55 protein-coding genes, 1 tRNA gene, 2 pseudogenes and 1 riboswitch (1 of these 59 only partly in view) are annotated in these 55,341 nt (G+C 74.4%); of the genes and pseudogenes, 29 read left to right on the top strand and 29 right to left on the bottom strand.

Annotation, left to right across the window (positions count from 1 at the left end; all coding sequences use genetic code 11):
- The first annotated feature begins 210 nt into the window (after positions 1 to 210).
- Complete coding sequence (locus tag ABZ573_RS06905) at positions 211 to 468, top strand: DUF3040 domain-containing protein (protein ID WP_121400370.1); 258 nt, start codon at positions 211 to 213, stop codon at positions 466 to 468.
- 31 nt (positions 469 to 499) lie between these two features.
- Here the strand turns inward: ABZ573_RS06905 and ABZ573_RS06900 are convergent, their stop codons facing one another.
- A complete protein-coding gene (locus ABZ573_RS06900; RefSeq protein WP_358116380.1) occupies positions 500 to 1,612 on the bottom strand; it encodes an SWIM zinc finger family protein in 1,113 nt (370 codons plus the stop codon).
- Positions 1,609 to 4,836: an SNF2-related protein gene (locus tag ABZ573_RS06895; RefSeq protein WP_358116378.1), complete on the bottom strand. Its 3,228-nt coding sequence runs from the start codon at positions 4,834 to 4,836 to the stop codon at positions 1,609 to 1,611. The genes ABZ573_RS06900 and ABZ573_RS06895 overlap by 4 nt, the downstream gene beginning before the upstream one ends.
- Positions 4,837 to 4,988: 152 nt before the next feature.
- On the opposite strand from ABZ573_RS06895, the gene ABZ573_RS06890 reads away from it, so the two are divergent.
- Positions 4,989 to 5,861, top strand: coding sequence for a carbohydrate kinase family protein (locus tag ABZ573_RS06890; RefSeq protein ID WP_358116374.1), 873 nt, complete (start codon positions 4,989 to 4,991; stop codon positions 5,859 to 5,861).
- 63 nt (positions 5,862 to 5,924) lie between these two features.
- Here the strand turns inward: ABZ573_RS06890 and ABZ573_RS06885 are convergent, their stop codons facing one another.
- Positions 5,925 to 6,446: a DinB family protein gene (locus ABZ573_RS06885; RefSeq protein WP_151455182.1), complete on the bottom strand. Its 522-nt coding sequence runs from the start codon at positions 6,444 to 6,446 to the stop codon at positions 5,925 to 5,927.
- 84 nt (positions 6,447 to 6,530) lie between these two features.
- On the opposite strand from ABZ573_RS06885, the gene ABZ573_RS06880 reads away from it, so the two are divergent.
- Positions 6,531 to 6,737, top strand: a complete 207-nt coding sequence (locus tag ABZ573_RS06880) for a hypothetical protein (RefSeq protein ID WP_151455183.1) — start codon at positions 6,531 to 6,533, stop codon at positions 6,735 to 6,737.
- A gap of 9 nt (positions 6,738 to 6,746) precedes the next feature.
- Here ABZ573_RS06880 and ABZ573_RS06875 read toward each other — a convergent pair whose 3' ends face one another.
- From ABZ573_RS06875 to ABZ573_RS06850, 6 genes are all read right to left on the bottom strand, one after another.
- On the bottom strand, positions 6,747 to 7,892 hold the full coding sequence (locus tag ABZ573_RS06875) for a polysaccharide pyruvyl transferase family protein (RefSeq protein ID WP_151455184.1): 1,146 nt from the start codon (positions 7,890 to 7,892) through the stop codon (positions 6,747 to 6,749).
- Between the two features lie 67 nt (positions 7,893 to 7,959).
- The gene (locus ABZ573_RS06870; protein ID WP_151455185.1) at positions 7,960 to 8,439 is read right to left on the bottom strand and encodes a GNAT family N-acetyltransferase; all 480 of its coding nucleotides are present in this window, start codon (positions 8,437 to 8,439) and stop codon (positions 7,960 to 7,962) included.
- Positions 8,440 to 8,459: 20 nt separating this feature from the next.
- A complete protein-coding gene (locus ABZ573_RS06865; RefSeq protein ID WP_358116749.1) occupies positions 8,460 to 8,789 on the bottom strand; it encodes a hypothetical protein in 330 nt (109 codons plus the stop codon).
- 29 nt (positions 8,790 to 8,818) lie between these two features.
- On the bottom strand, positions 8,819 to 9,616 hold the full coding sequence (locus ABZ573_RS06860; RefSeq protein ID WP_358116369.1) for an alpha/beta fold hydrolase: 798 nt from the start codon (positions 9,614 to 9,616) through the stop codon (positions 8,819 to 8,821).
- 85 nt (positions 9,617 to 9,701) lie between these two features.
- The gene (locus tag ABZ573_RS06855) at positions 9,702 to 10,166 is read right to left on the bottom strand and encodes a GNAT family N-acetyltransferase (RefSeq protein ID WP_327031273.1); all 465 of its coding nucleotides are present in this window, start codon (positions 10,164 to 10,166) and stop codon (positions 9,702 to 9,704) included.
- A 166-nt stretch (positions 10,167 to 10,332) separates the two neighbouring features.
- A complete protein-coding gene (locus ABZ573_RS06850) occupies positions 10,333 to 12,198 on the bottom strand; it encodes a sigma-70 family RNA polymerase sigma factor (RefSeq protein WP_358116366.1) in 1,866 nt (621 codons plus the stop codon).
- Between the two features lie 132 nt (positions 12,199 to 12,330).
- On the opposite strand from ABZ573_RS06850, the gene ABZ573_RS06845 reads away from it, so the two are divergent.
- Positions 12,331 to 13,203: a hypothetical protein gene (locus ABZ573_RS06845; protein ID WP_327029229.1), complete on the top strand. Its 873-nt coding sequence runs from the start codon at positions 12,331 to 12,333 to the stop codon at positions 13,201 to 13,203.
- A gap of 173 nt (positions 13,204 to 13,376) precedes the next feature.
- On the top strand, positions 13,377 to 13,688 hold the full coding sequence (locus ABZ573_RS06840) for a hypothetical protein (RefSeq protein ID WP_151455190.1): 312 nt from the start codon (positions 13,377 to 13,379) through the stop codon (positions 13,686 to 13,688).
- A 21-nt stretch (positions 13,689 to 13,709) separates the two neighbouring features.
- Here ABZ573_RS06840 and ABZ573_RS06835 read toward each other — a convergent pair whose 3' ends face one another.
- From ABZ573_RS06835 to ABZ573_RS06795, 9 genes and pseudogenes are all read right to left on the bottom strand, one after another.
- Entirely contained in the window at positions 13,710 to 14,267 is a 558-nt protein-coding gene (locus ABZ573_RS06835; RefSeq protein WP_327029230.1) for a hypothetical protein, read from the bottom strand.
- A gap of 204 nt (positions 14,268 to 14,471) precedes the next feature.
- A tRNA-Val gene (locus ABZ573_RS06830) sits at positions 14,472 to 14,543 on the bottom strand.
- Between the two features lie 79 nt (positions 14,544 to 14,622).
- On the bottom strand, positions 14,623 to 15,090 hold the full coding sequence (locus ABZ573_RS06825) for a peroxiredoxin (RefSeq protein ID WP_121400357.1): 468 nt from the start codon (positions 15,088 to 15,090) through the stop codon (positions 14,623 to 14,625).
- 83 nt (positions 15,091 to 15,173) lie between these two features.
- Entirely contained in the window at positions 15,174 to 15,611 is a 438-nt protein-coding gene (locus ABZ573_RS06820; RefSeq protein WP_151457486.1) for a DUF3052 domain-containing protein, read from the bottom strand.
- A gap of 112 nt (positions 15,612 to 15,723) precedes the next feature.
- A pseudogene (locus tag ABZ573_RS06815) lies at positions 15,724 to 17,691 on the bottom strand (transketolase C-terminal domain-containing protein); the annotation flags it as partial.
- Positions 17,692 to 17,985: 294 nt separating this feature from the next.
- Positions 17,986 to 18,330 (bottom strand): annotated as a pseudogene (locus ABZ573_RS06810) (transketolase); the annotation flags it as partial.
- Between the two features lie 51 nt (positions 18,331 to 18,381).
- On the bottom strand, positions 18,382 to 18,864 hold the full coding sequence (locus ABZ573_RS06805; RefSeq protein ID WP_327029231.1) for a MarR family winged helix-turn-helix transcriptional regulator: 483 nt from the start codon (positions 18,862 to 18,864) through the stop codon (positions 18,382 to 18,384).
- A 68-nt stretch (positions 18,865 to 18,932) separates the two neighbouring features.
- Complete coding sequence (locus ABZ573_RS06800; RefSeq protein ID WP_132237228.1) at positions 18,933 to 19,337, bottom strand: YjbQ family protein; 405 nt, start codon at positions 19,335 to 19,337, stop codon at positions 18,933 to 18,935.
- Positions 19,338 to 19,360: 23 nt separating this feature from the next.
- Positions 19,361 to 19,744: a hypothetical protein gene (locus ABZ573_RS06795; protein WP_327029233.1), complete on the bottom strand. Its 384-nt coding sequence runs from the start codon at positions 19,742 to 19,744 to the stop codon at positions 19,361 to 19,363.
- A 196-nt stretch (positions 19,745 to 19,940) separates the two neighbouring features.
- On the opposite strand from ABZ573_RS06795, the gene aceE reads away from it, so the two are divergent.
- The gene (gene aceE, locus ABZ573_RS06790) at positions 19,941 to 22,685 is read left to right on the top strand and encodes a pyruvate dehydrogenase (acetyl-transferring), homodimeric type (protein ID WP_151456530.1); all 2,745 of its coding nucleotides are present in this window, start codon (positions 19,941 to 19,943) and stop codon (positions 22,683 to 22,685) included.
- A gap of 138 nt (positions 22,686 to 22,823) precedes the next feature.
- On the opposite strand, the gene ABZ573_RS06785 is transcribed toward aceE, so the two are convergent.
- Positions 22,824 to 23,270, bottom strand: coding sequence for an SRPBCC family protein (locus tag ABZ573_RS06785; RefSeq protein WP_151456531.1), 447 nt, complete (start codon positions 23,268 to 23,270; stop codon positions 22,824 to 22,826).
- Positions 23,271 to 23,456: 186 nt separating this feature from the next.
- Here ABZ573_RS06785 and ABZ573_RS06780 point away from each other — a divergent pair, with 186 nt between their 5' ends.
- Genes ABZ573_RS06780 through gltX form a run of 3 tightly spaced genes read left to right on the top strand, consistent with a single transcriptional unit; the run spans position 23,457 to position 27,520 of the window.
- Positions 23,457 to 24,788 (top strand): GH1 family beta-glucosidase, encoded by a 1,332-nt coding sequence (locus ABZ573_RS06780; protein ID WP_358116358.1) that lies wholly within the window; start codon positions 23,457 to 23,459, stop codon positions 24,786 to 24,788.
- Complete coding sequence (locus tag ABZ573_RS06775; RefSeq protein WP_327029235.1) at positions 24,785 to 26,062, top strand: MFS transporter; 1,278 nt, start codon at positions 24,785 to 24,787, stop codon at positions 26,060 to 26,062. Before ABZ573_RS06780 ends, ABZ573_RS06775 begins: the two co-directional genes overlap by 4 nt.
- A gap of 48 nt (positions 26,063 to 26,110) precedes the next feature.
- Complete coding sequence (gene gltX / locus ABZ573_RS06770; RefSeq protein ID WP_151456533.1) at positions 26,111 to 27,520, top strand: glutamate--tRNA ligase; 1,410 nt, start codon at positions 26,111 to 26,113, stop codon at positions 27,518 to 27,520.
- A gap of 208 nt (positions 27,521 to 27,728) precedes the next feature.
- On the opposite strand, the gene ABZ573_RS06765 is transcribed toward gltX, so the two are convergent.
- On the bottom strand, positions 27,729 to 28,376 hold the full coding sequence (locus ABZ573_RS06765; RefSeq protein WP_358116354.1) for a copper resistance protein CopC: 648 nt from the start codon (positions 28,374 to 28,376) through the stop codon (positions 27,729 to 27,731).
- A 222-nt stretch (positions 28,377 to 28,598) separates the two neighbouring features.
- Between ABZ573_RS06765 and ABZ573_RS06760 the strand changes: the two genes are divergently transcribed.
- The gene (locus tag ABZ573_RS06760) at positions 28,599 to 29,249 is read left to right on the top strand and encodes a hypothetical protein (protein ID WP_151456535.1); all 651 of its coding nucleotides are present in this window, start codon (positions 28,599 to 28,601) and stop codon (positions 29,247 to 29,249) included.
- A 79-nt stretch (positions 29,250 to 29,328) separates the two neighbouring features.
- On the opposite strand, the gene ABZ573_RS06755 is transcribed toward ABZ573_RS06760, so the two are convergent.
- Together ABZ573_RS06755 and ABZ573_RS06750 are read right to left on the bottom strand one after the other, a co-directional pair.
- Positions 29,329 to 30,255, bottom strand: coding sequence for an NADP-dependent oxidoreductase (locus ABZ573_RS06755; RefSeq protein WP_327029236.1), 927 nt, complete (start codon positions 30,253 to 30,255; stop codon positions 29,329 to 29,331).
- Between the two features lie 36 nt (positions 30,256 to 30,291).
- Positions 30,292 to 30,630 (bottom strand): hypothetical protein, encoded by a 339-nt coding sequence (locus tag ABZ573_RS06750; protein ID WP_151456536.1) that lies wholly within the window; start codon positions 30,628 to 30,630, stop codon positions 30,292 to 30,294.
- Positions 30,631 to 30,879: 249 nt separating this feature from the next.
- On the opposite strand from ABZ573_RS06750, the gene ABZ573_RS06745 reads away from it, so the two are divergent.
- From ABZ573_RS06745 to ABZ573_RS06710, 8 genes are all read left to right on the top strand, one after another.
- Complete coding sequence (locus tag ABZ573_RS06745; RefSeq protein ID WP_358116349.1) at positions 30,880 to 32,064, top strand: histidine kinase; 1,185 nt, start codon at positions 30,880 to 30,882, stop codon at positions 32,062 to 32,064.
- A 16-nt stretch (positions 32,065 to 32,080) separates the two neighbouring features.
- A complete protein-coding gene (locus ABZ573_RS06740) occupies positions 32,081 to 32,749 on the top strand; it encodes a response regulator transcription factor (RefSeq protein WP_327029238.1) in 669 nt (222 codons plus the stop codon).
- A 37-nt stretch (positions 32,750 to 32,786) separates the two neighbouring features.
- A complete protein-coding gene (locus ABZ573_RS06735) occupies positions 32,787 to 34,043 on the top strand; it encodes a helix-turn-helix domain-containing protein (RefSeq protein ID WP_151456433.1) in 1,257 nt (418 codons plus the stop codon).
- A 78-nt stretch (positions 34,044 to 34,121) separates the two neighbouring features.
- The gene (locus ABZ573_RS06730) at positions 34,122 to 35,291 is read left to right on the top strand and encodes an acyltransferase domain-containing protein (RefSeq protein ID WP_151456434.1); all 1,170 of its coding nucleotides are present in this window, start codon (positions 34,122 to 34,124) and stop codon (positions 35,289 to 35,291) included.
- Between the two features lie 58 nt (positions 35,292 to 35,349).
- On the top strand, positions 35,350 to 36,294 hold the full coding sequence (locus tag ABZ573_RS06725; protein WP_151456435.1) for a beta-ketoacyl-ACP synthase III: 945 nt from the start codon (positions 35,350 to 35,352) through the stop codon (positions 36,292 to 36,294).
- A gap of 83 nt (positions 36,295 to 36,377) precedes the next feature.
- The gene (locus ABZ573_RS06720) at positions 36,378 to 36,617 is read left to right on the top strand and encodes an acyl carrier protein (protein ID WP_007072348.1); all 240 of its coding nucleotides are present in this window, start codon (positions 36,378 to 36,380) and stop codon (positions 36,615 to 36,617) included.
- A 2-nt stretch (positions 36,618 to 36,619) separates the two neighbouring features.
- Complete coding sequence (fabF, locus tag ABZ573_RS06715) at positions 36,620 to 37,846, top strand: beta-ketoacyl-ACP synthase II (RefSeq protein ID WP_327029240.1); 1,227 nt, start codon at positions 36,620 to 36,622, stop codon at positions 37,844 to 37,846.
- 10 nt (positions 37,847 to 37,856) lie between these two features.
- Positions 37,857 to 39,296, top strand: coding sequence for a carboxyl transferase domain-containing protein (locus ABZ573_RS06710; RefSeq protein ID WP_327029241.1), 1,440 nt, complete (start codon positions 37,857 to 37,859; stop codon positions 39,294 to 39,296).
- A 57-nt stretch (positions 39,297 to 39,353) separates the two neighbouring features.
- On the opposite strand, the gene ABZ573_RS06705 is transcribed toward ABZ573_RS06710, so the two are convergent.
- Positions 39,354 to 39,572, bottom strand: coding sequence for a hypothetical protein (locus tag ABZ573_RS06705; RefSeq protein WP_151456438.1), 219 nt, complete (start codon positions 39,570 to 39,572; stop codon positions 39,354 to 39,356).
- 89 nt (positions 39,573 to 39,661) lie between these two features.
- On the opposite strand from ABZ573_RS06705, the gene ABZ573_RS06700 reads away from it, so the two are divergent.
- Positions 39,662 to 40,561, top strand: coding sequence for a MerR family transcriptional regulator (locus ABZ573_RS06700; RefSeq protein WP_151456439.1), 900 nt, complete (start codon positions 39,662 to 39,664; stop codon positions 40,559 to 40,561).
- 74 nt (positions 40,562 to 40,635) lie between these two features.
- Complete coding sequence (locus tag ABZ573_RS06695; protein WP_358116342.1) at positions 40,636 to 41,286, top strand: lipoprotein; 651 nt, start codon at positions 40,636 to 40,638, stop codon at positions 41,284 to 41,286.
- A 6-nt stretch (positions 41,287 to 41,292) separates the two neighbouring features.
- Here ABZ573_RS06695 and ABZ573_RS06690 read toward each other — a convergent pair whose 3' ends face one another.
- On the bottom strand, positions 41,293 to 43,032 hold the full coding sequence (locus ABZ573_RS06690) for a glycoside hydrolase family 3 protein (RefSeq protein ID WP_327029243.1): 1,740 nt from the start codon (positions 43,030 to 43,032) through the stop codon (positions 41,293 to 41,295).
- A gap of 77 nt (positions 43,033 to 43,109) precedes the next feature.
- A complete protein-coding gene (locus ABZ573_RS06685) occupies positions 43,110 to 43,601 on the bottom strand; it encodes a DUF3145 domain-containing protein (protein WP_121400330.1) in 492 nt (163 codons plus the stop codon).
- Positions 43,602 to 43,908: 307 nt separating this feature from the next.
- Between ABZ573_RS06685 and ABZ573_RS06680 the strand changes: the two genes are divergently transcribed.
- On the top strand, positions 43,909 to 44,238 hold the full coding sequence (locus ABZ573_RS06680) for a hypothetical protein (protein ID WP_358116338.1): 330 nt from the start codon (positions 43,909 to 43,911) through the stop codon (positions 44,236 to 44,238).
- Between the two features lie 154 nt (positions 44,239 to 44,392).
- On the opposite strand, the gene ABZ573_RS06675 is transcribed toward ABZ573_RS06680, so the two are convergent.
- Positions 44,393 to 44,980, bottom strand: a complete 588-nt coding sequence (locus ABZ573_RS06675) for a carbonic anhydrase (RefSeq protein WP_151456404.1) — start codon at positions 44,978 to 44,980, stop codon at positions 44,393 to 44,395.
- A 147-nt stretch (positions 44,981 to 45,127) separates the two neighbouring features.
- Here ABZ573_RS06675 and ABZ573_RS06670 point away from each other — a divergent pair, with 147 nt between their 5' ends.
- From ABZ573_RS06670 to ABZ573_RS06655, 4 genes are all read left to right on the top strand, one after another.
- Positions 45,128 to 46,063: an alpha/beta hydrolase gene (locus tag ABZ573_RS06670; protein WP_358116335.1), complete on the top strand. Its 936-nt coding sequence runs from the start codon at positions 45,128 to 45,130 to the stop codon at positions 46,061 to 46,063.
- A gap of 253 nt (positions 46,064 to 46,316) precedes the next feature.
- The gene (locus ABZ573_RS06665; protein WP_358116332.1) at positions 46,317 to 48,434 is read left to right on the top strand and encodes an AAA family ATPase; all 2,118 of its coding nucleotides are present in this window, start codon (positions 46,317 to 46,319) and stop codon (positions 48,432 to 48,434) included.
- 76 nt (positions 48,435 to 48,510) lie between these two features.
- Positions 48,511 to 49,428: a cation diffusion facilitator family transporter gene (locus tag ABZ573_RS06660; RefSeq protein ID WP_151456406.1), complete on the top strand. Its 918-nt coding sequence runs from the start codon at positions 48,511 to 48,513 to the stop codon at positions 49,426 to 49,428.
- Positions 49,429 to 49,581: 153 nt separating this feature from the next.
- Positions 49,582 to 49,713: riboswitch (cyclic di-AMP (ydaO/yuaA leader) on the top strand.
- Between the two features lie 13 nt (positions 49,714 to 49,726).
- Entirely contained in the window at positions 49,727 to 50,812 is a 1,086-nt protein-coding gene (locus ABZ573_RS06655) for a hypothetical protein (RefSeq protein ID WP_192581521.1), read from the top strand.
- 76 nt (positions 50,813 to 50,888) lie between these two features.
- Here ABZ573_RS06655 and ABZ573_RS06650 read toward each other — a convergent pair whose 3' ends face one another.
- The gene (locus tag ABZ573_RS06650) at positions 50,889 to 51,356 is read right to left on the bottom strand and encodes an SRPBCC family protein (protein WP_358116328.1); all 468 of its coding nucleotides are present in this window, start codon (positions 51,354 to 51,356) and stop codon (positions 50,889 to 50,891) included.
- A 178-nt stretch (positions 51,357 to 51,534) separates the two neighbouring features.
- Here ABZ573_RS06650 and ABZ573_RS06645 point away from each other — a divergent pair, with 178 nt between their 5' ends.
- On the top strand, positions 51,535 to 52,512 hold the full coding sequence (locus ABZ573_RS06645) for a PfkB family carbohydrate kinase (protein ID WP_192581522.1): 978 nt from the start codon (positions 51,535 to 51,537) through the stop codon (positions 52,510 to 52,512).
- Entirely contained in the window at positions 52,509 to 53,333 is an 825-nt protein-coding gene (locus ABZ573_RS06640) for a 5'/3'-nucleotidase SurE (protein WP_151456409.1), read from the top strand. The genes ABZ573_RS06645 and ABZ573_RS06640 overlap by 4 nt, the downstream gene beginning before the upstream one ends.
- Before the next feature lie 58 nt (positions 53,334 to 53,391).
- Here ABZ573_RS06640 and ABZ573_RS06635 read toward each other — a convergent pair whose 3' ends face one another.
- Positions 53,392 to 53,754, bottom strand: a complete 363-nt coding sequence (locus tag ABZ573_RS06635) for an STAS domain-containing protein (protein ID WP_088998998.1) — start codon at positions 53,752 to 53,754, stop codon at positions 53,392 to 53,394.
- A 328-nt stretch (positions 53,755 to 54,082) separates the two neighbouring features.
- Between ABZ573_RS06635 and ABZ573_RS06630 the strand changes: the two genes are divergently transcribed.
- The gene (locus tag ABZ573_RS06630) at positions 54,083 to 54,235 is read left to right on the top strand and encodes a hypothetical protein (protein WP_192581635.1); all 153 of its coding nucleotides are present in this window, start codon (positions 54,083 to 54,085) and stop codon (positions 54,233 to 54,235) included.
- A 170-nt stretch (positions 54,236 to 54,405) separates the two neighbouring features.
- On the top strand, positions 54,406 to 54,813 hold the full coding sequence (locus ABZ573_RS06625; RefSeq protein ID WP_121400322.1) for a hypothetical protein: 408 nt from the start codon (positions 54,406 to 54,408) through the stop codon (positions 54,811 to 54,813).
- Between the two features lie 264 nt (positions 54,814 to 55,077).
- Here the strand turns inward: ABZ573_RS06625 and ABZ573_RS06620 are convergent, their stop codons facing one another.
- Positions 55,078 to 55,341 carry the end of a maleylpyruvate isomerase N-terminal domain-containing protein gene (locus tag ABZ573_RS06620; RefSeq protein WP_327029250.1) on the bottom strand. Its footprint extends 375 nt past the window's final position, so the window shows 264 of its 639 coding nt (coding positions 376-639); its start codon lies off the right edge, out of view — the gene reads right to left on this strand; its stop codon occupies positions 55,078 to 55,080.

Here is a 55,341-nt window from a genome sequence, read left to right as displayed (position 1 = left end):
ACCCGGCGCGGGAGGGTCATTTCATCGCCACAGGCAAATTTAAGGTTCGGCTAAGCCTGCGCTGAGGCGCTCCCCGCGCACCCGGAGGGCCGGGGCGCGGCCGGACGGGCGTGGGCCGGGCGGGGCCGCAAAGTAGCAGCAGGACGGGAGCGTGAGCCGCCGCCGCAGCGGGTATGCCGCCGAACCGCTGAACACGTGAGGGGAAGGCACATGCTCAGCAAAGAGGATCAGCGCAGGTTCGAGCAGATCACCCGTCAGCTCCGGGAGAGCGATCCGGCGTTCTTCGCCCGGCTCGACAACCGGGCCCGGGCCCGTCGCGGCCGGTGGCTGATGCTGTTGACGATCGTGCTGTGGGCCTCGCTGCCGGCGATGACCGTGCTGGCCGGGCGACTGGCCGGGGCCGTCTGCGCGGTGGTCCTGGTGGCCAACGCCGCACTCATGTGGCGGTTCCGCCGCCGCTGGCTGTGAGCCGGGGCCGCGTACCGTTCCGCCGGCGGTCTCACCCGCTGAGGAGCCGGTACGCCCGCCGCAGCCGCTCCAGGAGACCGGGCCCGCCGATGGCGGGGGCCGGCGCGCCGAGCTGCCGCAGCAGCAGGTCCGGTCCGGTCGACAGGCTGGGTGGCCGGTCGGGCAACGGGACCGGCGGCAGCCAGAACCGGTCGACCGCCTCGGCCAGCGGCGCCGGCGGCAGGCCGGCGAGCGCCCGCGACGCCCCGACCGGCGGGGCGGCCACGGCGTCCCGCCCGGCACCCAAAACAGCGCCGTCCCGCGTGGACTCCGCCGTCGGCGGCAACGCACCGTCCGGGATGGACGGCGTGGGCTGCGGTCCGGCACCGTCCGCCACGGACGGCACGGCACCGTCCGACATGGACGGCGAGGCCGGCACGGCACCGTCCGAGCTGGACGGCGTGGTCGGCACCGCACCGTTCGGCAGGGACGGCGACGCCGGTGCGGCCTCCGTCGCGGCCGGCTGGTCGTCGGCGCCTGCGGCGTCGGCCCGCAGGACGCGCAGCCGGTCGAGCAGCTGCGTCCGGCTCCGACCCCGCCAGTGCAGCAACTGGAACGGGTCGGCGTCGAACGCCTCCGCGAGCAGGTAGAACGTGGCCGCGAGATGCTTGCAGGGAACGGCGAAGTCGGGGCAGCTGCACCGTTGACGCAGCTCCGCCACGCCGGCGGGGAAGAGCGGGGCGCCGGCGGCCCCGAACAGCTCCTCCAGTTCCGGGGGCAGGTCGCCGGCGAGCAGCCGGGCGCTGAAGAACGCCTGGGCGGCCAGCTCCGCCTCCACGCGGGCCCAGATCGCCTCCGGAAACGGCGGCAGCGCGATGCTCACCTCGTACGGCTGCGCGCGGGAGCCCTGCACGACGGCGCCGACGGTGCCCGGGGCGACCTCCAGCCGGACCACCTGTCCGGCCCGCGCGTACGACCGGCCACGGGTCAGCCGGGTGCCGAGGGCGAACGACTCCAGCACCTCCAGGAAGCGTTGGGACCACCAGGACCGGCCGATGGCCCCCCGGGTGCTGCGGGCCCGCAGCCCGCCGTCGACCCGGCGCGGCCGGCCGTAGTCAGCGAACCGGCCGTTGGCGCCGCCGTCGCCCTGCGCCTGCCCGCTCACTCCACCACCGCCCCGGCCTCCAGGGTGAACAGCTCGCGCAGCTGCGTCGTGGACAGCTCGGTGACCCACTGCTCGCCGGTGCCGACGACCGAGGCGGCGAGGCTGCGCTTGTCGGCGATCAGCGCCGCCACCTTCTCCTCCACCGTGCCGGCGCAGACGAACTTGCGGACCTGCACCCGGCGCCGCTGACCGATGCGGAACGCCCGGTCGGTGGCCTGGTCCTCGACGGCGGGGTTCCACCACCGGTCGACGTGCACCACGTGGTTGGCCTCGGTGAGGGTGAGTCCGGTGCCGCCGGCCTTGAGCGACAGGACGAAGATCGCCGGTCCCCCCGGGGACTGGAACCGGGTCACCATGGCGTCCCGGTCGGCCTTGCCGACCCCGCCGTGCAGGAAGAGCACCTCCCGGCCGAAGCGGGCCGACAGGTGCCCGCGCAGCATGCCACCGAACTCGGCGTACTGGGTGAAGAGCAGGGCCCGCTCCCCCGCCGCGAGGACCTCGTCCAGGATCTCCTCCAGGCGGGCCAGCTTGCCGGAGCGGCCGGGCAGCGCCGAGCCGTCGCGCAGCAGTTGCGCGGGGTGGTTGCAGACCTGCTTGAGCCGGGTCATGGCGGCGAGCACCAGCCCGCGGCGCTCGATGCCGTCGCTGGACTCGATCCGCGCCATCATGTCGTCGACGATCGCCCGGTAGAGCGAGGCCTGCTCGGCGGTGAGGTTGCAGAGCACCTCCATCTCCAGCTTCTCCGGCAGGTCGGAGATGATCGAGGAGTCGGTCTTGAGCCGGCGCAGCACGAACGGGCCGGTGATCCGGCGCAGCCGCTCGGCCGTCTCGGCGTCGCCGTGCCGCTCGATCGGCTCGGCGTACTTCTTGCGGAAGGTCGCCGCCGGCCCGAGCAGGCCGGGGTTGGCGAACTGCATGATCGACCAGAGGTCCGCCAGCCGGTTCTCCACGGGCGTGCCGGTGACGGCGATCCGGTGCCGGGCGGGCAGCGCGCGGACCGCCTCGGCCTGCCGGGTGGCGGCGTTCTTGATGGCCTGGGCCTCGTCGACGACCACCCGCCGCCAGTCGATCCCGGCCAGCTCGACGGCGTCGCGGGCCGCGACCGAGTAGGTGGTGAGGACCAGGTCCGCGTCGTGCACGGCCGCGCCGAACGCCTCGCCCCGCGCCCGCTCCGCGCCGTGGTGCACGTGTACGCGCAGCCCCGGCGTGAACCGCGCCGCCTCGCGCTGCCAGTTGCCCACCAGCGACATCGGGCAGACCAGCAGGGTCGGGCCGGCGTCCGGCGGGTCCCCGGCGAGCAGGGCGAGCAGTTGCACCGTCTTGCCCAGCCCCATGTCGTCGGCGAGCACCGCGCCGAGCCCCAGCGACTGGAGGAACGCCAACCAGGCCAACCCCCGCCGCTGGTACGGCCGCAGCGTGCCGTGGAACCCCGGCGGCGGGTCCAGCGGGGCGAGCCGGCGCTCCACCGCCCCGGCGAGCAGGTCGCCCAGCGCGCCGTCGGCGCCGACCTCCAGGACCGGCAGCGCGTCCGGCTGCTCGGCGTCGGCCAGGCCGAGCCGGAGCAGGTCGGCGACGGTCAGCTCGCCGGAGGACCGGAGCAGCCGCAGGCCGGCGGCGAGCCGCTTCGGGTCCAGTTCCACCCACTGCCCGCGCAGCCGCACGAGCGGGGTCTTCAGCGCGGCCAGCGACGCCAGTTCCTCGGCCGTGAGCGGCTGGTCGCCGAGGGACACCTCCCAGCGGTAGTCGACGAGGGCGTCCAGCCCGACGCCCCCGGCGGTGGCGGTGACGGTGCCCGGGGCGGTCCGGCTGCGGGCCTGCAACCGGGCGCCGAGCCGGGACGACGGGCACCGCCACCAGGACGGCAGCAGCACGGCGAACCCGGCGGCGTGCAGCACCGGCGCGCCCTCGCGGAGGAACCGGTGCGCCCCCTCGACGTCCAGCTCCAGGGCCTCCGGCGTGGCCGTCCGCAGGGCGGTGTCCAGCTCGGGCCAGAGCCGGCTGGCGCGCCCCAGCTCGGCGAGCAGGGTCTCCTGCGGGTCGTCGCCGCGACCGGCCAATCCGGCGACGCTGGCCGGCGCCCGCCAGACCTGCCCGGCGTCCACGTGCAGGCTCGGCTCGTCCGCCGCCTGGAGCCCGAACTCGATGCGCCACCGCCCGGCCGGTCGCGCCGTCGCCGCCGGGTCGGCGGGCACCACGACGACCGGCTCGGTGAGTTCCTCGGCCGGCGGTTCGACCAGGCGGAAGCTGGCCCGCACGGCGCCGCCGGCCGCGTCGCGCTGCCAGGCGTCCAGTTCGGCGCGGAGGGTGTCCAGCGCGGCCGGGTCGGCGGCGAACTCCCGCACCGGCCCGGTGAGCGCCGCCAGCCAGGCCGGCACCGCGCCGTTCGGGCGTACGCCCCGGGCCAGCGCGGTCTCCGCCAGGGTCGCCCGGACGGCGGCGTCGGTGAGCGCGTCGAGCGCGTCGGCGACCAGCGCGCCCGGCGCGTCGACGGCGGCCGGCGCGGGCCGGTGACGGCCGGCGGGCGGGCCGGATCGCGCGCGCCGAGCGGCGCCCGGTCCGGACGGGGTGCCCGTCCCGGCGGCGGCACCGGGGTCGCCCGGTTCGTCCGGCCCGGTGGCGGCGCGGGCGGCCGGGGGTAGGGCCAGCGCCAGCGCCCGGGCCCAGGCGGCGTCCGTGCCGGTCAGCAGCGGTCGCCAGACCGCCCGGGCGCCGGCCTCCGCCCGCTTCCCGCCCGCCCGGGCGCGAGCCGTCGGGGGCGCCTCGGCGAGGCCGGGCAGGACCCGGCCCCGGGCCGCCAGGTCGACCGCGAAGTCGGCCAGCTCGGCGAGGTGGCGCAGGGTCGCGCCCGGCACGGCGGCCACCGCGTCGACGCCGCGCAGCAGGGCCAGGGCGGCGTCGGGGGCGTACCAGAGGACGGGCACCCGCCAGCCGGCGAGGGTGACCGGCCCGCGGACCGGCCCGGCGACGTCGGCGCGGACGAGTTCCGGGGAGTCCAGCGGTGCGCCGGCCCGGGTGGGGAGGGTGAGCAGGGCGGTGCCGAGGTGGGCCGGCTCGGCCGTCGCGGCCAGCGCGGCGACGAGCGCGGCCTGGTCGGCGGCGAACGGGTGCGGCCGTTCCCGGGGCGCCCGGCCAGGGCGGCGCGGCGCGTGGGCCGGCAGCGCGCTGTCCTCGGCCCAGACGGCGAGCCCCACGCCGGAGCGCCAGACCCCGTGGACGACCAGCACGCGTCCCCCTCCTCGCGACGACCCCGGCGAGGATATCGGTCCGGGCCCGGCGGCCCCGGCCAGCACACCGTCGGCCGTCCGGATGAGCGGGCGGCGGGCGGCCCGGGCCCCGTGGCCGCCGGGCGACGGGCGGCGGGGATAGGGTCGGGCGCGTGTACGACCTTCTCGTGATCGGCGGTCTCGGCGTCGACGTGCGGGTACGGGTGTCCGCGATCCCGCTGCCGGCCGCCGACTCCGTCACCGTCGACCCGATCGACCTGCGGATCGGCAACACCGGCGCCGGGGTGGCGCTCGCCGCGCACGCGCTCGGGCTCCGGGTGGCGGTGGTCGACGTCATCGGTGTCGACCCGGCCGGCGAGGTGGTCCGCGCCGCGCTGGCCCGCACCGGCGTGCACGCCGTGCTGGGCGACGCCCCGGCGGGCACCCGGCGGTCGGTGAACATGGTCGACCCGGCCGGCCGGCGGATGTCGCTCTACGACCCGCGCCCCTGGCACGGGCCGGCCCCGTTCCCGGCGGCCGAGGTGACCGCGCTCGTCCGGCAGGCGGCCCACGTACATCTGTCGATCATGGACTGGACGCTTCCCCTGCTGACCGCCCTGCGCGCGGGGCTGGCCGACGGGGCCGTCCTCTCCACCGACCTGCACGACTGGGACGGCGGGAACGCCTACCACCGGCCCTTCGCCGAGGTGGCCGACCTGGTCTTCGTCAGCGGGGTCCGCCTGGGCGCGGGGGCCGGCGCGCTCGCCGCCACGCTGGCGCCCCGCACGGTGCTGGTGACCCGGGGCGCGGACGGCGCCGAACTGCACACCGGCGGCGGCGCACCGACGGCGGTGCCCGCCGCCGCGCCGCCCGCACCGGTCGTCGACACCAACGGCGCGGGGGACGCCTTCGCGGCGGGCGTGATCGCCGCCCGGCTGCGCGGCGCGGCGCTGACCGACGCGGCGGCGTACGCGGCCCGGGTCGCCGCGGCGGCCTGCACCCACGATGGCATGGAGTATCCGCCCGACCTGCTGCCGCCTCGCTGAGCCCGCTGTGCGTCGGCGCGCGGGCGCGCCCGGGTCAGGGTCAGGTCGCCGCGCGGCCGGCGGTCAGAGCGCGCCGGTGGCGCCGTCGGTCAGCTCGCGGAGGATGTCGGCGTGCCCGACGTGCCGGGCGGTCTCCTCGATCATGTGCACGAGGATCCAGCGCAGCGAGACCTCACCGAGCTGCGGGTGCGGCACGACGTGGTCGAGGTCGAACCGGCCGGCGACCTCCCGGGACCGGGCGCAGGCCCGCTCGTACGCGGCGGCGAGCCGTTCGACGGTGTCGTCGTCGGTGAGCGTGAAGCTCGCCGCCGCGTCCTCCTCCGAGGTGAGGTAGACGTCGCCCGGGCCGGGGGCGAGCAGGCACGGGAACCAGTTCCGCTCCACCAGCGTCAGGTGTCTGACGAGGCCGGCGACGGTGGTGGCCGAGGGCACCAGCCGGCGGGCCGCGTCGGCGTCGGAGAGCCCGCGCACCTTGCGCAGCAGCACGCCCCGGTGGAAGTCGAGGAACGATTCGAGCACGGCGCGCTCGTCGCCGGTGCGCGCCAGCACCGGGCCGAGCGTGGGATCGATTGCCATCTCCGCCATCCACCGACCCTAGTGCCGGTCCGCCCAGGCCCGCTGCCCCGCTATCCGCTGCGGGGTCCCCCCGGGCGGGGCAGGATGGGGCGCATGGCATCAACGGCAGAGATCCCCCTGGCCGGCGGCGTGGCCGACGGCGAGACCGTCACCGTGGAGCTGGACCCGAACGGCCGCCCGCCGCTGACCCATCACCACCTCGGCGCGAAGGGGCTGGCCGAGGCGGAGATCTACGAGCTGGAATCCGTGGACGCCGACGCCGACCGGTGGTGCTACCGCTGGCGGGGGCCGGCGGTCTGAGCCGGCGGGTCAGACCGCCGGGGCCAGGGTGCGGGCGCGCAGGCTGTCCAGCACGGCGCGGGTGACCTGGGAGGTTCCCCGGGCCTCGTCGCACACCTCGGCCACCCGTCGGGCGGTGGCCTCGGCCCGCTGCTCCCGCTCGTCCCAGAGCCGGTCGACCTCGGCCAGGAGCGGGCCCTCGACCTCCCGCTCCACGCCGCGCAGCGCCGGCACCCCGAGCCGCTGGGCGAGGTCGAAGACCTTGCCGGCGTACGGCAGCGGCAGGAACGGCGTGCCCGCCATCGCGGCGAAGATCAGGAAGTGCAGCCGCATGCCCACGGCCAGGTCGAAGTGGCGCATCAGCCCGAGCACCTGCTGGGGCGAGTAGGTGCCGTGCAGGATCCGGCCCCGCTCGGCGGCGACCATGTGCGACAGCACGCCGTGCGAGTGCCGGATGTCGTCGCGCTCCATCGGGACGAAGAGCACGTAGGCGTCGATCCGGTGCACCAGGAAGTCGCCGATCTGGGCGAGCAGGCGGTGGTAGCCGTCGACGTCGAGGCGCTCGGCGGCCCGGCCCGGTTCCCGCACGCTCATCCCCACCAGCCGCTTGCCGGCCGGCACCCCCTCCTCGCGGAGCAGCTCCGCCGGGAAGTCCTCGGGCTCGATCAGGAACGCGGGATCGGCGGTGACGGTGATCGGGTTGAGTAGCCCCGCTTCCTCCAGCACCATCCGGGACTCCTGGTCCCGTACGGTCACCTGGGTGGCGCTGGCGAGGGTCTCCCGCACCATGCCGGTGTCCACGTCCTCGCTGAGCGGCCCGACCCCCACCGCGTACGTCAGCAGCGGCAGGCCCCGTTCCTGGGCGACCCGGACCACCCGCAGGTAGCGGCGGGCCTCCCGGTCGTAGAGGATGCCGCCGCCGCCGAGGATCAGCACGTCGAGCTGGGCCAGGACCAGCGCCGAGTCGGTCCGGCTGATCCCCTCCCAGGGCACCGCCTCCACGTCGGGATGGGCGATCCTGGTGTGCTCCGGGTTCCGGGAGAAGACGATGATCCGCCCGTTCGGCTCCTGCTCGCGCAGGTCGGCCAGCAGACCGCTCAGGATCGCCTCGTCACCGAGGTTGCGACCGCCGTACGAGCCGAGCACACCGATGGTCAGTCCGCCACCATGCCTCATCCGTCGCTCCTCCCCAGGTGCGTCCGGGGCGGGGTTCCCGCTGCGCCGGGGAACACTCCTGACGGGCTCAGCCGGCCGGGGAGATCCGCTTCGTCATCTGCTGGGCGGCCACCCGGTAGCCGAGGTCGTGGTAGAGGTGGATGGCCCCGGTGTTGGAGCCGAAGACGTTCAGCCCCAGCTCGGGCACCCCGAGGGCGGCGAGTTCCGCCTCGACGAGCTGGATCATCCGCCGCCCGTACCCCTGTCTGCGATGTCCGGGATGCACCTCGACGCTGTTGAGCCACGCGGTGTGGGGCCCGGCGGGGCCGCCGGGGAGCCCCACCCAGATCCACCCCACCTCGACGTCGCCCACCCGGGCCGTGCGGAGCAGGGCGCCGGCGCTGTCGACGCCGTCGGGGAGCTGTTCGCGCAGCTGGGTGGTGGCCCGCTCCAGGGCCGTGGCCGGCGCCAGGCCGCGGTCGGTGACCATCGCCTCGGCGTACGAGCGCACGAGCGGCTCCCGCACCCGCGCGAACTCCTCGGCCGTCATCGGTACCAGTTCCACCACGCCGCCTCCCTCTGTCGGAGTCACCGGTCGACACCGCCGACCAGCCGGGACACGAATGCCACGACCACGTCGTCGGCGTCGAATCCCGCCTCGATGGACGTGCCGAGCAGATCGAGCAGCAGCCCGTCCACGGCGTAGTGCAGCAGAGCGACCTCGAACGCGCCACCCGGTAATCCGGCGGCGAGGTGGAACGCGACGTCGTCGCGGTAGCCGCGCCGCAGGGTGTCGCCGAGGATCCGGGCCAGGTCGGGGCGGCGGGCGGCCTCCAGCCGCAGCTCGATCAGCGCCCGGGTGAGATCGGGCTGCCGCGTGGTCCGCTCGACGATGTAGCGCAGGTAGTCCGTGAACAGCTCCAGGGACGGCTCGCGGGCGCCCAGCGTCAGCCGGGCGGCGACACCGGGTGGGTGAGGAACGGCAGGACGGCGGCGGGCAGCGCCGGCGAGACGACGATGTCGTAGTGGGTGAGTCCCGGCAGCACGGCGAGCCGGGAGGCCGGGCGGTCGGTGCCGTCCCCGCCGGCGTCCCGGTGGCCGCCGCCGAGCAGCCCGAAGAACTCCACCACGTGCGCGGCGCTGACCGAGTCGGCGTCGGCGAAGACCAGCAGGGTGGGCACGGCGAGGGCGGCCACCTCGGCCGACCAGTCGTAGTCGCGGCGCAGCAGCTCGCCCGTCTTCGCCCAGAGCCGCGACCAGTCCCCCGGCCGGGGCGCGACGCGGGTGTAGAGCGCGTGCGACGGCGTGCCCCGCATCCGCTCGCCCGCCTCCTCGTCGGGCTCGGGCATGCCCGCCAGCACCTCCGGATACCAGCCCAGCCGCCGGCACGGCGCGGAGACGACGACCAGCCGGCGCACCAGCGCCGGGTGCTGGATCGCGGTACGCAGCGCCACGCCGCCGCCGAGCGAGTAGCCCAGCACGTCGGCCTCGGCCAGGCCGAGGTGCCCGATCAGCGCCGCGACGTCGTCGGCCATCGACTCGTAGCGCAGCGGGCGGTCGACGTCGGCGGTGCGCCCGTGGCCCTGGAGGTCGACCGCGATCACCCGACGACGCGCGGCCAGCGCCGGCAGGATCGGCGCGAACGTCTCCACCGACCCGAAGCCGCCGTGCAACAACAGCAGCGGGCGGCCGGCGCCGTGCTCCTCGTGCCACAGGCGCAGCCCGGCGACCTCCGCGTAACTCATCGCCCCATCCAACCCCGGCCCGCACGACGTACGCGGCCGATCGGCCGCGCTCTCCCTGGGACGGGGCGGCCGGGCTGGCCGTGCGCTAAAGCCGCTTGCGCATCTGGATGGCGGTCGCCTCGAAGCCCAGCTGCTCGTAGAGCCTGCGCGCGGGGAGGTTGAAACCGAAGACGCTCAGGCCGATCGAGACGACTCCCCACTCCCGGCACCGCTGTTCGACGGCCTGGAACATGGCCCGCCCGTAGCCCCTGCGCCGCACTTCCGGTCGCACCTCGACGTCGTAGCAGAAGGCGTGCGGCCCGTCCGACTTCTGTTCGACGTGCAGCCAGAACATGCCGACCTCGTCGTCACCGTCGTGGACCGTCCAGAGATGGTGCCCCGGCGTGGCCAGACCGTCGGGCAGGAGCGTCCCGTAATCCTCCTGGGCCTTCCGTTCGGCCTCCGGCGCCGGCAGCGCGCCGGACTCGGCGATGTGCTGCGCGTAGCTCGCCTCCGCCCGCCGCCGATACCGGAGGTACTGCTCGGCGGTCATCGGCTCAAGTCTCAGCATCGCCACCCCGACACCGTGTTTCAGCCGTCCGGGCCGCAGCGTCCGACGAGGACAAACAGGACGGTCCGCAACCGTCCTGCTCCACGGCCGTCCCGACCGGCCCTGCTGTCCCGGCTACCTCGGCCGTCCTGCTCCACGGCCGTCCCGGCCAGCCCTGCCGTCCCGGCTAGCCCGGTCGCACGCACGGGTCGGTGACCGTGCGGGTCGCGCTCTGCGCCGTGCGGCCGTCCGTGGCCGTCGCCCGTACCGACCAGGTCAGCGTCGGTGCGCGCAGCCGCCCGACGCTCGCCCGCGCGGTCGTTCCGTCCACCGTCATCGCCCGGGTCGACGTCCTGCCCCCGGCGGGTGTCCAGCGCACCTCGGCGCCGCCGAGCGCGGCACTGCCGGTGGCCTGCACCACCAGGGTGTACGTGTCCGAGCCGCACCGCACGTGGGCGGTGGCGGAGACCGTGAACGCCGCGGCGACCTGCGGTGTGGCGGTCGGCCGGGGCGCGGTCGGAGGCCTGGACGGCGCAGCGGTCGGCGACGGCGCGGGGCCACCCGGCACGGCGTCGGGCGCGTCAGTCCGGGTAACCCCGTCGCCGTCCGCCGGCGTGACCACGGGCCCGGGCGTCGGACCGACGGCGCCGGCCGACGGCGGTTCGGCGGCCCGCGTACCGGTCACCGGGGCGGTGCCCGACGGCAGCGCGGAGGCGGGCGTCACCGGGTCGCCGGCCGCCGGTCCGTGCGTCTCCGACACCGGCTGGCCGGCGGCGTCCTGCGCGGCGGTCGGGCGCCCGGGTGCCAGCGCCCAGGTGCCGAGTGCGGCGAGGAGGATCAGCAGAGCCACGGACGCGGCCACCTGCCGGCGGTGCCGCTTGCGGTTCGCAGGCGAGGTCGTCCGCACGGGATGCGCCGCACCGCGCGACGCCACCGCGCCGCCCGGAGCGGCTGCCACATCGTCCGAGGACGCTGCCTCACCGGCCGAGGACGCTGCCGCCACACCGCCCGAGGGCCCCGCCGCCGCACCGTCCGGGGTCACCGGCCCGTTCGCCGCGGGCGTAGGCCCGTCGACCGCGTCATCCGCTGCGGGCGCGGGCCCCTCAGCGGCCCCCTGTGCCTGTCCGGTGTCCCCCATCCCGGGGATTGCCTCGGCCGGCGGCGCCGGATCGGCCGGATCGGCCGGCAGCGTCGGGTCGGCCGGCGCGGGGTCGGCCGTGACCGTGCCCGCCGGATCGGTCCCCGCGCCGGGTGCCGGATCGGCCGGGGCGCCGGTCGCGGCCTCGGCCAGTCGCGGCCACACCGAGTCGGCGACGACCAGGAACACCGGAGCCGTGTACGCCGACAGCAGCGCGGCCGGGCTGAGCTGTTCGCGCCGGAGCAGCCCGCACACCGCACAGCTCTCGATGTGCCGCGACACCCGCTTGCGCAGCGTCGGGGTGAGTCGGCCCTGCCAGCCGTCGATCAGGTCGGCGAGACCCGGGCAGTCCCGGGCTCCGGTGCGGGCCACCAGCAGCGCCCCCAGCGCCCGTTCGAGCTGCGAGCGGGCGCGCGACAGGCGGGCGTGCGCGTGGTTCGTGGGCACCCCGAGGGCCACGCCGATGTCGGCGGACGACAGGTCGTGGCGGATGGCCAGGTGCACCACCTCACGGTCGCCCGGGTTCAGCGCCGCCACCGCGGTGTGCACCAGGTCGCGTACCTGATCGGCGTTGACGCCCGTGCCGGGGTCGGCGATGTCGGCCGCCGGCTCGCCGGCCTCCTCCAGCGGCAGGGAGCGGGACCGCTCCCGCAGCTGCCGGAGGCACTCGTTGCGCACGATCGCGTACAGCCAGGAGCGCAGCCGGTCGGGCTCGCGGAGCTGGTCGATGCGCTGGCTGGCGGTGAGGAACGCGTCGTGGACGGCGTCCGCGGCGGCCTCCGGCTCGCGCAGCATGGTCCGGGCGTACGTGTAGAGCCGGTCGGCGTAGCGCCGGTACATGCCCTCCAGCCCGGCCCGCTCGCCGCGGCGCACCGCCTCGACCAGCGTGGAGTCGTCCTGTGCCGCCGTGTCCATCGTGTCCCTCGCTGCTCGTCGACGGGTCCAGTAAAGCGGCGGAATATTTTTCTTCGAAGTTTCTGTTGGCATCCCGACCCGCCCCGACTCCTACCGGTGTCATCGCGACGAAGAACCCGAAGGGAAGACACCATGCGAGAAGGATCGAAGCACATCCGGTGGGCGCGACGGACGGCCACCGTGGGCGGGGCCGCGCTGAGCGCGCTCGTCCTCGGCCAGCTGGCCCTCGCCGGGCCGGTGGCGGCGGTGCCCGGCCTGAGCGTCAAGACGACGACCGGCCCCAGCAACAGCAGCGCGAAGACGCAGAACGCGACCTGCCCGACCGGCACCAAGGTCATCGGCGGCGGCGGCGCGATCACCGGTTCCGGCCTCGGGCAGGTCGGCATGGACATCATGCGTCCGCTGATCGGCGGGGACGCGTACTCGGTCACCGGCCGCGAGGACGAGAACGGCGTCGGCGGCAACTGGGCGGTCACGGCGAACGCGATCTGCGCCACGCCGCCGGCCGGCCTGGTGATGGTGTCCGGCAGCTCGGCGCCCAGCTTCGGCACGTCGAACTGGTTCGAGAAGTCCTGCCCGGCCGGCAAGCACGCCATCGGGGTCGGTGGCGCGGTCGTCGGGGCGGCGAACAGCGAGGTCGTCCTGGAGGACCTGCGCATCCACCAGAACAGCGTCGTGGTGGCCGGCGCCGAGGACGGCACCGGCTTCGCCGACAGCTGGTGGCTGGACGCGGTCGCGATCTGCGCCGACCCGCTGCCCGGCGAGCAGCGCGTGATCGACGACAGCGTCTACAGCTCCGCCGCCACCCAGTCGGTCACCGCAACCTGCCCGCCCGGGACGCGGGTGCACGGGGTGGGCGGCGAGATCCTCGGCGGCGACGGGCAGGTGCGCCTGACCCAGATGCGGGCCACCACCTCGACCGTCGTCACCGTCTCCGCCGCCGAGGACGAGAACGGTTTCAGCAGCAACTGGAAGGTGCGCGCGTACGCCGTCTGCGCGAGCTGATCGCCCACGACAGCGGGCCGCCGGACCAGCCGGCGGCCCGCTTCGCGTACGGGTTCCGCGCGTTGCCGTCAGGCACCGACAATCGTCACGGGGGCCCGGTGAACAGCTCTAGAATGGGGCGACGGCCAACCGCCCCGACCTGCGAACAGTCCGCACGGCAAGGATGGGTGCTCATGGACTCGGATTCAGATGACGTGACCCTCAGCCCCGCGGAACAGGAAGTACAGAACAAGCTTCTGCGGGCTCTCGAAAAGGTGCAGACGATCTCGATGGCGCTCAACCATGTCGAGCATCTCCTGAATCCCGCCAACCCGTACACGCCAGCCATGAACACACCGCCGGTGAAGGCACTGTTGGCCGAGGTCGGCCCGGGCAGCACCGCCGATTCGCGGCGGGACGCCATGCTCAGCCTTCAGGAGAAACTCACCCTGGCCAGGAACGAGTACCAGAAGGTGATGCAGGAGGCGGCGAAGTTCTCGTCATGACCGGCGCGAGCCGACGGCGGTTCAGCACCGCACCACGTAGCTGGAGCTGTAGTTCCAGGTCAGGGTGGCGTAGGAGAACCACTCCCGGTGCCAGTACCGGATCGTGGCGGTCGGGGTGGTTCCCTGGGTGGGGACCCAGCGTTGCCCGACGTACCGCTCGGTGACCGACGAGGCCGGTGGCGTCATGTCGGCGCTACTGGTGCAGTGGGCGGTGCCGGAGGCACCGGTCGTCGCGAGCGTCGTGCTCAGGACCAGGGCGATGCCGTTGCACTTGGCCACCAGGCTGTTCCGGTAGTACAGGATGGACGACCCGCTCGGCTGCTGCGCCATCCAGTACCGGTAGGTGAAGCTTCCGTTGCTCCGGCTCCCGATGAACGTCCAGGTCGTACCGATCGACGGGTTGGCGGGGTTCGGCTCGAAGAAGCCGTTGGTGGAGCAGAACGCGTCGCCAGGCCCGGCGGAGGCGGGGGCCGCTACCACCGTGGGGGCGGCCAGGCCCAGGAGCAGCCCGAGGATCAGGAGCAGGGCCGGTGGACGACGGCGGGGGCGGGAAGCGAGCGGGACCTGGCGGGGGGACATGGGACCACCTCCAAGACGGGGTCGCCGGCTCGGCTTCGGCGGTGAGGTCGCCGGCTTCGCTTCGGCGCCGGGATCGCTCCCACGAGCGTAGGACTTTCGTGTCCTGGCGGGGCCCACTGACGGTGATCCGACAGCCGGCCGGACACCGTGAAACGAAGCGGGCCGCCGGTCATCCGGCGGCCCGTTCCCGTGCTGGTCAGAGTGTGGGCGCGGCAGGTTTCGAACCTGCGACCCCTCGCTTGTAAGGCGAGTGCTCTCCCACTGAGCTACGCGCCCGGAACGCCCGTACGGCGGGCCGGAGGGTGGCAAGCTTACCCTGCCCCCACCGGCCCGGTCGTGCGGCGTGCCCGGTCGGTCAGGCTGCGACGGCCTCGGCGAGGGCCTTGCGCCAGCCCTGCTGGTCGCGCGCCTCACCCGGCATGTTCATCTCGGCGAAGCGGACCACGCCCGCCTTGTCGATCACGAAGGTGCCCCGGTTGGCGATGCCGGCGACGTCGTTGAAGACGCCGTACGACTGGGCGACCGCGCCGTGCGGCCAGAAGTCGGCCAGCAGCGGGAACTGGTAGCCCTCCTTGTCGGCCCAGATCTTGTGGGCGTAGACCGAGTCGACGCTGACGGTCAGCACCTGGACGTCGTCGTTGACGTAGTCGTTGAGGTTGTCCCGCACCTCGCACAGCTCACCCTGGCAGATCCCGGTGAAGGCGAGCGGGTAGAAGACCAGCAGCACGGTGCGCTTGCCACGGAAGTCCGAGAGCCGGACCTCCTGGTTGTTCTGGTCCTTGAGCACGAAGTCCGGCGCCTCGGCGCCAACCTCGATCGGCATGCGAGCTCCTCAGGATGGGGTCGGATGGGCAACAGCCTGCCACACCCGGCAGCGGGCGCCGCCGGGTGATCGCCGACGTCGGCCTACTTCTTGCCCTTGGCCCCGCGGCGCAGGACGAGGCGGGCGCCGCTCCAGTCCCGGCCGGCGTTGACGGTGGAGGTCTGCTGGAGGCCGGCGGTGGGCGCGGACTCGGCGACCTCGCTCGGCTCGACGTGCCCCTCGCGCCCCGCCTTGGGCGTGAGCAGCCACACGACACCGTTGTCGGCCAGCGGGCCGAGGGCGTCGACGAGAAGCTCGAAGAGATCACCGTCGCCGTCGCGGTACCAGACCAGCACCGCGTCGACCACCTCGTCGGTGTCCTCGTCGACCAGATCTCCACAGCGGTCGGTCAGGGCGTCACGGAGATCCTGGTCGACGTCTTCGTCGTACCCCATCTCCATGACGACCATCCCCGGTTCGATCCCGAACCGGTCCGCCAGGCTGCGTACCCCGTCGGCGGCCTGACCAGCGGTCGCGCTCACTGTCGCGTGCCTCCTCATCTCATCCCTGCCCGCGGCGTCGCGTCGACGCCGTCAGGCAAAGTCCACACAGTTGTGGCTCCCCGCGCAAGTGGCGCACCGGGTGGAACGGAATTTACCGTGCCAGAAGCGTGCGGGCACCCTGGGTAATTGCTTCCTCGGAGACCAGAACCTGACGGGCCGCCGGACCTAATGGTACAAAAGAGTCAACTCCGGCCACCCGCCGCGCCGCTCCGACATAGCCGGCATCCACCAGGGCCGCGATGACCCCCTCGCCGACCCCGCCGGAACGCCGGGTCTCGTCCACGACCAGCACCCGGCCGGTCGCCGCCGCCTCCCGGATGACGTCGGCCACCGGCAGCGGGGAGAGCCAGCGCAGGTCCACCACCCGGGTGCCGACCCCCTCGTCGGCGAGTGTCGCCGCCGCGCGCAACGACATCGGCACCCCGTTACCGAACGTGATGATCGTGACATCCTCGGCGGAGCCGACGCCGTAGACGCGGGCCCGCCCGATCGGCACATGACCGCCGGTCCACGCGCCGGGCTCGGCGTAGTGGGACAGCCACTCACCGTCACCGTCGGCGTACAGGTCGCGGGTGTGGTAAAGCGCGATCGGCTCCAGGAAGACGCAGACGCTGCCGTCCACCGCCGCGCTGGCCAGGCAGGTGCGCAGCATGGGCGCGGCGTCGTCCGGCCGCGCCGGCACCGCGATCACCAGGCCCGGCACGTCCCGGAGTACGGCCACCGAGTTGTCGTTGTGGAAGTGCCCGCCGAAGCCCTCCTGGTACGCCAGCCCGGCCACCCGCACCACCATCGGGTTGCGGAACGCACCCTGCGAGAAGAACTGCATCGTGGCGGCCTCGCCACGCAGCTGGTCCTCGGCGTTGTGCAGGTACGCCAGGTACTGGATCTCGGGCACGGGCAGCATCCCGGCCAGCCCGGCGCCGAGCCCCAGCCCGAGGACCGAGGTCTCGTCGAGCAGCGTGTCGAAGACCCGGGCCACGCCGAAGCGGTCCCGCAGCCCCTTGGTCACCCCGTACACGCCGCCCTTGGCGCCGACGTCCTCGCCGAACACCGCCATCTGCGGATGGTCGAGCATCCCGTCGGCGAGCGCGGCGTTGATGCTCTGCGCCAGCGTCAGCGGGCCGGTCAGCTCCGGCGGCCTTCCGCCGAACGCCTCCGCCCGGGCACCGGCGCCGGGGCCGCCGGCACGCGCCGCCGCGTCCGCCACCGCCCGGGAGACCCGTGCCGGCCGGCGCGGGGCCAGCGGGGCGACCACGTCGGCCGGTGCGGTCAGCTTCGGCTCGTCCAGCACCTCCTCGGCGATCCGCCGCACCTGCCAGCCGATCTCGTCGTACCGGGCCAGCAGCTCCTCGCCGGTGGCGAGGCCCGCCCCCACCAGCAGCCGTGCCGTGGCGGTCAGCGGGTCCCGGGCGAGGTCGGCCGCGATCTCTCCGGGGCTCCGGTACGCGGTCTCGGCATCCGCGCCGGCGTGTCCCATCAGCCGTACGGTCGACAGGTGGAGCACGGCGGGGCGTCGGTGCCGGCGTACCCAGGCCGCCGCCGCGGCGGCCGCCTCGTACGCCCGCGGCAGGTCGCCGCCGTCGGCGGAGAAGTAACGGACCCCCGGCTTCGACCGCAGGGTGGTCTCCACCCAACCCTTCGGGGAGCGGACGCTGATGCCGAGGCCGTTGTCCTCGCAGACGAAGAGCACCGGGATGCGCAGGCCCGTGTGGTCGTACCAGCCGGCGGTGTTGAACGCGGCCGTGGCACTGGCGTGGTTGACCGACGCGTCGCCGAACGAGCAGACCACGATGGCGTCCGGCGGCCAGGAGGTGTGCGTGGCGCCCCCACCGCCGCTGGTCGGCACCCCGTCCCGCCGACCGGAGGTCTCCAGCCGGCGCAGCCGTTCCACGGCCAGCCCCATCCCGACGGCGCGGGGCAGGTGCGAGGCGATCGTGGAGGTGGTCGGGACGACGGCCAGGTCGGCCCGGCCGAAGACCTTGTGCCGGCCGCCGGCGAGCGGCTCGCTGCTGGAGGCGACCATGCCCCGCAGCACGTCGCGGGCCGCCTCGGCGTACCCCGGGTGGAGCGGCCGGTCCACGGCGGACCCGGCGCCGCCGGTCGGCTCCCCCGGGTCGGCGGCGTCCGGCGCGGAACCGTCGCCGGGGCCGTCCGCGTCGGCCGGCGCGGCCTCGACGGGCCCGTCGGCCGCCGCCGGCAAGTCGGTGCCGCCCCGCTCGGCGTCGAACCGCTGGGCGTCGAACCGCTCGGCATCGAACCGCCCGGCGTCGGACCGCTCGCCCGAGGGCTGGTCGGCCTCGTCCCGCTCGGCCTCGGGGCGGGCGGCCTCGGGGCGCTCGGTCGGCGTCCACCCGGCGGCCTGGGCGGCGCGGACGCAGTAGAAGGCGCCCGAGCGGTAGTGCAGTAGCGCCGGGTCGGTGGCGCGCAGCGCGGCGGCGACCGCGGCGTTGCCCTCGTGGCCGGCGGAGCCGATCGTGTAGTAGCCCTCGCCGAAGCTGCGCAGCCACCGGCCGGCCAGGTCGAGCTGGCGGCTGGTGGCCTGCGCGTCGAAGAGGTCCAGCGCCCGCGCGCCGGTCAGCGTCGTGTCGTCGGTGACCGGCCGTGCGGGGTCGCGCCGCTGCGACGGGGTGGCCAGCGCGGCCAGCGTCTCCCGGAACCGGTCGTCGAGATCTTGCGGGGTGGTCACGTCGGACAGCATTACCGACGAGCGGCCTGTGCGCCCACTCGGACACGAACGACGCGGTGTGGGTCAGTCGTCGTCGCACCGCTCGGGGCAGCCGCCGTCGGAGACCTTCCAGACCAGCTCGCGCAGGGTCGCCAGCTCCTCGACAGTGAGCCCGGCGAGCAGTCGGGAGTCCGACATGACCTGGTGCACGCGGGCCCGCACCCGCCGCCCGGGCCCGGTCACCACCAGCGTCTTCTGCCGCCGGTCGGCGGGGTCGGCATGCCGCTCGACCAGCCCGGCCCGCTCGAGCTTGTCGACCAGGGCGGTGACGTTGGAGCGGTCGCAGCCCAGCCCTTCGGCGAGGTCGCGGGCCGGCAGCGGCAGGTCGGGGTCCAGCTCGTGCAGCGCCCGCGCGGTCGCCGGGGTCAGCCCCAGCTCGGCGATCTCCCGGTCCTGGTGGTGGCGTAGCGCGGCGGCCACGTGCGTGATGCGGCGCACGACGTCGCCGGCCAGCGCCGCGCGGTCGGCGGGATCCGGCGGGACGGAGGGGACGGGCTGCGGCGCCATGCCTCATATCCTACGCGCGTCAAAAGTTGAGCAGCTCCACCATCGGCGGTTCGCGCGGAGCCCCGCCGTCAGCCGGGGAGGAACGAGAAGCGGACGGTCCGGGTGGGGTTGTCGCCGTTGGGGTCGACCAGGCAGACCGACTGCCAGGTGCCCAACGCCAGCCGGCCGTCGACGACCGGCAGCGTCGCGTACGGGGGGACGAACGCCGGCAGGACGTGGTCGCGCCCGTGGCCGGGCGAGCCGTGCCGGTGCCGCCACCGGTCGTCGGTGGGCAGCAGGTCGTCGAGCGCGGCGAGCAGGTCGTCGTCGGACCCCGAGCCGGTCTCGATGATCGCCAGCCCGGCGGTGGCGTGCGGCACGAAGACGTGCAGCAGGCCGTCGCCCTGCCCGGCGACGAACCGCTCGGCCTCCGCCGTGATGTCCCGGACGGTCGGCCGGGCCCCGGTCTGGACGGTGATGACCTCACTGCGCATACGACGCATTCTGCCCGAGGGGGTCAGCAACCACCGCCGGAGTCCCCGCCGCCGCCGGAATCCCCGCCGCTGGACCAGCCGCCGCCGGAATCCCCGCCACCCCACCAGCCGGAGCCCGAAGCGGCGTCGGAGCCGCAGTCGCGGTTGTCGTAGCTGGCCCCGATGTCCCCGGCGGGCCCGACCGGCGTGAAACCGACCCCCGCGTGCCGGCCGCCCGCTCCGCCGCGACGCCGGCCACGCCGGGCGCCGCGCAGCACCGCCACGCCGAACACCGCCAGCAGGCCCCCGCTCAGGACGATCGCCAGGAGGGCGGCGCGTCCCTCGCGCATCCCGATCCCGCCGGCGACCACCCCGGCCGTTCCGGCCGCCACCATGACCGCGCCGACGCGTGCCTTCCGCCTGTCCATGCCCGGCACCGTAGAGAGGCCGGGCAAGGGCCGCTCGTCCGCCGGTAACGGATGGGACGCGTTGCCGGTTGCGCAAAGTTACCGGCGGGTACCTGTGTCGCGCGTCGCGTCTCCGGGCGGTGGGCGTGACGACAGGTGCCACCAGGGGGCAGGATGGCGCTAGAGACCTATCCCACACAGAACCGAGGGAACGCCTGTGGCTACGGAACGCAAGCGCCCGGTGATCACCGCTGGTCTGCCGAGCCAGCTTCCGGACATCGACCCTGAAGAGACCAGCGAATGGGTCGAGTCGCTCGACGGTGTCATCGACGAGCGCGGGACAAAGCGCGCCCGCTACGTCATGCTGCGCCTGCTGGAGCGGGCCCGCGAGCGCCAGGTCGGGGTGCCGTCGCTGACCACCACCGACTACATCAACACCATCCCGCCGGAGCACGAGCCGTGGTTCCCGGGTGACGAGCACGTGGAACGGCGGATCCGGGCGTACGTCCGGTGGAACGCGGCCATGCTGGTGCACCGGGCGCAGCGCCCCGAGATCGGCGTCGGTGGGCACATCTCCACCTTCGCCAGCTCGGCCTCGCTCTACGAGGTGGGCTTCAACCACTTCTTCCGGGGCAAGAACCACCCGGGCGGCGGCGACCACATCTTCTACCAGGGCCACGCCTCGCCCGGCATGTACGCGCGGGCGTTCCTGGAGGGGCGGCTGACCGAGCACCAGCTCGACGGGTTCCGCCAGGAGCTGTCGCACCCGGGCGGCGGCCTGCCGTCGTACCCGCACCCGCGGCTCATGCCGGACTTCTGGGAGTTCCCCACGGTCTCGATGGGCCTGGGCGGGCTGAACGCGATCTACCAGGCGCGGTTCAACCGCTACCTGCACCACCGGGGCATCAAGGACACCTCGGACCAGCACGTGTGGGCCTACCTGGGCGACGGCGAGATGGACGAGCCGGAGACGCTCGGCGCGATCGGCGTGGCCGCCCGCGAGGAGCTGGACAACCTCACCTTCGTGATCAACTGCAACCTCCAGCGGCTCGACGGGCCGGTGCGCGGCAACGGCAAGGTCATGCAGGAGCTGGAGGCGTTCTTCCGGGGCGCCGGCTGGAACGTCATCAAGGTGGTCTGGGGCCGGGAGTGGGACCCGCTGCTCGCCGCGGACACCGACGGCGCGCTGGTCAACCTGATGAACACCACGCCCGACGGTGACTACCAGACCTACAAGGCGGAGTCCGGGGCGTACGTCCGGGAGCACTTCTTCGGCCGCGACCAGCGGACCCGCAAGATGGTCGAGGACCTCAGCGACGACGAGATCTGGAACCTCAAGCGGGGCGGGCACGACTACCGCAAGCTCTACGCGGCCTACAAGGCGGCGATGGAGCACACCGGTCAGCCGACCGTCATCCTGGCCAAGACGATCAAGGGCTGGACGCTGGGCTCGCACTTCGAGGGCCGCAACGCCACCCACCAGATGAAGAAGCTGACGCTGGAGGACCTCAAGACCTTCCGCGACCGGCTCTACCTGGACATCCCGGACAAGGCGCTGGAGGACAACCCCTACCTGCCGCCGTACTACACGCCGGGCGAGAAGTCCGACGAGATCGCGTACCTCAAGGAGCGGCGCCAGCAGCTCGGCGGCTACCTGCCGTCGCGGCGCTCGGGCCAGAAGCGGCTGGCCATCCCCGGCCCGGAGCGCTTCGCCGACGTCAAGCGCGGCTCGGGCAAGCAGAAGGTGGCCACCACGATGGCCTTCGTCCGCCTGCTCAAGGACGTGATGAAGGACAAGGAGTTCGGCAAGCGCTGGGTGCCGATCATCCCGGACGAGGCCCGCACCTTCGGCATGGACTCGCTCTTCCCCACGCAGAAGATCTACTCGCCGCACGGCCAGCGCTACACCTCGGTCGACCGGGAGCTGTTCCTGTCGTACAAGGAGTCCACCGGCGGGCAGATCCTGCACGAGGGGATCAACGAGGCCGGCTCGGTCGCCTCGTTCACGGCGGCGGGCTCGGCGTACGCCACGCACGACGAGCCGATGATCCCGATGTACATCTTCTACTCGATGTTCGGGTTCCAGCGCACCGCCGACGGGCTGTGGGCCGCCGCGGACCAGATGGCCCGGGGCTTCCTGCTCGGCGCCACCGCCGGCCGGACCACGCTCAACGGTGAGGGGCTCCAGCACGAGGACGGCCACTCGCTGTTGATCGCCGCCACCAACCCGGCGGTGGTCGCGTACGACCCGGCGTTCGCGTTCGAGATCGCGCACATCGTGGAGAACGGCCTGCACCGGATGTACGGCGAGGCGCAGGAGAACGTCTTCTACTACCTGACGATCTACAACGAGCCGATCCTCCAGCCTGCGGAGCCGGAGGGCGTGGACGTGGAGGGGCTGCTCAAGGGCATCTACCGCTACTCCCCCGCCCCGTCGGTGGGCGACGACGCGCCGAAGGCCAACGTGCTCGCCTCGGGCACGGGCATGCAGTGGGCGATCAAGGCGCAGCAGCTGCTGGCCCAGGACTGGGGCGTGGCCGCCGACGTCTGGTCGGTGACCTCCTGGACGGAGCTGCGCCGCGACGCGGTGCAGTGCGAGGAGCACAACCTGCTCAACCCGGGCGCGGAGCAGCGGGTGCCGTACATCCAGCAGAAGCTGGCCGACGCCGAGGGCCCGAAGGTCGCGGTCAGCGACTGGATGCGCGCGGTGCCGGACCTGATCGCCCGCTGGGTGCCCGGCGACTACACCTCGCTCGGCACGGACGGGTTCGGCATGTCCGACACCCGGCACGCCCTGCGCCGGCACTTCCACGTCGACGCCGAGTCGGTGGTGGTCGCGACGCTGCGGCAGCTCGCCCTGCGCGGCGCGGTACCGGCCAGCGTGCCGGCCGAGGCGGCCAAGAAGTACGCCATCGAGGACGTGAACGCGGCCCCGGTCGGCGAGACCGGCGGCGACAGCTAGGACGTACGAGACGAGGGCCCGGCGCTTCCCGCGCCGGGCCCTTCGTCGTCCGCCGACGAGCGAACCGGCGGTGGTCCGGAGTCCCTGGCGGGGACACCGGGCCACCGCCGTCGCGGGTGGCGCCAGGACGTGCCCGGCTCAGCCGACGGCGGCCAGATCGGTCAGCCGGGCGAGCGAGTCCTCCAGGTCGGCGCCGACCCTGCGCAGGCCGAGGCGGAGCAGGGCGGCCTTGACCGGACCGGCCGGCCAGCGTACGACGATGAGCCGCACGATCGTCCCGCCCTCCTCCTCGTCCACGGTGAGCTGGACGTAGATCTCGGTGCGCGCCTCCGCCCGGGCACCGGCGCCCTTGGCGCGTTCGCGCCAGCCGATCAGGGTCGGCGCCTGATAGGCGATCACCTCGGCCTCATGCGCGGCGCCACGTCCGGCCTGGACGAGTTGTCGGCGCCCGAAGCCCTCTCCCGAGAGCACCTCGGCCGCACGGACCCCCGCCAGCCAGGCCGGCAACTGCTCGGCCCGCTGCACGACGTCCCAGACCGCTTCCACTGGCGCCATCACGTGCGCACTGCGTTCCACGAGGATCATTTCCGTCTTTCCTCCAGTGAGGACATCCCACGATATCGGCACTCTATGCGCAAATTCGGACGTATACGGACGGGTTCGGAAAAGACGCGCCGAAAACTCTTGCGCTGCGGCGACGTACGACCTATGGCGCAACGGCCGGCCGCCCCCTAGAGTCCCGAACACGATTCACGTACGACGGGAGGGCGCATGTCGACCGCAGCGATGCCCGAGTTCCCCGCCGGATTCCGCTGGGGAGTGTCCACCTCCGCCTACCAGATCGAGGGCGGCGTCGACGAGAACGGGCGGGGAGCGTCCATCTGGGACACCTTCGCCCACACCCCCGGCCGGGTCGCCGACGGCAGCAGCGGCGACGTGGCCTGCGACCACTACCACCGGCACGCCGAGGACGTCGCGCTGCTCGCCGGGCTGGGCGTCTCCGCGTACCGCTTCTCGATCGCCTGGCCCCGGGTGCGGCCCACCGGCGACGGCCCGGTCGACGCGCGCGGGCTGGACTTCTACGACCGGCTCGTCGACGACCTGCTCGCCCACGGCGTCGACCCGGTCGCCACGCTCTTCCACTGGGACCTGCCGCAGGCCCTCGAGGACGCGGGCGGCTGGCTGAACCGGGACACCGCCCACCGCTTCGCCGAGTACGCCGATGCGACCGCCGCCCGCCTCGGCGACCGGGTGAAGCTCTGGATCACCCTCAACGAGCCCTTCATCCACATGAGCCTCGGCCACGGCACGGGCGAGCACGCCCCCGGCCGGACGCTGCTCTTCGACGCCTTCCCGGTGGCCCACCACCAGCTGCTCGCCCACGGCCTCGCCGTCGCCGCGCTGCGGGCGCGCACCGCGAGCCCGGTCGCCATCGCGAACAACTACTCGCCCGTGCGGCCGGCCGGGGACACCGACGCCGACCGGGCGGCCGTCGCGGCGTACGAGGCGCTGCACAACCGCCTCTTCACGGACCCGCTGTTCGGCCGGGGCTACCCCGCCGAGCTGGGCTTCGACACCGCCGTGGTGCGCGCCGGCGATCTCGACGTGATCGCCGCGCCGATCGACGTGCTGGGCGTCAACTACTACAACCCGACCGGCGTACGCGCCCCGCAGGAGGACTCGCCGCTGCCGTTCGAGTTCGTGCCGCTGGACGGATACCCGCGTACCGCCTTCGACTGGCCGGTCGCCCCCGACGGGCTGCGCGAGCTGCTCGGCTGGCTGCACCGCACGTACGCCGACGACCTGCCCCCGATCCAGGTCACCGAGAGCGGCTGCGCGTACGACGACACGCCCGACGCCGACGGCCGGGTGCACGACCCGGAGCGCATCGCCTACCTCGACGGGCACCTGCGCGCGGTACGCGCCGCGATGGCCGAGGGCGTCGACGTGACCGGCTACTTCGTCTGGTCGCTGCTGGACAACTGGGAGTGGGCGGAGGGCTTCACCAAGCGCTTCGGCCTCGTGCACGTCGACTTCGACACCCAGCTCCGTACGCCCAAGTCCTCGTACGCCTGGTTCCGTGACCTGATCGCCCGGCCGTGACCACCGTCGACCCGACGCCCGCGTCGCTGCCGGCGGCGCTCGCCGAGCCGACCGCGCCGGTGCGGCGGGGCTGGATCGCGCTGATCTTCGCGGCCAACCTCGGGGTCTGGATGGCGTTCTTCACGCCGATCCAGGTGCTGCTGCCGCAGCAGCTGGAACAGATCGCCCCGGCCGACAAGGAGACGGCGCTGGCCGTGGTCACCGGCCTCGGCGCGCTCGCCGCCGTGCTCGCCAACCCCCTCGCCGGGGCGCTGTCGGACCGCACCTGCCTGCGGCTGGCCGGGCGGGAGTTCGGCCGGCGGCACGTCTGGACCGCCGGCGGCGCGCTGCTCGGCGCGGCGGCCCTGGTGCTGCTGGCGCAGCAGCGCACCGTCGCCGGGGTCGCGCTCGGCTGGGTGGCCGCCCAGGTCTGCTTCAACGCGATGCTGGCCAGCCTGACCGCCGCCGTGCCGGACCGGGTGCCGGTCGCCCAGCGGGGCGGCGTCTCCGGCTGGGTCGGCATCCCCCAGGCGCTGGGGTTGGTGCTCGGGGTGGTGCTGGTCACCGCCGTGGTGAGCGGCACCGCCGCCGGCTACCTGGCGATGGCCGCGGCGGTGCTGCTGCTGGCCCTGCCGTTCGCGCTGCTCACCGCCGACGACCCGCTGCCCCGGGCGCACCGGCCGGCGCTGCGGTGGCGCGCCCTGCTCGCGTCGATGTGGATCTCGCCGCGCCGCCACCCCGACTTCGGCTGGGCCTGGATCACCCGTTTCCTGGTGCAGCTCGGCAACGCGCTCGGCACGCTCTACCTGCTCTACTTCCTCACCGACGAGGTACGCCACCCCGACCCCGAGGGCGGCCTGCTGGTGCTGATCCTGCTCTACACGGCCGGCCTGGCGGCCACCGCCGTGGTGGCCGGGCGGCTGTCGGACCGCTCCGGCAAGCGGAAGGTCTTCGTCATCACCGCCGGCGGGATCATCGCGGTCGCCGCGCTGCTGCTGGCCGTCGCGCCGGTCTGGCCGGTGGCCGTGGCCGCCGCGCTGCTGCTCGGCGCCGGCTACGGCGTCTACCTGTCGGTGGACGCCGCGCTCATCACCCAGGTGCTGCCCGCCGCGACCGACCGGGCCAAGGACCTGGGCGTCATCAACATCGCGAACTCCGCCCCGCAGGTGCTCGGCCCGGCGCTCTCCGCCCCGCTCGTGGTGCACCTCGGCGGCTACCCGGTGCTCTACGCGGTCACCGCGGCGGTCACCGTGCTGGGCAGCGTCCTGGTGCTGAAGATCCGCTCGGTGCCCTGAGCCGCACCCCTGGCGGAACCCGGTCGCGCGCCGCCGTAGGCTGGAGACGTGACGGTACGTGTGCGCTTCGCCCCCTCCCCGACCGGTATGTTCCACGTCGGCGGTGCCCGCTCGGCGCTGCAGAACTGGATCTACGCCAAGCAGCAGGGCGGGGTGTTCGTGCTCCGCATCGAGGACACCGACGCGGCCCGCAACAAGCCGGAGTGGACCGAGGGCATCCTCTCCGCGCTGGACTGGATCGGCATCGAGCGCGGCGGCTACGAGGGCCCGTACTTCCAGTCGGAGTACGCCGGCGAGCACCGGGCCGCCGCCGCGCGGCTGCACGCGTCCGGCCGCGCCTACCACTGCGACTGCACCCGCGAGGCCGTGCAGGCCCGCACCGGCTCGCAGTACCAGGGCTACGACGGCTTCTGCCGGGACCGGGGCCTGCCGGCCGGCGAGGGGCGCGCCCTGCGCTTCCGTACGCCCGACGAGGGCGAGACCGTGGTGGTCGACCTGATCCGTGGCGAGCCGACCTTCGAGAACAAGCTGATCGAGGACTTCGTCATCGCCCGGGGCGACGGCTCGCCGGTCTTCCTGCTCGCCAACGTGGTCGACGACATGACCATGGGCATCACCCACGTGATCCGGGCCGAGGAGCACCTGCCCAACACCCCGAAGCAGCAGCTGCTCTGGGAGGCGCTCGGGGTCAAGCCGCCGATCTGGGCGCACGTGCCGGTGGTGGTCAACGAGAAGCGGCAGAAGCTCTCCAAGCGCCGCGACAAGGTGGCCCTGGAGGCGTTCCGGGACGAGGGTTACCTGGCCGCCGCGATGCGCAACTACCTGATGCTGCTCGGCTGGGCGCCGTCGGGCGACCGGGAGATCGTCGAGTGGTCGGTGATCGAGCAGGAGTACCGGCTGGAGGAGGTCAACCCCTCCCCGGCGTTCTTCGACGAGAAGAAGCTCCGCGCGTTCAACGGCGAGTACATCCGGGCGCTGCCCGTCGAGGAGTTCGTCGAGGCCTGCCGGCCGTGGCTGACGGGCACCGGCACCATCGCCCCGCCGCCGTGGCAGCCGGAGGAGTTCGACGCGGACGCCTTCGCGGCCGTGGCCCCGCTGGCGCAGACCCGGATCGCGCTGCTCAGCGAGATCGTGCCGAACGTCGACTTCCTCTTCCTCGCCGCGCCCCTGATCGACGAGGCCGCCTGGGCCAAGGCGATGAAGGAGGGCTCGGCGGAGCTGCTGGACGCCGCCACGGCGGCGTTCGAGGCGCTGGAGTCGTGGGACGCCGAGACGCTGAAGTCGACGTTGGAGGCGGTCGGCGCCGAGCGCGGGCTCAAGCTCGGCAAGGCCCAGGCGCCGGTCCGCGTCGCGGTCACCGGCCGTACCGTCGGACTGCCGCTGTTCGAGTCGCTGGAGGTGCTCGGCCGCGAGCGCACCCTGAGCCGGCTGCGCGCCGCCCGGGTCCGCCTGTTCTGAGCCGGGCCTGTTCCGACGGCCACGACCGCCCTGCCGGGACGGCCCACCCGCGCCGGAAGGCGGCCTGCGACACCACCGCCACGTCGATCCGTCGCCACGTCGGTCCGCGACCGCCGGCTCCGGCTCGGGGTGGTACCTGACGGCGGCGTACCCGCTCAGCGCCCGGACCCGTGGGTCCGGGCGCTGAGGCGTCCCGGGCTCGTGCCGGTCAGCGGCGGGCGGAGCGGCGACGCAGCAGCAGGCCGGCGGCGAGGGCGGCGAGGAGAAGCACGCCGCCGAGCGCCCACAGCCAGCCGCGCCCGGCCGCGTCGTCGCTCTCCTTCGCCGCGGGCACCGCGGACCCCGGCGTGCCCGCGCCCGTCGGACCGGGCGCGGCCGAGGTCGGCGCGGCGCCGGACGGAGGCGGTACGGCCGACGCCGGGGCGCTCGGGCCGGCGGTGCCCGCGCCGGTCGGCGACTCGGCGGGGGTGCCGGTGGTCAGGGTGAACCGCACCTCGCCGGAGACCGGGTGCCCGTCGCTGGACGCCAACTGATAGCCGACGATGTAGAGCCCCGCCCGGCCGGGCTTGAACGGGACGCTCACCCGCGAGCCGGAGAAGGCCGGCGCGCCGCCGAGCGCGACCACGTTGTCCGGACCGGTCACTGTGATCTTCGTCGTATTCGGGTCCGCCTTCGCCAGGAAACGCAGCTCGATCCGGGACGGCGCCTCGGCCACCCGCGCGCCGTTGCGCGGATCGCTGCCGGTCAGCGAGTTGTGGGCGGCCGCCGGCGCGGCCGGCAACACCAACGACACACCGATCGCCACGCCGACCACCACTGGCCAGGTGAGCGCCACACGTGGGAACCTGCCCCCCATGAACCCCTCCGTAAAGGTACGATCCGCCCGCTGATCCACGGCTACCGTTCATTGGTCGGGCCGGGATCACAGATAGTTCCAATTACTGTTCCACGAGCTGCAACCGATCGACGTTCTGCGCAGTCTTGAGGGTGGCACCCTGCACGGGTTCGGTCACCCCCGTCAGCCAACCAACGCGTGACCTGCAGCAAGCCATCCATCGAACGGGGCGAGGAGGCGGCGATGGTCCGAACGATGCGGCGGCTGGTCGCGGTGTTGGCAGGCGGGCTCGCGGCGGCGGTCCTGTCGCTCGGTTTCGCCGGGACGGCGACGGCGGCGCCGAAGACCCCACCGGCCGGAGTGGAGATCACCGGGCATGGGCTGGCGGAACCGCTGCGGCTGCGCGCGGAGGCCCAGCCCGCGCACGTGGTGGCGGTCATCGACCAGGTCAACTTCCTCGGCCGTACGGGGCAGCCCAAGGGCCCGAAGGCGGCCGATCTCGGTCCGAAGTACACCGTCGTGGTGTTCGCCGGTGACGTGCCGAAGCAGACGTACGACCTCTACCCGAAGGCGGTCGGCGGGCCGCGCGTCTTCCGTCCGGCCAAGCAGCCGGACGCCCGCAAGACCGCCGCAGGCTGGTTCCTCGGCCGGCTCAGCATGTCGGAGACCCTCCGCACGGCGGGCGTGCCGCTGGAGCGGCAGTTCGACACCGTCAGCGGGGGCGTCGGCGGCGGCGAGCGGGTCATCCCGGAGGACGCCCTCAACCCGGCGAAGGACATCGACGAGGCGCTCGGCGAGTTGCAGCGGCTGCTGCTGCTCAACGTCGCGGTGGTGCTGGTCATCACGTCGGGGCTCGCCGGGATCGCGCTGCTGGTCCGCCGCCGCACCCGCTGAGCCCATACCCGCCGAGCCCGCGCCCGCCGGTCCCACCGTCACCCGGCGCCCCGCCGCACGACCCCGCCCCGGGCGGGGGTCAGACCTCCAGGACCACCTTGCCGCGGACGTGCCCCGCCTCCACCAGGCGCTGCGCGTCCGCCGCCTGGGCCAGCGGGAACGTCCGTTCGACATGGACGGTCAACCGGCCGGCGTCCACCAGCCCGGCGAGCATGCCCAGGTCCACGGTCGACGGCTTGACGAACAGATAGCTGCCGCCCAGCCGGGTGACGTGCTCCGGGTCGGCCGTCGAGATCAGCCGCGCGGGACGGGTGATCAGCTCGGCCGACACGTCGAGCGCGTCGCCGCCGAACAGGTCGAGCACCACGTCCACCCCGTCGGGCGCGACCGCGCGGACCCGGTCGGCCAGCCCGTCGCCGTACGCGACCGGCTCGGCGCCCAGCGACCGGACGAAGTCGTGGTTGGCCGCGCCGGCCGTGCCGATCACGCGGTCGGCGCCGAACGCGCGGGCGATCTGCACCGCCAGGTGGCCCACCCCGCCGGACGCCCCGTGCACCAGCACCGTGTCGCCGGCGCCGGTGCGGGCCGACTGGAGCGCCTGGTACGCCGTGAGTCCCGCCAGGGGCAGGCCGCCCGCCTCGGCCCAGGACGCCCGCACCGGCTTGGCCGCCAGCGTCCGCTCGGGCGCCGGGACGAGTTCGGCGTACGTGCCGTACTGGACGTGGTCGCGTCGGACGTAGCCGACGACCTCGTCGCCGACGGCGAACCCGGTCACCGCCGGCCCGACCGCCTCGATCACCCCGGCCGCGTCCCAGCCGGGAACGAGCGGGAAGTGACCCGGGATCGCACCGGCCAGGTGCCCCTCGCGCACCTTCCAGTCGACCGGGTTCACCCCGGCCGCCCGCACCCGTACGAGCACCGTGTCCGGGCCGACCGGCGGGTCGGGCAGGTCCCGGACGGTCAGCAGGTCGGCCGGGCCGTACGTGTCGATCGCGATCGCCTTCACACCGGTCACGCTAGCCGCCGGGCGGCGCCGCCGTGGTCAGCACCAGCGGCGTGGCGGCCGCTCGCGGCGGGTGACGCGCTGCCGGGGGCGGACCGGGCCGTGCCGGTGCGCGCCGGCCCAGCCGGGCAGGTCGCTGCGGCAGCCCGGGAGCGCCGCCAACTCGGCCTCGCCGGCCGGAGCCGGTTCCGCGACGCGCTGCCGGGGCACCGTGACGTCGTCCTCGGGGCGCTCGGGCGCGCGGGTCGGGTGCTCCGGCGAGTGGGCCGGGAGCCCTCCGGGCAGCCGGCGGTGCTTTGCTGCCGCCTGCTGCTCGTGGTGGCCCGGCCGGCAGGGCTCGCCCTGGGCGCAGCCGTGCTCGGCCTCCCCGTGCGCCATCGGAGTCTCCTCACGCTCGCCCCGCCCGCCGGGGTCGCTCCGACGGGCCCTGTCACCGTACTGGCCGGCACCGACGCCCCACCCGACTCCCCCACCGCGCCCGCCTCCTCCCTCGCGATCATGCAGTCGTGGTGGGAATTTCGTACGCCGGTGCAGCTTTCGTCCCCCACCACGACTGCATGATCGGCGGAAACGGGCGGGGTGGGGGTGTGGTGGGATCGGGGGGTGGGGGCGGGTGGGTGGGTGAGGGTGGCTGGGTGGGTGGGGGCCGGGACGGGCGGGCGGGACGTCATGCTGGCGTGCGCCTCCCTGGTTGGCGGGGCGGTCCTGTACGGCCTGGGCACGCAGCCGCAACTGTCCTGGCACCCGGACCTGCCGGAACCGCTGTTCCTGCTGCCGCTTGCGGTGGTCTGCACGGCGGTGGGCCTGCGCCGGGTCGCCAGCCGGGCCAGCCTGGCGCTCGGCACGGTGGCGGTGGTGGCCGACCTCGCGATGGGCGGCTCGCTGGCCACCGTCCTCGTCTACACCCAGGTGCTCTACGACGCGTGCGTGTTCGGCTCGGCCCGGACCTGGCGCCGGCTGCTCCAGGTCACGATCGGATTGAGCGTCCTCGGCACGGCGGTGGGGGTGCTGCTGAGGGGCGACTGGCGGGGCGTGGGCATCGGGGCGCCCGTGGTGCTGGCCGGGGTGCTGCCGGTGCTCACCGGGGTCAGCGTGCGGCAGTACCGGGACCAGGCGGTCGCCGAACGGGCCCGAGCCGAGCAGACGGCCCGGCTGGTGGAGCTGGACCGCCGGCAGGCCGTCGGCGCGGAGCGGGCCCGGATGGCCCGGGAGCTGCACGACGTGATCGCCAACCACCTGAGCGCGGTGGCCATCCACGCCACGGCCGCGCTCTCCGTGCCCGGGCTCGACCGGTCGCAGGTCGAGTCGGCGCTGCGGGTGATCCGGGAGAGCAGCGTGCAGGGGCTGGGCGAGATGCGGCAGATGATCGGCCTGCTGCGGGAACCGGCGGAGGGCGGGGCGGCCGTCGACGCCACCGACGAGACGACCCGGGCGCGGCTCAGCGAGGTCGACGCCCTCGTGGACCGGGTGCGCGCCGCCGGGCTGACCGTCCGGGCGACCCGACGCGGCGAGCCCCGCGCGCTGCCGGTCGGGGTGGACCTGGCCGCGTACCGGATCGTGCAGGAGTCGCTGACCAACGCGCTCAAGCACGGCGCCGGCGAGGCCGACCTGCTGGTCGCGTACGAGCCGGCAGGGGTGGTGGTGGGCGTGGAGAACCCGGTCGGCGCCGGCCGGGGCACCCTGACCGGCGCGGGCGCCGGCCTGATCGGGATGCGGGAGCGGGCGGCGCTGCTGAACGGCCGGTTCGCCGCCGGCCCGGCGGAGGGCCGCTGGCGGGTACGGGTGGAGCTGCCGACGGAGGTGGCGTCGTGAGGGGACGGGGCGTGGCATGGCCGAGGTGATCCGGGTGCTGCTCGCCGACGACCAGCCGGCGGTGCGGGCCGGGCTGGCGCTGATCCTGGCCGGTGCGGCCGGCGTCGAGGTGGTGGGTGAGGCCGAGGACGGCGCCGAGGCGGTCCGGCTGTGCCGGGAGCTGCGCCCGGACGTCGCGGTGCTGGACGTGCGGATGCCCCGGCTGGACGGCATCTCGGCCACCCGGGAGATCGCCGCCGACCGGCTCGCCGACGTGCTCGTGCTCACCACCTTCGACGTCGACGAGTACGTCTTCGGGGCGCTGCGGGCCGGCGCGGCGGGCTTCGTCCTCAAGGACATCGACGCGGCGGGCCTGGTGGCGGCGGTGCGGACGGTCGCCCGGGGCGAGGGGTTCATCGCCCCGGCGGTCACCCGCCGCCTGATCACCGAGTTCGCGGCGACCGCCCCCACCACCTCCGCCGCGGCCCGGCAGGCGGTGGACGCGCTGACCCCCCGGGAGCGCGACGTGCTGGCCTGCCTCGGGCTCGGCCTGTCCAACCAGCAGGTCGCCGACCGGTTGGCGATGGCCGAGAGCACCACCAAGACCCACGTCAGCCGGATCCTCGCCAAGCTGGACCTGCGCAGCCGGGTGCAGGCCGCCATCCTGGCCCAGGAGCTGGGACTGCCCGTCCCGCCGCCGGCCTGACCCACCGCCGCAGGTCGGGGCGTGTCAGGCTGGGGCGGTGAGCGAGCCGGGCGGGACGGAACTGTCGGCCACGCTGCGCCGGATCGAGCGGGCGGCGGGGGCGCTGGCCAGCGCCAGCGTGGCCCGGATGGACGAGGCGTTGCCCTGGTTCCGCGACCTGCCGCCCGACCACCGCTCCTGGGTGATGCTGGTGGCCCAGGCCGGCGCCCGGTCGCTGGTGCAGTGGCTGCGCGACGGCGGCGGCACGGCGGACAGCACCCAGGAGGTCTCGGACGAGGTCTTCGCCACCGCGCCGCAGGCGCTCGCCCGATCGATCAGCCTCCAGCAGACCGTCGCGCTGGTGAAGGTGATGATCGACGTCGTCGAGGAGCAGGTCTCGCACCTGGCGGCGAAGGGCGAGGAACAGCAGTTGCGCGAGGCGGTGCTGCGGTTCTCCCGGGAGATCGCCTTCGCCGCCGCCCGGGTGTACGCCCGGGCCGCCGAGTCGCGCGGCTCCTGGGACGCCCGGTTGCAGGCGTTGCTGGTGGACGCGCTGCTGCGGGGCGACTCGCCGGACGTGCTGGCGAGCCGGGCGGCGGCGCTCGGCTGGGCGGACGCCCCGCCGGTGGCGGTGGCGGTCGGCCGCTCCCCCGGCGGGGAGGTCTCCGCCGTGCTGCACACCGTCCACCGGCAGGCCCGGCGCATCGGCACGGAGGTGATCGGCGGGGTGCACGGCGATCGGCTGGTCATCGTGCTGGGCGGCGCCGCCGACCCGGTCGCGGCCACCGGCAAGCTGCTCGGCGCCTTCGGGGACGGGCCGGTGGTGGTCGGTCCGGCCGTGCCGAGCCTGGACGAGGCGACCGAGTCGGCGCGCGCCGCGCTGGCCGGCTTCCGGGCCGCACCGGCCTGGCCGACCGCGCCCCGGCCGGTGCCGGCGGACGACCTGCTGCCGGAGCGGGCGCTGGCGGGGGACGCGGAGGCGCGCCGGCGGCTGCGGCACGACGTCTACGCCGCGCTGGTGCGGGCCGGCGGGGAACTGCTGGAGACCCTCGACGCCTTCTTCGCGGCCGGCGGCACGCTGGAGAGCGCCGCGCGCTCCCTCTTCGTGCACCCGAACACCGTGCGCTACCGGCTGCGGCGGATCTCGGACGTCACCGGCTTCTCGCCGCTCGCCGCGCGGGACGCCTTCGCGCTCCAGGTGGCCCTCACCGTCGGTCGGCTCGACCCGGTGGTCCCGGTGGTACCAACTCAGACAATGACTCCGAACGCCAGCAAAACGCCACACACAGGTGATGATCGCCGCCGATTTTTGTAGGAACCCTCCAAAGGTTCTAGTGCGGTTTGGTCGAGGGCGGCACAGCGCTACCCGCGCGTATCCGGGAGAGTCATAGGAGTGCTCGCCGTACTCTCGCCCGGCCAGGGTTCCCAGAAACCCGGCTTCCTGACTCCCTGGCTGGACCTCACCGGCGCCGAAGCACGTCTGCGCTGGTGGTCGGCGCTGGCCGGGGTCGACCTGGTGCACCTCGGCACCGCCGCCGACGCGGACGAGATCAGGGACACCGCGCGGACCCAGCCGCTGCTGGTCGCCGCCGCGCTGCTGGCCGCCGAGCACCTGCCGATGTACGACGTCACGCTCACCGTCGGCCACAGCGTCGGCGAGCTGGGCGCGGCGGCGCTCGCCGGGGTGCTCCCGGCGGAGGCGGCGATCACCCTGGCCGGCGTACGCGGGCGGGAGATGGCCGCGGCCTGCGCCCTGGAGCCGACCGGGATGGCCGCCGTGCTGGGCGGGGACCCCGACGAGGTGCTCGCCTCGATCGTCGCGCACGGGCTGCACCCGGCCAACCGCAACGGCGCCGGCCAGTTCGTCGCCGCCGGCTCCGTCGAGGGGCTGGAGAAGCTCGCCGCCGAGCCGCCGGCCAAGGCCCGGGTGATCCGCCTGAAGGTGGCCGGCGCCTTCCACACGCCGTACATGGCCCCCGCCGAGACTGCGCTGGCCGCCGTGGCCGCCGGGATCACCCCGAGCGACCCGGCCCGGATCCTGCTGTCGAATCTCGACGGGGCCGCGGTCAACCACGGGCGCGACATGGTGCAGCGCCTGGTCCGCCAGGTCACCGCGCCGGTGCGCTGGGACCTCTGCATGCGCACCCTGGCCGACCTCGGGGTGACCGGCGTGATCGAGCTGCCCCCGGCCGGCACCCTCGCGGGCCTGGTCAAGCGGGAGCTGAAGGGGGCCGGGGCCCCCGAGGTGGTCACCCTGAACACCCCGGACGACCTGCCCGCCGCCCGGGACCTGATCGCCCGGCACGGCATGGCGCCGGGCCACGAGCCGACCATGCACTTCCGCGTGGTGGTGGCCCCGTCGGCCGGCACCTTCGAGCCGGCACGGGAGCTCACCGAGGGCGACACGCTCCGCGCCGGCCAGGTCGTCGGCCACGTGGCCACCCGGCAGGGCCCGGTCGAGGTGACCGCCCACGGCAGCGGTGTGCTCACCGAGTGGCTCGCCCACCACGACGACCCGGTCGCGCCGGGCCAACCGCTCGTCCGCATCGGAGGTCACGTGTGAGCGCGAGGAATGAGCCGGTCCTGCGAGTCCCGCAGTCGCGAACGGAAGGACAGCTCTGATGACCGGCAGTCGGATCGTCGCGATGGGGCACTACCAGCCCTCCCGCGTGGTCACCAACGACGACATCGCCCAACTGGTCGAGACCAGCGACGAGTGGATCCGGGACCGGGTCGGCATCGTCACCCGGCGGATCGCCGACGGTGAGACGGTCGCCGACATGGCCGCCGCCGCCGCCGGCAAGGCACTGGCCAACTCCGGGCTCACCGCCGCCGACATCGACCTGGTCGTGGTGGCGACGTGCAGCTCCGCCGATCGCAGCCCGAACGTGGCCTGCCGGGTCGCCGCCAAGCTCGGCATCACCGCGCCCGGGGCGTTCGACCTCAACACGGCCTGCTCCGGCTTCGCGTACGCGCTGGGCACCGTGGACCACGCCATCCGGGCCGGCGCCTCGCGCAACGCCCTGGTCATCGGCGCGGAGAAGCTGTCCGACATCGTCGACTGGACGGACCGCTCCACCTGCATCATCTTCGCCGACGGCGCCGGGGCCGCCGTGGTGTCGGCCGTCGGCGAGGGCGAGCCCGCCGGCGTCGGCCCGGTGGTCTGGGGCTCGGTGCCGGAAAAGGGCGACGCGGTACGCATCGAGGGCTGGCGCCCGTCCATCCAGCAGGAGGGGCAGTCGGTCTTCCGCTGGGCCACGACGGAGCTGGCGCCGCTGGCCCGGCAGGCGTGCGAGCGCGCCGGGGTGGACCCGTCGGAGCTGGCGGCCTTCGTGCCGCACCAGGCCAACGCCCGGATCATCGACGGCATCGCGAAGCGGCTCGGCATCCCGAACGCGATCATCGCCAAGGACATCGTCGAGTCCGGCAACACCTCGGCGGCGAGCGTGCCGCTGGCCCTGTCCAAGCTGGTCGAGCGGCGGGAGGTGCCCTCCGGCGCCCCGGTGCTGCTCTTCGGCTTCGGCGGTGGCCTGACCTATGCCGGTCAGGTCGTCCGCTGCCCCTGAAAGCCCCTCCGGCCGCTGCGCCGGGGAGTGACGGTCGGCGTCGTCGGCCGTCGAATGATCCACGATGAGAGGAACCAACCGCAATGACCCGTGACGAGATCACCGCCGGCCTCGCCGAGATCCTCGAAGAGGTTGCCGGGGTGAACCCGGACGACGTGGCCGAGGGGAAGTCCTTCACCGACGACCTGGACGTCGACTCGCTCTCCATGGTGGAGGTCGTGGTGGCGGCCGAGGAGAAGTTCGGCGTCAAGATCCCGGACAACGAGGTGCAGAACCTGAAGACCGTCGGGGACGCCGTCAGCTACATCGAGGCGCAGTCCTGATCATGGCTCACACCGACGTCGTCGTCACCGGGCTCGGCGCGACCACCCCGCTGGGCGGGGACGTCGCGTCGACCTGGGACGCCATGCTCGCCGGCCGCTCCGGGGTGGGTCCGCTCACCCAGGAGTGGGCCGAGCAACTGCCGGTCCGGATCGCCGCCCGGCTCGCGGTCGAGCCGACCGGCCTGATCGACCGGGTCAAGCTCCGCCGGCTCGACCGGTCCGAGGCGATCGCGATCATCGCGGCGCAGCAGGCCTGGGCGGACTCCGGCCTGGCCGACTCCGGGCTGGACCCGGAGCGGCTGGGCGTCAGCGTCGGCTCCGGCATCGGCGGCGCGCTGACGCTGCTCGCCCAGGACGACATCCTGGAGGCGTCGGGCCCGCGGCGGGTCTCCCCGCACACGATCCCGATGCTGATGCCGAACGGCCCCGCCGCCTGGGTGGGGCTGGAGCTGGGCGCGAAGGCCGGGGTGCACTCGGTGGCCAGCGCCTGCGCGACCGGCGCCGAGGCGATCGCGCTCGGCATGGACATGATCCGTGCCGGCCGGGCCGACGTCGTGGTGGCCGGCGGCACCGAGGCGGTCATCCACCAGCTGCCGATCGCCGGGTTCAGTTCGATGCGGGCGATGTCGACCCGCAACGACGAGCCGGAGCGGGCCTCCCGGCCGTGGGACAAGGGCCGCGACGGCTTCGTGCTGGGTGAGGGCGCGGGCATCGTGGTGCTGGAGCGGGCGGAGCACGCCGCCGCCCGGGGCGCCCGGGTCTACGCCCGGCTGGCCGGCGCCGGACTCACCTCCGACGGCTACGACATCGTCCAGCCGCACCCGGAGGGCGAGGGCGCGATCCGGGCGATCGCGAAGGCGATCGCGGACGCGGGCGTCGCCAGGGCGGACATCGTGCACGTCAACGCGCACGCCACGTCGACCCCGGTCGGGGACGTCGCGGAGATCACCGCGCTGCGCGCGGCGCTGGGTGACCACCCGGTGCTGACCTCGACCAAGTCGATGTCCGGTCACCTGCTGGGCGCGGCGGGCGCGCTGGAGTCGATCGCCACCATCCTGGCGATCCGCGACAGTGTCGTACCGCCGACGATCAACCTGGAGGACCCCGACGACGGGCTCACCCTGGACGTGGCCGCCAACGAGGCGCGCCACATGGACATCCCCGCCGCGCTGAACAACTCGTTCGGCTTCGGCGGGCACAACGTGGCTCTCGTCTTCACGCGGGCCTGAGACCACAGCCATGGAGGCTCACGTGACCACCACCGCCGTTGGCGTGGACACCTCGTCCGTCGCGGACCATCGGGATCCGGAGGTTCGGCTCCGGGCGTTGTTCGACGCCGGTTCGTTGCGGCTGTCGGTGCCACGGGACACCTCGGGTGTGCTGTGGGCGCGCGGTGAGGTCGAGGGCTCGCCGGTCGTCGCGTACGCCACGGACGCGACGCGGATGGGCGGGGCGATGGGCACCGAGGGGTGCCGGCACGTCGTGGACGCGATCGACACCGCGGTGCGGGAGCGGGTGCCGGTGATCGGGTTGTGGCACTCGGGTGGTGCGCGGTTGGCCGAGGGCGTGGTCGCCCTGGACGCGGTGGGTCAGGTGTTCGCGGCGATGGTGCGGGCCTCGGGGCGGGTGCCGCAGATCTCCACGGTGCTGGGCCCGGCGGCCGGTGGCGCCGCGTACGGGCCGGCGCTGACCGACATCGTGGTGATGAGCGGTGCGGGTCGGATCTTCGTGACCGGCCCGGAGGTGGTCCGCAGCGTCACCGGAGAGCAGGTCGACATGGCCCGCCTCGGTGGGCCCGAGCCGCACGGCCGCCGCTCCGGGGTGGTCCACGTGACCTGCGCCGACGACGAGACGGCGCTGGCCGAGACGCGCAAGCTCGCCGCGCTGCTCGGCCGGCAGGGGCGCCTGTCGCCCGACGACGTGTCCGCCCAGGACGAGGGGGGACACGACCTGACGGCGAAGATGCCGGTCGAGACGAACCGGGCGTACGACGTGAAGCCGGTGGTGAAGGCGCTGCTGGACGCCCCCGGGGTGGAACTGCACGCCAAGTGGGCGCCGAACGTCGTGACCACCCTGGGTCGCTTCGCCGGGCGTACCGTCGGGGTGATCGCGAACAACCCGCTGCGCCTGGGCGGCTGTCTGGACGCCTCCAGCGCCGAGAAGGCCGCCCGGTTCGTGCGCATGTGCGACTCCCTCGGCGTACCGCTGATCGTCCTGGTCGACGTCCCCGGCTACCTGCCCGGTCTGGGTCAGGAGTGGGACGGCGTCGTCCGCCGGGGCGCGAAGCTCCTGCACGCCTTCGCCGAGGCCGTCGTGCCCCGGGTCACCCTGGTCACCCGCAAGGCCTACGGCGGGGCGTACATCGCGATGAACTCCCGCTCCCTGGGTGCCACCGCAGTGTTCGCCTGGCCCAACGCGGAGGTCGCGGTGATGGGCGCCGGCGCCGCCGTCAACATCCTGCACCGCAAGAAGCTCGCCGCCGCCCCGGCCGAGGAGCGCGAGGCGCTGCGCGCGCAGCTCGTCGAGGAGCAGACCCGTATCGCCGGCGGCGTCAACCGGGCCCTCGAGATCGGCGTCGTGGACGACGTGATCACCCCGGCCGAGACCCGCCGCCGCATCGCCGAAGCCCTCGCCGCCGCCCCGGCGGCCCGGGGCGCGCACGGCAACATCCCGCTGTAGCCGCACAGACCGCCGTGGGGCCCGCGCTCAGCACGAGCGCGGGCCCTTGCGCGTCGTTCAGCCCCGGTTGCGGGGGTGCTGGCGGGCGGTCCGCTCGTTGCCCCGGCGGTAGTTGCCGGTCCACCGGGCCATCACGAGCTGCGGGTCGCCGTCGACCTCGGCGAGGAACTCCGCCGCCCGGCCGCCGCGCAGGGTGCCCGCCGCCCGGCCGTGGTGGGTGATCACGACCGTGCCGTCCGGCCGCTCGACGTACGCGAAACCCTCTGCTGTCCCCATGGGCGCACAGGGTGCCAGGTGGGACGGCCGAGGGCGACCCGGTTTTCCCGCTTGACTCTCCAGCGGCTGGAGACAGGAGGCTCATCGACGTGGCCGACCGCACCGACCTGTTCACCATCGGGCAACTCGCCCGCCGGACCGGCCTGTCCGTCCGGACGATCCGCTTCTGGTCCGACCTCGACCTGCTCCCGCCCACCGCCCGGTCCACCGGCGGCTACCGCCTCTACGACGCGGCGGCCGTGGCCCGGCTGGACCTCGTCCGGAGCCTGCGGGAGCTGGGGATCGGCCTGGACGACGTCCGCCGGATCCTCCAGCGGCGGACGAGCGTCCGGGAGGTGGCCCTGGCACACAGCCGCGCCCTGGACGCGGAGATCCGCACCCTGCGGCTGCGCCGGGCGGTGTTGCGGTCGGTCGCCCGACGTGGCAGCACGACCGAGGAGTTGAGACTGATGAACGACCTGGCCCGCCTCTCCGCCCGCGAGCGGCAACGGATCATCGACGAGTTCGTCGCCGAGGTCTTCGGTGGCGTGGAGCCCGGTCCCGGCGGCGACGGGCTGGCCCGGGCGATGCGGACGCTCCCCGCCGACCTGCCCGACGAGCCCACCGACGAGGAGGTGGACGCCTGGGTCGAGCTGGCCGGGCTGGTCGCCGACCCCGCCTTCCGGCTACGGGTACGGGCGATGGCGGTGGCCGGGGCGGCGGCGACGTCCCCGCCGCCGGCGATGCCCTCCGTCGAGCCGGCACGCGCCGCGCTCGCCGCCGGGATCGCCCCGGACTCCGGGCGGGCGCGGGCGGTGCTCGACGAGATGGTGGACCCGGGGCTGTCCCGCGCCGAACGGCTCGCGCTCGCCGACGGCATCGCGACCTTCACCGACCGGCAGGTGGAGCGGTACTGGCAGCTGATCGGGGTGCTCAACCGGCGGCCCCCGTTCCCGCCCGCGGTGCCCGCCGTGGAGTGGCTGGTGGCCGCCCTGCGCGCGGCACCGTAGATCAACCGGATTGACGCCGCCGCCCCGCGCCGCTTTGATGAGCCGGCTCTCGTCGTCAACGGGGAATGGACACCATGCAACGTCGTACCCGCGCCGCCGTGCTCGCGGTGCTCACCATCGGACTGACCGGCGGCTGCGCCGACGGGAAGGAGGCGCCGTCGGCCGGTGGTTCCCCGTCGGCCTCGCCGAGCGTCACCGCCTCGCCGGTGACCCCCGGCCCGCCCTGGCACGACGAGGTGGTGGCGGCTCCCGCCGGGACCACGGTGGGCGGCAAGGGTACGCCCTGCGAGCTGCCGGTCACCTTCTCGGTGCCGGCGAGGTGGAAGGTCGAGGCGGTGAAGGGCTCGGCAAAGTTCGGCGAGCCCCGCCTCGGCAAGGCCCTCATGCTGTGCGAGATCAACGCCCGGCCGACCGGCTCCACCGGGTTCCTGCGGGTGTGGCGGGTCGACGGGGTCGCCGGCGGCGCACAGGAGCACCTCAAGTACTTCCTCGACGCCTACTCGCCGGAGGCCGCGGACGCGGAGTACCGGCGGGTGAAGGCCGGCACCGTCGACGCCGTCGAGGCGAGCTACCCCAAGGAGGACGGCGGCACGGTCCACGACCGGGCCATCGCGATCTCCTCCCTCTACGGTCCGATCGTGCTGAGCCTGGACACCTCGGACCCCGTGGAGCTGCTGCCGGCGTACCAGCTGGTCAAGCAGTCGGCCCGGATCAACCGGGACTGACGCGGCTCAGGCGCCGCAGGTCGTGGCGGACAGGCCGGTCACCGGCACCGGGGACCGGCCGCCCGGTCGGGTCTTGCCGGCCAGCACCCCGGCCAGGGCGGTCATCGACACCCGGCTGGAGGAGTAGGTCGCCAGGAGGGTCGGCGACTTGGCCTTCGCCAGCACGTACGGGGTGTCCATGGCGACCGTGACGGCGGCGTCGGCGCGCAGGTCGCCGGCGCCGTCGCCGTACCCGACGAGGTGCACCACCGTGCCGCCGCCGGCCACCACCTTGACCCCGGCCGCCTTGAGCGCCTCGGTCAGTGCCGCCCGCGTGTGCTCGCGCCCGCCGGAGGCGGTCACGGTCACCGGCCCCCGTACGCCGCCGCCGCAGGCGCCCCGCAGCACCGTCACCGCCGCCGCGGCCAGGTCCTCCGCCGCCTTGCGGTGCGCCGGGCCGGCCAGCGTGGACAGCTCGGGCGTGGGCCGGTCGGCCAGCTTGAACTTCATCGTCAGCACCCGGGTCGCGGCCTCGACGAGGCGGGTCCGGGGCAGCGACTTGTCGCGGAGCGCGGCGAGCAGCCCGTCGTACGCCTGACGGACGTTCGGCGGCATGAGGATGAGGTCGTTGCCCGCCTTCAGCGCGCGCACGGCGGCCTCACCCGGCGACCAGCGCTTGGCCGGCGGCATGTTCATCCCGTCGGTGATCACCACGCCCTGGAAGCCCAGCTGGCCACGGAGCACGTCGGTGAGCAGCTTGTGCGAGAAGGTCGCCGCGGTGCCCGGGTCCACCGACCGCGCGTCGAGGTGGGCGGACATCACGGCCATCGTGCCCGCGTCGATGGCGGCGGAGAAGGGCGGCCACGCCCCGGTCTCCAGCGTCCGGCGGGGCTGGTCGAGCACCGGCAGTCCCTCGTGGGAGTCGGCGGCGCTGTGCCCGTGCCCCGGGAAGTGCTTGACGGTGGCCGCGACGCCCGCGGCCTGCAGGCCCCGGACCGCGCCCGCGACCTGCCCCGCCGTCACCTTCGGGTCCGCACCGTACGACCGGGAACCGATCACGGTGCTGCGGGTGGCGAGCACGTCGGCGACGGGGGCGAAGTCGAGGTTGATCCCCATCGCGGCGAGTTCGGTGCCGGCCGCCCGCCAGGCGGCCTCGGTCAGCTCCGGTCGTCCGGCGGCGCCGGCGGCGAGGGCGCTGGGCAGCAGGGTCACGCCGTCGGTGATCCGGGTGACCACGCCGTGCTCCTGGTCGGTGCCGATCAGGAAGGGCGCCGGCCCGGCGGGCAGCCGACCGGCGGCCGCGCGCAGGCCGTCGGTGAGCGCGCGAACCTGCTTCGGGTTGTCGACGTTTGTCGTCTCCTGGTTGCCCTTGGTCGGGTCGTCGGCGCTGAAGCCGACCAGGATCAGCCCGCCGAGCCGGTACTTCTCGACCATCTGGGCGGGGGTGTCCACCCCGGCCAGTGCCTGGTTGCCGGCCGCCGAGCCGGGCGAGACCCTGGTGGCCGCGTCGCCGTAGGCGTACGGCATCAGCACCTGGCCGACGAGGTCCTCGTCGGCGAGCGAGGCCACGAGGGCGGCGGCGCGGGCGGCGGGGTCGGTGCCGGGGACGCTCGCGGCGGGTGTCGGGGTGGCCGTCGGGGCGGCGGCGCTCGTCGGTGCCGGGTCGGGGCGGCGGTCCGCCGGCCCGGAGCACCCGGAGACGAGCAGTGCGGTCAGAGCGGCGAACGCGACGCCGGCACGTCGCGGGGTAGTCGACACGCGGCCCATCCCACCAGTTCACCCCTTATCGGGGCAACTTGACCTTCACCCGCCAGGATGAGTCGGCCCCGGTCCGGGCCCCGGCGTCAGCCGACGCGGGTGAGCAGGGTCACCGGCGCGCCGTCGCCGGCGTACCGGTAGGGCTCCAGCTCGGCGTCCCACGCCGTGCCGAGCGCCTTGTCGAGGGCGTGCGCGAGGGCCTCGGGGGCCCGCGCGCCCGCCATGATGCTGCGCAGGCGGTCCTCGCCGAGCTGGATGTCGCCGGCCGCGCCGACGCTCGCCCGGAACAGGCCGCGTCCGGGCACGTACATGAAGCGCTCGCCGTCGGCGCCGGGGCTCGGTTCCTCGGTGACCTCGAAACGGATCATGGGCCACTGCCGGAGGGCAGCAGCCAGCTCGGCGCCCGTCCCCGGACGACCGGTCCACCCGCACTCGGCCCGGCGTGCGCCGGGGTCGACGGGCTGAGCCGTCCACTGCAGGTTGACCGGCGCGGCGAGGACGCGCGCGATCGCCCACTCGACGTGTGAGCACACGGCGAGCGGGGTCGAGTGGACGTATACGACGCCACGCGTTGGCACGGTGACCTCCCGGAGAGCGAGGTGCGTCTTCCCCTACGACCTCGACCACCCGAGTGGTTGCTGGAACACATGATGACTGGTGTGACGGATGATGCGCCAGGGAATCGGAAAATTCGCGGGTCGGAATAGTCGGACGGGCACCCCGGTTGACCCCTCACGACGCGGTGACCAGCCAGGGACCGCGGTCGTGTACAGTTCCATCGGCGGCCTGTGCCGCGCACATCTTCCGCGGGCCCACCCACCAGGGTGTCGTCCGCACAGCCCCCGGACGTTCCGTCCTCCCGTACGTCTTGCAAGGAGTACCTCCGTGGCGAGCAACACCTCTAAGACCGCGCGCGCGTCAGTCCGGGCCGGCCAGGCTGGCCAGGGTGGCGCCCTCAGCGTGCTGGGCGAGTTCAAGTACCTCATCCCGCTCAACGGCGGCAAGCACGCCTACGTGCGGAACCTGACCAACGGCAAGACCGCGCACCTGCGCACCGACTCCGACGCCTTCGTCGAGGAGATCCGGGTGCTGGCCGCCGCCGGCCACGCCGCGAAGATCCGCGCCGAGATCAACAACCTCAACACCACCCACCCGGGTGACGGCTGGGACGCCACCGAGAAGCGCCTCGTCGAGGCCGGCGTCTTCGAGGGCTGACCCTCCCCACCCACGCGACACCGGAACCGCCCGCCGGCACCCCCGGCGGGCGGTTCCGCGTTCCCGCCCTCCACCCCGTTGATCATGAAGTTGTTGCGCTCCGCCCCGGCGTGTCGCGACAACAACTTCATGATCAACGGGGTGGGGGGAGCTTCTACGGCTCCAGCAGGGTCACCTCGCCGGTGGTCAGGTCGTAGAGGGCGCCGACCACCGTCAGGCGGCCGGCGGCGACCGGGACGGCGAGCCGGTCGTCGGCGCGCAGGGCGGCGACCGTACGGAGCACGTGCCGGCGGACCGCCATCGGGTGCACCCGGGGGTCGTCGACGCCCACCTCGGTCACCGCCGGGGCGATCTGGTCGACGAGGTGGGCCAGCGCGCCGCCCGGCGACCGCCCGCCACGCAACGCGTCCACGGCGGAGGCCACCGCGCCGCACCGTTCGTGCCCGAGCACCATCACCAGCGGCACGCCCAGCTCACCGACCACGTACTCGATGGAGCCGAGCACCGCCCGGTCCAGTACGTGCCCACCGGTGCGGATCACGCAGATCGAGCCGAAGGTCTGGTCGAAGATCGCCTCCAGCGGCACCCGCGAGTCGATGCAGCCGAGCAGTACCGCGTACGGCTGCTGGTCGCCTGAGGCCGCCGCGGCGGCGGTGACGTCGTGGCCGTGCACCGGCTGGCCGCTGACGAAGCGGCGGTTGCCAGCGAGCAGCTCGGCCAGCGCGGCCCGGGGCGACCCCATGCCCTCAGCTTGGCGGGCCCGCCGGCCGCCCGGAGCGGGTTGCGAACCTTCTCACCGACACGGTTGCCGTGGTCTCATGACGGGTAGCCGGTGTTACCACCGGGTATCCCCGGTGTTGCGGATCCGTGCGGCCCTGGGGAGGTGACGATGCCGGAGCACGTCGAGGTACGTCTTCCTGATGACGTACGCCTGCACGTCGAGGCGGTTGGACCGGCCGACGCCGAGGTTACCGTCGTGCTGCTGCACGGCTGGACGCTGGACGGGCGGGCCTGGCACCGGCAGCTCGCCGACCTGCGGCAACGCTTCGGCGACGCGGTGCGGGTGGTGACCTACGACGCCCGCGGCCACGGCCGGTCGAGCTGCATGGCGCTGCCCACCGCCACCGTGGCCCAGCTCGGCGACGACCTCGCCGCGGTGCTGGACGAGGTGGCTCCGGCCGGCCGTGTCGTGCTGGTCGGCCACTCGATGGGCGGCATGACGATCATGGAGTACGCGCACCGCCACCCCGCGCACTTCGCCGCCCGGACGGCCGGGCTGGTCTTCGTCTCCACCACCGCCGAGGGCCACACGCACACCGCGTACGGCCTCTCGCCCCGGATCGCCCGACTGATCCGGCTCGCCGAGACCACCGGGGCCGGCGTGCTGGCCCGGTGCGGGGCCTGGCGACCGCCCCGGGCGCTGCTGCGCGCGCTGCGTCCCAGCATCCGCTGGATGCTCTTCGGCGACCGCTGCGACCCGCACGACATCCGCCTGGTCACCTCGGCGGTGGCCCGCGCCACCCTCCGCTCGATCGGCGGGTTCCGCGCGTCCATCGGGGCGCAGCACCGGCTGGACACCCTCGCCGGGCTGGCCCACCTGCCGGCCGCCGCCCTGGTCGGCGACCGGGACCGGCTCACCCCGCCGCCCTGCGCCGAGTCGATCGCCGGCGCGCTGCCGGCGACCGAGCTGACCGTCTGCCCGGGTGCCGGACACATGCTGATGATGGAACGCCCCGACGAGGTCAACGCGGCGCTCGGCGGCGTGCTCCGTCGCGTGCTCACCGCCCCCGGGGCCGGTGCCACCGCCGCCGCCCGGGCGGACTGAACCGGGCCCGGCGGAGAGCCCGGCACGGGCTGAACCGGGCCCGGCGGAGAGCGCGGCACGGGCTGGACCGGGCCCGGCGGAGAGCGCGGCACGGGCTGGACCGGGCCCGGTGGGGCCCCTGCGGGCGTGACGCGGGTTCCTTTCCCGCACCGGTGGCGCCGCTGGTTGCGTGCGGGCCGTACCCTCTTGCGGTTGGCCTGGCGCGGTTCGCACGGTTCGCGCCGCCCGCCGCCGACGTCAGGAGGAGCGAGCGGTGACCGACCAGACCACCCTGGAACAGGAGATCGCCGTCGAGCAGCGGCATCTCGACCGGGTGTACGCCCGACTGGCCGAGCTGCGCCGGTCGGCGGTCAGCGCCGAGAAGGAGGGCTACCGGCTCGCCCGGGTGGGCAACTTCGGGGCGCTGGTCGAACGGGACGCGATGGTGTTCCACGCCGCACGGCGGCGGCACATGCTGGACGCCGAGCACGAGGGCCTGGTCTTCGGCCGGCTGGACCTGCTCGACCGGCAGGTGCTGCACGTCGGTCGGCTCGGCATCCGCGACGACGACGCCTCCACCCTGGTGGTCGACTGGCGGGCCCCGGCCGCCGCCGCCTTCTACCAGGCCACTCCCGCGCAGCCGCTGGGCGTGGTGCGGCGACGCACGATCCAGTCCTCCGCCGAGCGGGTCACCCGGATCGAGGACGACCTGCTCGATCCGGTCGCCGCGCCCGCCGACATGGCGGTGGTCGGCGACGGCGCGCTGCTGGCCACGCTGTCGAAGGCCACCGGCAGGGGGATGCGGGACATCGTCGCCACCATCCAGCGGGAGCAGGACGAGGCCATCCGCTCCCCCGGCTCGGGCGTGACGATCGTGTCCGGCGGCCCGGGCACCGGGAAGACGGCCGTCGCCCTGCACCGGGCCGCGTACCTGCTCTATTCCGACCGCAGCCGGTTCGCCGGCGGCGGCATCCTGGTGGTGGGCCCGTCCTCGGTCTTCGTCGAGTACATCGCCTCGGTGCTGCCCTCGCTCGGCGAGGACACCGCCACCCTGCACTCGCTGGGCACGCTCTTCGCGGGCCTGACCGCCACCCGCACCGATCCGCCGGCGGTGGCGGCGGTGAAGGGTTCGCTGCGGATGCGGCGGGTGCTGGAGCGGGCGGTCCGGGACGCGGTGCCGGGCGGCCCGACCGAGCTGCGCCTGCTCTATCGGGGCGAGCTGCTCCGGCTGGAGCGCCGCGAGCTGGACGGCATCCGGGACCGGGCGATGCCCCGGGGCGCCCGCCGCAACGAGGTGCGCCGGGCCGGCTTCGACGGGGTCTTCGCGGCGCTGTGGGCGCAGGCCCGCAGGTTGGGCGTGGGCCGGCTGCCCGAGCAGCGCGCGTTCGAGGACGAGATCGCCGAGCGGCCGGAGTTCCGGGAGTTCCTGAAGGCGTGGTGGCCCCGGCTGCACCCCCGGCACGTGCTGGGCTGGCTGGCCCGTCCGGACCGGCTGCACCGCTACGCCGAGGGGATCCTCTCCCGCGCCGAGATCCGGCTGCTGACCGACGCGTACGGCAGCCTCGACGCCGCCGGGCTGACGATCGCCGACATCGCGCTGCTCGACGAGCTGGACGCGCTGCTCGGCAAGCCGATGAAGCCCGCCCGGGCGAAGCGGGACCCGTTCCAGCTGGCCGGCGGGGTCCGCGAGCTGAGCACCTTCGCCGACCGGCAGCGCGCCGCCCGCGAGGCGGCGCGGGAACGCCCGGACGACTACCGGGAGTACGCGCACGTGGTGGTCGACGAGTCGCAGGACGTCTCGCCGATGCAGTGGCGCATGATCGGCCGGCGGGGCCGGCTGGCCTCGTGGACGGTGGTGGGCGATCCGGCGCAGACGGCGTGGACGGGGGATCCGGAGGAGCTGAACCGGGCCCGGGACCAGGCGTTGGGCCGGCGCAAGCGGCACCACTTCACCCTCACCACGAACTACCGCAACTCGGCGGAGATCTTCGCGGTGGCGGCGGCCGAGATCCGCCGGCTGCACCCGGACCTGCCGCTGCCCCGGGCGGTGCGCTCCACCGGCGTCGACCCGGTCGCGCTGTCGGTGCCGCCGGCGGAGCTGGAGAGCGCCGTCGTGGCGGCGGCCGACGCGCTGCTCGCCGAGGTCGAGGGCACGGTCGGGGTGATCACGCCGGTGCCGCGCCGCGACGAGGTGGCCGGCTGGCTGGGCGGGCTCGGCACGCCGCGTTTGCAGGTGGTGACCAGCCTGGAGGCCAAGGGCATGGAGTACGACGGGGTCGTCCTCGTCGCTCCGGGCGAGATCCGGGCCGACCCGGGGTCGGGGGTGCGGACGCTCTACGTGGCGCTGTCCCGGGCCACCCAGCGGCTGACCACCGTCGACCCGATCGGCTGAGCCGCCGTTACTTGCATACATAGCGATGTGAGCATAGATTGAACGCGAATCCGGACGCCTGACGGAGGGTGGGCGCGTGGGCGCAGGTCATGACCACCATCACGGGTCGGTGGCGAATGCCGCGCACCGCCACCGGGGCCGGCTCTGGGCGGCGTTCGGGCTGCTCGCCGGCCTCATGGTGGTGGAGGCGGTGGCGGCCTTCCGCACGGGCTCGCTGGCCCTGCTGAGCGACGCCGGGCACATGTTCACCGACGTGCTCGGCATCGGCATGGCGCTCGCGGCGATCGCCGCCACCCGGCGGGCGGGCGCCGACCCGCAACGCACCTTCGGCCTCTACCGGCTGGAGGTGCTGGCCGCACTGGCCAACGCCATGCTGCTCTCCGGCGTCGCGGTCTACGTCGTGATCGAGGCGGTGCGCCGCTTCGGCGACCCGCCGGAGGTGCTGGCCGGCCCGATGCTGGTGGTCGCCGTGCTCGGCCTGCTCGCCAACATCGGCGCCTTCGCGCTGCTGCGCTCCGGGGCGAAGGAGAGCATCAACGTCCACGGCGCGTACCTGGAGGTGCTCGGCGACCTGCTGGGGTCACTCGGCGTGATCGGGGCCGCGCTGCTGATCGCCACCACCGGCTGGTGGTGGGCGGACCCGCTGGTGGCGGTCGCGATCGGGGTGTTCATCCTGCCGCGCACCTGGCGGCTCGGGCGGGCCGCGCTGCGCATCCTGGTGCAGGCCGCGCCGGAGCACCTCCAGGTGACCGCGGTGCACGACCGGCTGGCCGCCGTGCCCGGCGTCGCCGAGGTGCACGACCTGCACGTCTGGACGCTCACCTCCGGCATGGAGGTGGCCTCGGCGCACCTGACCATGGCACCCGGCGCGGAGGTCGGCGCGGTGCTGGGCGCCGCCCGGGCCGCGCTGCACGACGACTTCCACATCGAGCACGCCACGTTGCAGATCGAGCCCGGAGCGTCGCGCGGGGCCTGCGGGTCGGTTGAGTGGTAATGAGGACAACCTTAAATCTGGGAGAGTATTGTGCGCTTATGCCGGATTTGACTGCTAGTGGACGTACACCCTCCGTCACCTGCGCTGCATCAGTCACACCGGCACCGGTAGGCTCGGCTTCGGCCTCCGCCAGGCGGCACCCACCGGTGCCGGCGGTGGCCGCCGCCTAATCGCCCGGCGGGGCGAACCGGGGAACCATGTTCGTGGGGTGCATCCGCGTCAGCGGTAGGGATCTTCCGTCCCGAACCCGTCAGCTAACCCGGTCGGCGGCTGACGGAAGGACACGTGAATGCCAGTGATGGCACCTGTACGACGACCTGCCGCCCGGACGGCGGCCCTGATCGCCACGATGCTCGCCCTCGGCGCCGCGGTGGCCCCGGTCACCGCCGCCCCGGCGGCGGCCGCCACCCGGGCCGGCCTGCTCGCCGCGGCCCCCGGCCAGGACGAGGAGGGCGGCACCCCCGCCCTGCGGGCCCAGTTGGAGGCCGCCAGCAAGGGCTACCTCGACGCCAAGCGCGCCCTCGACACGTCGGCCAAGCGGCAACAGCAGCTCGCCGCGCAGCTCAAGACCACCGAGGTCGAGCTGGCCGCGCACACCGCCAAGGTCGGCGAGATCGCGGGGGCGGCCTACCGCACCGGCCGGCTCAGCGTGGCGTCCGCCCTGCTCAACAGCAGCTCGCCGGACGGCTTCATGGACCGCGCCGCCGCCCTCGACGCGGTGGCCGCCAAGGAGGACCGGGCCCTGCGCGAACTCCAGGAGACCCGAGACCAGGCCACCCGCACCAAGCTCGCCCTGGACGGCGAGATCCGGGAGCAGCGCAAGCAGGTCACCGTGATGGCCAAGCGCAAGGAGCAGGCCGAGCGGGCGTTGACGGTCGCCAACCGCGAGCAGCAGCAACAGCGGCAGCAGTCCACGGGGGCGGGCACCTCGCCGGGCGGCACCTCCAGCAAGACGGCGAAGGCGGCCCCGCGCAACTCCGACGGCTCCTGGCCGCGCGAGTCGTGCAGCGTCAACGACCCCACCCCCGCCAACGGCTGCATCACCCCGCGCACCCTGCACGCGCTCAACCAGGCCAAGGCGGCGGGCTTCACCCGCTACGTCTCCTGCTACCGCCCCGGCGGCTCGGGCGAACACCCGAAGGGCCGGGCCTGCGACTTCGCGGCCCAGAAGGGCGGCTTCGGCGGCGACGCCACCGGCGGCGACCGGACGTACGGCAACAACCTGTCGGCGTACTTCGTGCGCAACGCCGACCGGCTCGCCGTGCTCTACGTGATCTGGTACAGGCAGATCTGGCTGCCCAGCAGCGGATGGAAGTCGTACAGCGGGGCCAACGGCGACCCGTCCAGCGACCACACCAACCACGTGCACCTGTCGGTCTACTGACGTCCGCACCCCGGTGCCCCGCCCGTCGCGGGACACCGGGGGCGCGACGGCCACCCCGGCCGGGACCGTCCGGCGGTCAGTCGGCCGGCGACCCGGGCGGGATCGTGTCGAGGGCCACGGCGAGGCGGGCGGCCAGCCCGAGGTGGGCGGCGCGGGCCTGGCGGAACGCGTAGCCGAAGAGCGGCGCGGGCGCGGCGAGGGTGATCTCGACCTCGATGCGGACCACGCCGTCGGGCTCCGCCCGCAGCCGGGTGTGGTTGCGCACCGTGGTGGCAGGCCACTGCCGGGCCACGGTGACGATCTCGTCGGCATCGTCGACGAGGACGTCGGCCCGGTAGGTGATCGGCAGGCGCACCGGCCCGGCGGCCAGTCGATCGGTGATGTCGTAGCTGGCCCGCGCCCCAGGACGGGGCGGCACCCGACGGACCCGGACGATCAGCGGGTGCAGGTCCTCCTGCCGGGTGGGGTCGGCGAGCAGCGCCGCGGCCTCCGCGAGGGAGCAGCGCGCCTGGACGGTGTAGCTGAAGGAACTTCGCCTGAGCACGCCGTCTCCCCAGCGTCGGTGGTCGCCCGATCGTCGCGCATGCCGGGCGCCCTGGCAACGCCGCGCCGATCCCGCCCGGAGTCCGGACGCCCGGCCGCCGACCACACTACGGTCAGCTGGTGGATGGTCACGGCACGTGTCGACCGGCGGAGGATGGGCGCATGAACGGGTACGACGGATGAGCGGGCACGTGATGGTCTTCGCGCCCACGCCCCGGCTGACGGTGACCGTCGACCAGCCCAGCGAGGCGCCGGAGCTGCACCTGCACCCCGGCGGGCAGGGCGTCTGGCAGGCCCGGATGGTGATGTCGCTCGGGGTCGACGTGGTGCTCTGCGCCGCCCTCGGCGGCGAGATCGGCCAGGTGCTGGAGCCGCTGCTGGTCAGCGAGGGGGTGCACCTGAAGGTGGTGGTCCGCGACTCCGGCAGCGGCGGGTACGTGCACGATCGGCGCGAGGGCTCCCGGCAGGAGATCGTGGACGTGCCCGGCCAGCCGCTCAGCCGGCACGAGCTGGACGAGCTCTACAACCTGGCGCTCGGCGAGGGGCTGCGCGCCTCGGTCAGCGTGCTGAGCGGGCCGAACGAGCCGTCGCTGGTCCCGGCCGACCTCTACCGGCGGTTCGCCGCCGACCTGGGGGCCAACGGCAGCCGGGTGGTGGTCGACCTCTGCGGCGAGCACCTCGACGCCGTGCTGGACAGCGGCGTCTTCTTCCTCAAGGTCAGCCACGAGGAGCTGATCGCCGACGGCCGCGCCGACGGCGAGGACGAGGAGCAGCTCACCCGGGCCCTGTACGACCTGCACGCCGGCGGCGCCGAGAACGTGGTGGTGAGCCGGGCCGACAAGCCCGCCCTCGCCCTGGTCGACGGCGAGGTCTTCGAGGTCGAGATGCCCCGGCTGGAGGCGGCCGACCCGCGCGGGGCCGGCGACTCGATGACCGCCGGGGTGGCGGCCGTGGTGGCGCGCGGCGGCGACGTGCGCACCGCGATCCGTACCGGCGCGGCAGCCGGCGCGCTGAACGTGACCCGGCACGGCCTGGGCACCGGCCGGCTCGACTCGATCACCGGCCTGGTCGACCGGGTGCGTCTCGTACCGGCCGGCAGCCGGCCGCAGGAGCGGACCAGCCCCGACGAGCTGGCCGAACGGGCGGCCGAGCGATGACGCTGCGGGTACTGGTCACCAACGACGACGGCATCGCCGCGCCCGGCATCCAGGCGCTGGCGCGGGCGGCGGCGGACCGGGGCCTGGACGTGGTCGTCGCCGCGCCGCTGGAGGAGGCGAGCGGCACCAGCGCCGCGATGACCGCCGTGGAGCGCGACGGGCGCGTGGTGGTCCACGAGCACCCGCTGCCGGAGGTGCCGGGGGTGCCGGCGTTCGCGGTCGGCGGCTCCCCCGGCTTCATCGCGCTGATCGCCGTGCACGGCGCCTTCGGGCCGCCGCCGGCGGTGGTGCTGTCCGGCATCAACCGGGGCGCGAACGCGGGACGCGCGGTGCTGCACTCGGGCACGGTGGGTGCGGCCTTCACCGCCGCCGCGAACGGCTGCCGGGCGATGGCCGTCTCGCTCGACGTGCTCTCGGCCGGGGAGGCCACGGCTGCCAGCGGGGGTGCCGCGGTGGCCGCCGCCGCCCGGGTACGCGACGCCGAGCGGCACTGGCCGACCGCCGCCCGGGTCGCCCTGGACCTGCTGCCCCGGCTCACCGCCGGGCCGGTGGAGAGCGTGCTCAACGTGAACGCTCCGGACCTGCCGCACGGCCGGCTGCGCGGGGTGCGCCGGGGCACGCTGGCCACCTTCGGCCAGGTGCAGATGACGGTGGCGGAGGCCGGGCACGGCTTCGTCCGCACGTCGCTGGAGGAGCCGGGGCAGGCCGTGCAGCCCGGCACCGACCTGGCGCTGCTGGCCGAGGGGTACGCCTCGGTGACGGCGATCCGCGCGGTCACCGAGGTGGCGGACGTCGACCTGTCGGGCCTCGGCGGCACCTGAGCGGCCCGCCTCCGACCTAGCGGCCGGAGCGGAACCGTCGACGACGGCGGGGGCGGGGTCAGGCGCCCGGGAGGACCTCGGGGGTGGGTGCGCCGGCGTAGTAGGGCTCGGGGGCGCCGAAGAGGCCGAGCAGGCCGGTCACCCAGAGCTGCCGGTGCACGAAGCGGCTCGGCTCGGTGACGACGAGCTTGACGCCGCTCACCTCGGCGGTCTGGAAGCCGGCGACCATCGCGCTGATGCCGACCGAGTCGATGAAGGTGACGAGCCGCATGTTCAGCTCGATCCGACCGGGGCGCCCCTTGGTCAGGACCTCGGCGATCGCCTCGCGCACCTCGTACGCGGTGTCGACGTCGATCTCACCCCGTGGGGCGATCTCGATGACACCACCGGGCAGGACCGACTTCACGATCGACAGGCTCACGCGAGCACCTCCACTCGCCCGTCCGACGGGCGCCTCATCAGTACGCGGGCCGCGACCGAGAGTATTCCTCTGACGGCCTCGGTCGCCACCCCTCGGGATGAGCAATTCGCGGATCAGGGCACAGCAAGTCGCCCTTATCCGAACTATTGACGTTTTGTCCGACCGACGATCAGCTGCCGCTGACACGTCGCGCCCCAGGGTAGCCGGCTCCCGCCGGCACCGCCCAACAGCCGGTCCCCCGGCGTGGCCCGTACCGCTTCGGCCCCGGGCCTTGCCCGTTCTGCCTAGCATCGGCTCGGAGACACGACTGCGACCGGGAGGACGATCGATGCTCAGGAGACTTGCCGCACTGGCCGGCGTCAGCGCGCTGTTGGCCCTCGTACTGGCCTGCGGGTTCGGCGGTGGCGGGGGCGACGATGACGACGACGACGGCGACGACGACTTCGCGCGGGGCGTGACCGTGGCGGTCGCCGTCCGCTGACACCGAGCCCGCGCGCCGCCCGCCGGCGTCACCTGGGCCGCCGCACCCGCAGCACGGGGGTTTGCGGAGCAGCCCCACGGGGCACAGGCGGAAACGAGCGAACCGTCACACGCCGGTGCGACGCCGAAGTCGAAATGGCCGCCGGCTTCGGCCCCGAGGAGGTAACCACCATGTTCGGAAGCAACCTGCTGGACCGCCGCAGCAAGCCCGAGCGGATCACGGACCAGGCGTGGCAGCACCTGGTCTCGGCGGTCAGCTCCGCCAGCGACAGCGTCCGGGACACCGCCCGTTCGGCCCGCCGAGGCGGCTCCGGTCTCGCCGACGAGGCCGGCGACCTGGTGGGCTCGGCGGCGGACGAGGCCCGGCGCCGGGCCACCCAGGCCTTCGACGCGCTGGCCGGCCGCCGGCCGGCGCTGCCCTGGACGCTGCTGATCGGCGCCACGCTGGTCGGCGCGGCGATCGGCTGGGCCGCCGGCACCGCCGCGCGGGCCGCCGGCAGCCGGGGCGACCGGGCGATGGACGACATCGAGTTCGTCGACGTCGACCGACCCAACTCCCCCGTCGGCCTCGACGGCTGACCGGTCCGGCACACGCTCGCGACGAACGGGCCCCGGTCGACCATCGAGGTCGGCCGGGGCCCGCGCCTGTCTCAGGTGACGTGCCGCGACAGGCGGCCCGCCGTCGAGCGGCCCACCGTCCCGCGGCCAGTCGTCGAGCGGCCCACCGACCTGCGGCTCACAGCCCTGATCAGAGGCTCGCGGCTCAACGGCCCGCGGCCGGCGGCTCACGGCCCGCGGCGAGCGGCCCTGCTTTGAAGGCTCGCGGCCCTTCGAAGAGCGGCTTCAGAGGGCGGCGACGCTCGCCGGAGCCCGCTCCGCCCGGCTCAGGGCGCGCAGCACCGCCGGTTGCCCGTGCCGGCGTACGGCGAGACGGGCCAGCAGCGTCAGCACCGGGTCAACCGTCTCGGCCGGCAGTTCCGGGGTGGGCACGCCGACGCTGACCGCGAGGTCGTCCGCGTGCACGACGAGTTCCATCAGCCGGGTGGCCAGGTAGTCGTCCAGGGTGAGCGACCACGGGCCACGGGCGACGTGCACCACCCGATCGGA

Origin of the sequence: Micromonospora sp. NPDC007220 (assembly GCF_040634035.1) — a bacterium.
Classification (GTDB): Bacteria; Actinomycetota; Actinomycetes; order Mycobacteriales; family Micromonosporaceae; genus Micromonospora; species Micromonospora reichwaldensis.
Note: the sequence above shows the minus strand (reverse complement) of the source record. Positions and strands in the feature narration are given on the sequence as shown.

Bases quoted from the DNA above. Each gene is read 5' to 3' on its own strand.
- ABZ573_RS06760 (WP_151456535.1), top strand. From the start codon at position 28,599: ATGGTCCGAACGATGCGGCGGCTGGTCGCGGTGTTGGCAGGCGGGCTC.
- ABZ573_RS06625 (WP_121400322.1), top strand. From the start codon at position 54,406: ATGTTCGGAAGCAACCTGCTGGACCGCCGCAGCAAGCCCGAGCGGATC.
- ABZ573_RS06750 (WP_151456536.1), bottom strand. From the start codon at position 30,630: ATGGCGCACGGGGAGGCCGAGCACGGCTGCGCCCAGGGCGAGCCCTGC.
- ABZ573_RS06725 (WP_151456435.1), top strand. From the start codon at position 35,350: ATGACCGGCAGTCGGATCGTCGCGATGGGGCACTACCAGCCCTCCCGC.
- ABZ573_RS06885 (WP_151455182.1), bottom strand. From the start codon at position 6,446: ATGGCGGAGATGGCAATCGATCCCACGCTCGGCCCGGTGCTGGCGCGC.
- ABZ573_RS06845 (WP_327029229.1), top strand. From the start codon at position 12,331: ATGCGAGAAGGATCGAAGCACATCCGGTGGGCGCGACGGACGGCCACC.
- ABZ573_RS06875 (WP_151455184.1), bottom strand. From the start codon at position 7,892: ATGAGGCATGGTGGCGGACTGACCATCGGTGTGCTCGGCTCGTACGGC.
- ABZ573_RS06705 (WP_151456438.1), bottom strand. From the start codon at position 39,572: ATGGGGACAGCAGAGGGTTTCGCGTACGTCGAGCGGCCGGACGGCACG.
- ABZ573_RS06720 (WP_007072348.1), top strand. From the start codon at position 36,378: ATGACCCGTGACGAGATCACCGCCGGCCTCGCCGAGATCCTCGAAGAG.
- ABZ573_RS06780 (WP_358116358.1), top strand. From the start codon at position 23,457: ATGTCGACCGCAGCGATGCCCGAGTTCCCCGCCGGATTCCGCTGGGGA.
- ABZ573_RS06655 (WP_192581521.1), top strand. From the start codon at position 49,727: ATGGCACCTGTACGACGACCTGCCGCCCGGACGGCGGCCCTGATCGCC.
- ABZ573_RS06630 (WP_192581635.1), top strand. From the start codon at position 54,083: ATGCTCAGGAGACTTGCCGCACTGGCCGGCGTCAGCGCGCTGTTGGCC.
- ABZ573_RS06855 (WP_327031273.1), bottom strand. From the start codon at position 10,166: ATGCTGAGACTTGAGCCGATGACCGCCGAGCAGTACCTCCGGTATCGG.
- ABZ573_RS06840 (WP_151455190.1), top strand. From the start codon at position 13,377: ATGGACTCGGATTCAGATGACGTGACCCTCAGCCCCGCGGAACAGGAA.
- ABZ573_RS06695 (WP_358116342.1), top strand. From the start codon at position 40,636: ATGCAACGTCGTACCCGCGCCGCCGTGCTCGCGGTGCTCACCATCGGA.
- ABZ573_RS06850 (WP_358116366.1), bottom strand. From the start codon at position 12,198: ATGGACACGGCGGCACAGGACGACTCCACGCTGGTCGAGGCGGTGCGC.
- ABZ573_RS06740 (WP_327029238.1), top strand. From the start codon at position 32,081: ATGGCCGAGGTGATCCGGGTGCTGCTCGCCGACGACCAGCCGGCGGTG.
- ABZ573_RS06785 (WP_151456531.1), bottom strand. From the start codon at position 23,270: ATGATCCTCGTGGAACGCAGTGCGCACGTGATGGCGCCAGTGGAAGCG.
- ABZ573_RS06825 (WP_121400357.1), bottom strand. From the start codon at position 15,090: ATGCCGATCGAGGTTGGCGCCGAGGCGCCGGACTTCGTGCTCAAGGAC.
- ABZ573_RS06675 (WP_151456404.1), bottom strand. From the start codon at position 44,980: ATGGGGTCGCCCCGGGCCGCGCTGGCCGAGCTGCTCGCTGGCAACCGC.
- ABZ573_RS06905 (WP_121400370.1), top strand. From the start codon at position 211: ATGCTCAGCAAAGAGGATCAGCGCAGGTTCGAGCAGATCACCCGTCAG.
- ABZ573_RS06645 (WP_192581522.1), top strand. From the start codon at position 51,535: ATGAGCGGGCACGTGATGGTCTTCGCGCCCACGCCCCGGCTGACGGTG.
- ABZ573_RS06880 (WP_151455183.1), top strand. From the start codon at position 6,531: ATGGCATCAACGGCAGAGATCCCCCTGGCCGGCGGCGTGGCCGACGGC.
- ABZ573_RS06710 (WP_327029241.1), top strand. From the start codon at position 37,857: ATGGAGGCTCACGTGACCACCACCGCCGTTGGCGTGGACACCTCGTCC.
- ABZ573_RS06800 (WP_132237228.1), bottom strand. From the start codon at position 19,337: ATGCGCAGTGAGGTCATCACCGTCCAGACCGGGGCCCGGCCGACCGTC.
- ABZ573_RS06860 (WP_358116369.1), bottom strand. From the start codon at position 9,616: ATGAGTTACGCGGAGGTCGCCGGGCTGCGCCTGTGGCACGAGGAGCAC.
- ABZ573_RS06835 (WP_327029230.1), bottom strand. From the start codon at position 14,267: ATGTCCCCCCGCCAGGTCCCGCTCGCTTCCCGCCCCCGCCGTCGTCCA.
- ABZ573_RS06670 (WP_358116335.1), top strand. From the start codon at position 45,128: ATGCCGGAGCACGTCGAGGTACGTCTTCCTGATGACGTACGCCTGCAC.
- ABZ573_RS06765 (WP_358116354.1), bottom strand. From the start codon at position 28,376: ATGGGGGGCAGGTTCCCACGTGTGGCGCTCACCTGGCCAGTGGTGGTC.
- ABZ573_RS06690 (WP_327029243.1), bottom strand. From the start codon at position 43,032: ATGGGCCGCGTGTCGACTACCCCGCGACGTGCCGGCGTCGCGTTCGCC.
- fabF (WP_327029240.1), top strand. From the start codon at position 36,620: ATGGCTCACACCGACGTCGTCGTCACCGGGCTCGGCGCGACCACCCCG.
- ABZ573_RS06795 (WP_327029233.1), bottom strand. From the start codon at position 19,744: ATGGACAGGCGGAAGGCACGCGTCGGCGCGGTCATGGTGGCGGCCGGA.
- ABZ573_RS06805 (WP_327029231.1), bottom strand. From the start codon at position 18,864: ATGGCGCCGCAGCCCGTCCCCTCCGTCCCGCCGGATCCCGCCGACCGC.
- ABZ573_RS06640 (WP_151456409.1), top strand. From the start codon at position 52,509: ATGACGCTGCGGGTACTGGTCACCAACGACGACGGCATCGCCGCGCCC.